This window comes from Bradyrhizobium sp. U87765 SZCCT0048 (assembly GCF_018131225.1).
GTDB lineage: Bacteria > Pseudomonadota > Alphaproteobacteria > Rhizobiales > Xanthobacteraceae > Bradyrhizobium_A.
The window spans coordinates 220756-276808 of the sequence record NZ_JAFCMM010000007.1 but is presented as its reverse complement, the minus strand read 5'-3'; the positions used below and the strand labels follow the sequence as shown (position 1 = coordinate 276808).

General features: G+C 67.3%; 54 protein-coding genes and 1 tRNA gene (1 of these 55 cut by a window edge). 15 read left to right on the top strand and 40 right to left on the bottom strand.

Annotation, left to right across the window (positions count from 1 at the left end):
* Positions 1–6 precede the first annotated feature (6 nt).
* The 3 genes from JQ639_RS33755 to sigJ are packed head-to-tail and all read left to right on the top strand — an operon-like array spanning position 7 to position 1820.
* Entirely contained in the window at positions 7–429 is a 423-nt protein-coding gene (locus tag JQ639_RS33755) for a hypothetical protein (protein ID WP_211964657.1), read from the top strand.
* Complete coding sequence (locus tag JQ639_RS33750; protein WP_211964655.1) at positions 377–934, top strand: hypothetical protein; 558 nt, start codon at positions 377–379, stop codon at positions 932–934. Before JQ639_RS33755 ends, JQ639_RS33750 begins: the two co-directional genes overlap by 53 nt.
* Positions 924–1820, top strand: a complete 897-nt coding sequence (gene sigJ / locus JQ639_RS33745) for an RNA polymerase sigma factor SigJ (protein ID WP_211964653.1) — start codon at positions 924–926, stop codon at positions 1818–1820. Before JQ639_RS33750 ends, sigJ begins: the two co-directional genes overlap by 11 nt.
* Positions 1821–1835: 15 nt before the next feature.
* Here the strand turns inward: sigJ and JQ639_RS33740 are convergent, their stop codons facing one another.
* Complete coding sequence (locus JQ639_RS33740; RefSeq protein WP_211964651.1) at positions 1836–2615, bottom strand: SDR family NAD(P)-dependent oxidoreductase; 780 nt, start codon at positions 2613–2615, stop codon at positions 1836–1838.
* Positions 2616–2743: 128 nt separating this feature from the next.
* Here JQ639_RS33740 and JQ639_RS33735 point away from each other — a divergent pair, with 128 nt between their 5' ends.
* Positions 2744–3190, top strand: a complete 447-nt coding sequence (locus JQ639_RS33735) for a winged helix-turn-helix transcriptional regulator (protein WP_211964645.1) — start codon at positions 2744–2746, stop codon at positions 3188–3190.
* A 16-nt stretch (positions 3191–3206) separates the two neighbouring features.
* Here the strand turns inward: JQ639_RS33735 and JQ639_RS33730 are convergent, their stop codons facing one another.
* The 7 genes from JQ639_RS33730 to JQ639_RS33700 form a co-directional block, all read right to left on the bottom strand.
* Positions 3207–4157 (bottom strand): NAD(P)-dependent oxidoreductase, encoded by a 951-nt coding sequence (locus JQ639_RS33730; protein WP_211964643.1) that lies wholly within the window; start codon positions 4155–4157, stop codon positions 3207–3209.
* A gap of 111 nt (positions 4158–4268) precedes the next feature.
* On the bottom strand, positions 4269–4958 hold the full coding sequence (gene rplA, locus JQ639_RS33725; RefSeq protein WP_211964636.1) for a 50S ribosomal protein L1: 690 nt from the start codon (positions 4956–4958) through the stop codon (positions 4269–4271).
* Between the two features lie 6 nt (positions 4959–4964).
* On the bottom strand, positions 4965–5393 hold the full coding sequence (gene rplK / locus JQ639_RS33720; protein ID WP_211964632.1) for a 50S ribosomal protein L11: 429 nt from the start codon (positions 5391–5393) through the stop codon (positions 4965–4967).
* Positions 5394–5553: 160 nt separating this feature from the next.
* Positions 5554–6084 carry a transcription termination/antitermination protein NusG gene (gene nusG, locus JQ639_RS33715; RefSeq protein ID WP_211964630.1) on the bottom strand — a complete coding sequence of 177 codons (531 nt, stop codon included), beginning with the start codon at positions 6082–6084 and terminating at the stop codon, positions 5554–5556.
* A 20-nt stretch (positions 6085–6104) separates the two neighbouring features.
* A complete protein-coding gene (gene secE / locus JQ639_RS33710) occupies positions 6105–6299 on the bottom strand; it encodes a preprotein translocase subunit SecE (protein ID WP_211964628.1) in 195 nt (64 codons plus the stop codon).
* 334 nt (positions 6300–6633) lie between these two features.
* Positions 6634–6709 (bottom strand) — tRNA-Trp (locus JQ639_RS33705).
* 104 nt (positions 6710–6813) lie between these two features.
* Positions 6814–7104, bottom strand: coding sequence for an antibiotic biosynthesis monooxygenase family protein (locus tag JQ639_RS33700; RefSeq protein ID WP_211964625.1), 291 nt, complete (start codon positions 7102–7104; stop codon positions 6814–6816).
* Between the two features lie 130 nt (positions 7105–7234).
* Between JQ639_RS33700 and JQ639_RS33695 the strand changes: the two genes are divergently transcribed.
* Together JQ639_RS33695 and JQ639_RS33690 are read left to right on the top strand one after the other, a co-directional pair.
* Positions 7235–8953, top strand: coding sequence for a sensor histidine kinase (locus tag JQ639_RS33695; protein WP_249122893.1), 1719 nt, complete (start codon positions 7235–7237; stop codon positions 8951–8953).
* 101 nt (positions 8954–9054) lie between these two features.
* Entirely contained in the window at positions 9055–11016 is a 1962-nt protein-coding gene (locus JQ639_RS33690) for a methyl-accepting chemotaxis protein (protein WP_211964621.1), read from the top strand.
* Positions 11017–11382: 366 nt separating this feature from the next.
* Here JQ639_RS33690 and JQ639_RS33685 read toward each other — a convergent pair whose 3' ends face one another.
* Both JQ639_RS33685 and tuf read right to left on the bottom strand, forming a co-directional pair.
* The gene (locus JQ639_RS33685) at positions 11383–12333 is read right to left on the bottom strand and encodes a purine-nucleoside phosphorylase (protein WP_249122892.1); all 951 of its coding nucleotides are present in this window, start codon (positions 12331–12333) and stop codon (positions 11383–11385) included.
* Between the two features lie 243 nt (positions 12334–12576).
* Entirely contained in the window at positions 12577–13767 is a 1191-nt protein-coding gene (gene tuf / locus JQ639_RS33680; RefSeq protein WP_211964617.1) for an elongation factor Tu, read from the bottom strand.
* 163 nt (positions 13768–13930) lie between these two features.
* Here tuf and JQ639_RS33675 point away from each other — a divergent pair, with 163 nt between their 5' ends.
* Positions 13931–15154, top strand: a complete 1224-nt coding sequence (locus tag JQ639_RS33675; protein WP_211964610.1) for a serine hydrolase domain-containing protein — start codon at positions 13931–13933, stop codon at positions 15152–15154.
* Between the two features lie 238 nt (positions 15155–15392).
* Positions 15393–16346, top strand: coding sequence for an alpha/beta hydrolase (locus JQ639_RS33670; RefSeq protein ID WP_211964608.1), 954 nt, complete (start codon positions 15393–15395; stop codon positions 16344–16346).
* Between the two features lie 72 nt (positions 16347–16418).
* Here JQ639_RS33670 and JQ639_RS33665 read toward each other — a convergent pair whose 3' ends face one another.
* The 6 genes from JQ639_RS33665 to JQ639_RS33640 all read right to left on the bottom strand — a co-directional run bounded on the left by JQ639_RS33665 (position 16419) and on the right by JQ639_RS33640 (position 22283).
* Entirely contained in the window at positions 16419–17378 is a 960-nt protein-coding gene (locus tag JQ639_RS33665; protein ID WP_211964606.1) for an OmpA family protein, read from the bottom strand.
* A gap of 130 nt (positions 17379–17508) precedes the next feature.
* Positions 17509–18276: an SDR family NAD(P)-dependent oxidoreductase gene (locus JQ639_RS33660; RefSeq protein WP_211964604.1), complete on the bottom strand. Its 768-nt coding sequence runs from the start codon at positions 18274–18276 to the stop codon at positions 17509–17511.
* 35 nt (positions 18277–18311) lie between these two features.
* Positions 18312–19055: a histidine phosphatase family protein gene (locus tag JQ639_RS33655; RefSeq protein WP_211964603.1), complete on the bottom strand. Its 744-nt coding sequence runs from the start codon at positions 19053–19055 to the stop codon at positions 18312–18314.
* Between the two features lie 11 nt (positions 19056–19066).
* Entirely contained in the window at positions 19067–19852 is a 786-nt protein-coding gene (locus JQ639_RS33650) for an SDR family NAD(P)-dependent oxidoreductase (protein ID WP_211964601.1), read from the bottom strand.
* Positions 19853–19962: 110 nt separating this feature from the next.
* A complete protein-coding gene (locus JQ639_RS33645; RefSeq protein WP_211964599.1) occupies positions 19963–21021 on the bottom strand; it encodes a phosphotransferase family protein in 1059 nt (352 codons plus the stop codon).
* Positions 21022–21044: 23 nt separating this feature from the next.
* Complete coding sequence (locus JQ639_RS33640) at positions 21045–22283, bottom strand: acyl-CoA dehydrogenase family protein (RefSeq protein ID WP_211964597.1); 1239 nt, start codon at positions 22281–22283, stop codon at positions 21045–21047.
* 248 nt (positions 22284–22531) lie between these two features.
* On the opposite strand from JQ639_RS33640, the gene JQ639_RS33635 reads away from it, so the two are divergent.
* The gene (locus JQ639_RS33635; protein ID WP_211964591.1) at positions 22532–23203 is read left to right on the top strand and encodes a TetR/AcrR family transcriptional regulator; all 672 of its coding nucleotides are present in this window, start codon (positions 22532–22534) and stop codon (positions 23201–23203) included.
* 105 nt (positions 23204–23308) lie between these two features.
* Here JQ639_RS33635 and JQ639_RS33630 read toward each other — a convergent pair whose 3' ends face one another.
* A complete protein-coding gene (locus JQ639_RS33630) occupies positions 23309–23656 on the bottom strand; it encodes a TfoX/Sxy family protein (RefSeq protein ID WP_249122989.1) in 348 nt (115 codons plus the stop codon).
* 195 nt (positions 23657–23851) lie between these two features.
* Between JQ639_RS33630 and JQ639_RS33625 the strand changes: the two genes are divergently transcribed.
* From JQ639_RS33625 to JQ639_RS33615, 3 genes are all read left to right on the top strand, one after another.
* Positions 23852–24190 carry a YciI family protein gene (locus tag JQ639_RS33625; protein ID WP_211964587.1) on the top strand — a complete coding sequence of 113 codons (339 nt, stop codon included), beginning with the start codon at positions 23852–23854 and terminating at the stop codon, positions 24188–24190.
* 2 nt (positions 24191–24192) lie between these two features.
* The gene (locus tag JQ639_RS33620) at positions 24193–25533 is read left to right on the top strand and encodes an RNA polymerase sigma factor (protein ID WP_211964585.1); all 1341 of its coding nucleotides are present in this window, start codon (positions 24193–24195) and stop codon (positions 25531–25533) included.
* A gap of 102 nt (positions 25534–25635) precedes the next feature.
* Positions 25636–27096 (top strand): MATE family efflux transporter, encoded by a 1461-nt coding sequence (locus JQ639_RS33615; RefSeq protein WP_211964579.1) that lies wholly within the window; start codon positions 25636–25638, stop codon positions 27094–27096.
* Between the two features lie 11 nt (positions 27097–27107).
* On the opposite strand, the gene JQ639_RS33610 is transcribed toward JQ639_RS33615, so the two are convergent.
* The 8 genes from JQ639_RS33610 to JQ639_RS33575 all read right to left on the bottom strand — a co-directional run bounded on the left by JQ639_RS33610 (position 27108) and on the right by JQ639_RS33575 (position 35285).
* A complete protein-coding gene (locus JQ639_RS33610; protein ID WP_211964578.1) occupies positions 27108–27665 on the bottom strand; it encodes a flavin reductase family protein in 558 nt (185 codons plus the stop codon).
* A gap of 26 nt (positions 27666–27691) precedes the next feature.
* Positions 27692–28888 (bottom strand): amidohydrolase family protein, encoded by a 1197-nt coding sequence (locus JQ639_RS33605; protein WP_211964576.1) that lies wholly within the window; start codon positions 28886–28888, stop codon positions 27692–27694.
* Between the two features lie 31 nt (positions 28889–28919).
* Positions 28920–30398 carry a 4-hydroxyphenylacetate 3-hydroxylase family protein gene (locus JQ639_RS33600; RefSeq protein WP_249122891.1) on the bottom strand — a complete coding sequence of 493 codons (1479 nt, stop codon included), beginning with the start codon at positions 30396–30398 and terminating at the stop codon, positions 28920–28922.
* A gap of 27 nt (positions 30399–30425) precedes the next feature.
* Positions 30426–30998, bottom strand: a complete 573-nt coding sequence (locus tag JQ639_RS33595) for an amino acid synthesis family protein (RefSeq protein ID WP_211964574.1) — start codon at positions 30996–30998, stop codon at positions 30426–30428.
* Between the two features lie 99 nt (positions 30999–31097).
* On the bottom strand, positions 31098–31784 hold the full coding sequence (locus JQ639_RS33590; protein ID WP_211964572.1) for a MarR family winged helix-turn-helix transcriptional regulator: 687 nt from the start codon (positions 31782–31784) through the stop codon (positions 31098–31100).
* A gap of 210 nt (positions 31785–31994) precedes the next feature.
* Entirely contained in the window at positions 31995–33206 is a 1212-nt protein-coding gene (locus tag JQ639_RS33585; protein ID WP_211964570.1) for an ABC transporter substrate-binding protein, read from the bottom strand.
* Between the two features lie 55 nt (positions 33207–33261).
* On the bottom strand, positions 33262–34311 hold the full coding sequence (locus JQ639_RS33580) for an aromatic ring-hydroxylating dioxygenase subunit alpha (protein ID WP_211964568.1): 1050 nt from the start codon (positions 34309–34311) through the stop codon (positions 33262–33264).
* Between the two features lie 185 nt (positions 34312–34496).
* Complete coding sequence (locus JQ639_RS33575; RefSeq protein ID WP_211964566.1) at positions 34497–35285, bottom strand: crotonase/enoyl-CoA hydratase family protein; 789 nt, start codon at positions 35283–35285, stop codon at positions 34497–34499.
* A 124-nt stretch (positions 35286–35409) separates the two neighbouring features.
* Between JQ639_RS33575 and JQ639_RS35750 the strand changes: the two genes are divergently transcribed.
* On the top strand, positions 35410–35925 hold the full coding sequence (locus JQ639_RS35750; protein WP_211964564.1) for a MarR family winged helix-turn-helix transcriptional regulator: 516 nt from the start codon (positions 35410–35412) through the stop codon (positions 35923–35925).
* A gap of 60 nt (positions 35926–35985) precedes the next feature.
* Here JQ639_RS35750 and JQ639_RS33565 read toward each other — a convergent pair whose 3' ends face one another.
* The 6 genes from JQ639_RS33565 to JQ639_RS33540 all read right to left on the bottom strand — a co-directional run bounded on the left by JQ639_RS33565 (position 35986) and on the right by JQ639_RS33540 (position 43359).
* Complete coding sequence (locus JQ639_RS33565; protein ID WP_211964562.1) at positions 35986–37191, bottom strand: ABC transporter substrate-binding protein; 1206 nt, start codon at positions 37189–37191, stop codon at positions 35986–35988.
* 75 nt (positions 37192–37266) lie between these two features.
* Positions 37267–37971, bottom strand: coding sequence for a transglutaminase domain-containing protein (locus JQ639_RS33560; RefSeq protein ID WP_211964560.1), 705 nt, complete (start codon positions 37969–37971; stop codon positions 37267–37269).
* Between the two features lie 33 nt (positions 37972–38004).
* On the bottom strand, positions 38005–39216 hold the full coding sequence (locus JQ639_RS33555; RefSeq protein WP_211964558.1) for a thiolase family protein: 1212 nt from the start codon (positions 39214–39216) through the stop codon (positions 38005–38007).
* On the bottom strand, positions 39209–41053 hold the full coding sequence (locus JQ639_RS33550; RefSeq protein ID WP_211964556.1) for an AMP-binding protein: 1845 nt from the start codon (positions 41051–41053) through the stop codon (positions 39209–39211). Before JQ639_RS33550 ends, JQ639_RS33555 begins: the two co-directional genes overlap by 8 nt.
* Positions 41054–41211: 158 nt before the next feature.
* Entirely contained in the window at positions 41212–42921 is a 1710-nt protein-coding gene (locus JQ639_RS33545) for an acyl-CoA dehydrogenase family protein (protein ID WP_211964554.1), read from the bottom strand.
* A gap of 84 nt (positions 42922–43005) precedes the next feature.
* Positions 43006–43359, bottom strand: coding sequence for a hypothetical protein (locus JQ639_RS33540; RefSeq protein ID WP_211964552.1), 354 nt, complete (start codon positions 43357–43359; stop codon positions 43006–43008).
* Positions 43360–43740: 381 nt separating this feature from the next.
* Here JQ639_RS33540 and JQ639_RS33535 point away from each other — a divergent pair, with 381 nt between their 5' ends.
* Complete coding sequence (locus JQ639_RS33535) at positions 43741–45510, top strand: peptidoglycan D,D-transpeptidase FtsI family protein (RefSeq protein ID WP_211964549.1); 1770 nt, start codon at positions 43741–43743, stop codon at positions 45508–45510.
* Between the two features lie 220 nt (positions 45511–45730).
* On the opposite strand, the gene JQ639_RS33530 is transcribed toward JQ639_RS33535, so the two are convergent.
* The 9 genes from JQ639_RS33530 to JQ639_RS33490 all read right to left on the bottom strand — a co-directional run bounded on the left by JQ639_RS33530 (position 45731) and on the right by JQ639_RS33490 (position 55605).
* Positions 45731–46687: a carbohydrate kinase family protein gene (locus tag JQ639_RS33530; RefSeq protein ID WP_211965124.1), complete on the bottom strand. Its 957-nt coding sequence runs from the start codon at positions 46685–46687 to the stop codon at positions 45731–45733.
* A gap of 220 nt (positions 46688–46907) precedes the next feature.
* Positions 46908–48569, bottom strand: a complete 1662-nt coding sequence (locus JQ639_RS33525) for an FGGY-family carbohydrate kinase (RefSeq protein ID WP_211964547.1) — start codon at positions 48567–48569, stop codon at positions 46908–46910.
* A gap of 31 nt (positions 48570–48600) precedes the next feature.
* Positions 48601–49374: an SDR family NAD(P)-dependent oxidoreductase gene (locus tag JQ639_RS33520; protein ID WP_211964545.1), complete on the bottom strand. Its 774-nt coding sequence runs from the start codon at positions 49372–49374 to the stop codon at positions 48601–48603.
* 50 nt (positions 49375–49424) lie between these two features.
* Positions 49425–50432, bottom strand: coding sequence for an ABC transporter ATP-binding protein (locus JQ639_RS33515; protein WP_211964544.1), 1008 nt, complete (start codon positions 50430–50432; stop codon positions 49425–49427).
* 19 nt (positions 50433–50451) lie between these two features.
* The gene (locus tag JQ639_RS33510; RefSeq protein WP_211964543.1) at positions 50452–51282 is read right to left on the bottom strand and encodes a carbohydrate ABC transporter permease; all 831 of its coding nucleotides are present in this window, start codon (positions 51280–51282) and stop codon (positions 50452–50454) included.
* A 4-nt stretch (positions 51283–51286) separates the two neighbouring features.
* Positions 51287–52159 carry a carbohydrate ABC transporter permease gene (locus tag JQ639_RS33505; RefSeq protein WP_211964542.1) on the bottom strand — a complete coding sequence of 291 codons (873 nt, stop codon included), beginning with the start codon at positions 52157–52159 and terminating at the stop codon, positions 51287–51289.
* Between the two features lie 313 nt (positions 52160–52472).
* The gene (locus JQ639_RS33500) at positions 52473–53786 is read right to left on the bottom strand and encodes an ABC transporter substrate-binding protein (protein ID WP_349644670.1); all 1314 of its coding nucleotides are present in this window, start codon (positions 53784–53786) and stop codon (positions 52473–52475) included.
* A gap of 195 nt (positions 53787–53981) precedes the next feature.
* Positions 53982–54935 (bottom strand): sugar-binding transcriptional regulator, encoded by a 954-nt coding sequence (locus tag JQ639_RS33495; RefSeq protein WP_211964538.1) that lies wholly within the window; start codon positions 54933–54935, stop codon positions 53982–53984.
* Positions 54919–55605 (bottom strand): HAD family hydrolase, encoded by a 687-nt coding sequence (locus JQ639_RS33490; protein WP_211964536.1) that lies wholly within the window; start codon positions 55603–55605, stop codon positions 54919–54921. The genes JQ639_RS33495 and JQ639_RS33490 overlap by 17 nt, the downstream gene beginning before the upstream one ends.
* A gap of 174 nt (positions 55606–55779) precedes the next feature.
* Between JQ639_RS33490 and zwf the strand changes: the two genes are divergently transcribed.
* Positions 55780–56053: the 5' end (the start) of a glucose-6-phosphate dehydrogenase gene (gene zwf, locus JQ639_RS33485; RefSeq protein WP_211964534.1), read on the top strand. It continues 1205 nt past the right edge of the window; the window shows 274 of its 1479 coding nt (coding positions 1–274); it begins with the start codon at positions 55780–55782; its stop codon lies off the right edge, out of view.

Here is a 56053-nt window from a genome sequence, read left to right as displayed (position 1 = left end):
GCCCCCATGAGACGACTGATCCTTGCCGTCACCGGCGCATCGAACCTGCTCAACGGCGTGGTCATGCTGACCGCCAGCGCGCGCTGGTACGCGCTCATTCCCGGTGTCATCGAGACCGGCCCCTCTAACGGCCATTTCGTTCAGGACATCGGGATCGCGTTCGCGGTGGCCGGCGCGGCACTGGTGGCAACCGCATGGCGCCCGGCCTTGTGGCCGGCGGGCCTCGCCGGCGCCGGCTTCGTCGCCGGCCACGCCCTGCTGCATCTCGCCGGCCTCGCGGCCGGCCACGCCCACCATGCCGCCTTCGATCTCGCAGCCATCATCATCCCGGCGACCCTCGCCCTCGCGGCCGCCATCCCCGCCAAGGAGAACCACCATGCTCAAGGCCCTCGCCCGCCGGATGCTGCGTCGCTATCGCGCCCGCTATGACTACGACACCTCCTATCTCGAACTGATGCTGGACGAGGCGCCATCGGCCTTCTTCAAGTTCGCGCTGGTGATGGGCGCCGCCCAGCATCGCCGGGTGGCGCCGCCGCAGGCGTATTTCGCCGCCAAGCTCGTCGGCGCCATGGCCGAGGACTGCGGTCCCTGCACGCAGCTCGTCGTGGACATGGCGCGCGAGGCCGGCATGCCGGACCACCAGATCGAGGCCGTACTCACCGCCGACGCGATCGCGATGACGGCGGACACCGTGCTGGGCTATCGTTTCGCCCGCGCGGTCGTCACGCGCAGTCCCGACGACGGCGACATCCGCGAGGCCGTCCGCGCACGATGGGGAGAGAGCGGCGTGATCGAGCTGACACTGGCGCTGCAGTTCGGGCGAATCTTCCCGATGATCAAGGCCGGGCTCGGCCATGGCGCCGCCTGCCGGCGCGTCAGCGTCGCCGGACATCCCGTCGACGTCGTTAACACCACCGTGCCGCATGCGGCCTGAGACCGATCCGCTCGCACCGCATCGCAGCCGGCTGCTCGGCCTCGCCTACCGCATGCTGGGCAGCCGCAGCGATGCCGAGGACGTGGTGCAGGACGCCTATCTGCGCTTCGCCGGCGCACGCGGCGACGTCGACAACACGCAAGCCTATCTCGTCACCATCGTCACGCGGCTGTGCCTCGACCGCCTGCGCAGCGCGCAGGCGCGGCGCGAGGTCTATGTCGGGCCCTGGCTGCCGGAGCCGGTGTTCGACGCCGAAGCGCTGTCGCCGGCCCCCGACAGCACCAGCGAGCTCGCCGACGATCTGTCGTTCGCCCTGCTGCTGGCGCTCGACCGCCTGTCGCCGGCGGAGCGCGCCGCGTTCCTGCTGCACGACATCTTCGAGACGCCGTTTCCGGAGATCGCCCGCATCCTGGCGCGCAGCGAGGAGAGCTGCCGCAAACTCGCGAGCCGCGCCCGCCAAGCCATCCGCCACGACGCGCCGCCGCCGCAGGCCGCATCGGAGGATCATGCGCGGCTGCTGACCGCATTCCTGACAGCCACCGCGACGGGCGACCTGACCGCGCTCACCGCGCTGCTGCGCGCCGACGCCATCGCCCTGACCGATGGCGGCGGGAGCAAGCGCGCCGCGCTGCGGCCAATTCATGGCGCCGACCGCGTCGCCCGCTTCTTCGTCGGCCTTGCCGTCAAGCTCGCCGCGAGCGGCGACGATGTGCGGTTCGCACCCGCGAGCGTCAACGGCAAGACCGGCGTGCTCGTGTATCTCAACGGCACGCTCGATCTCGTCATCAGCTGCGCCATCGACGGCGAGCGCATCGCCGCGCTCTATGCGGTGCGCAACCCGGACAAGCTGCGCAGCGCGCCCCAGCGGGCCTCGCCTGGCCGTTGAGCCTGGCCTAGAAGCCTAGCCTCGGAACATCGGCGCGCCCATGCGGGCGCCGATCGTGCCGCCGTCGACGAAGATCTCGGTGGCGTTGACGTTGGAGGCGTCGTCGGACGCGAGGAACAGCACGGTCTTCGCCACCTCTTCCGCCTCGCCGATGCGGCCGAGCGGGCTCGTCTGCGAGATGCGCTGCTCGAACGCCTTGAAGGCCTCGGCGGTCGGCGCCGTCCGGTTCCAGATCGGCGTCCGGGTCGCGCCCGGTGCGACGACATTGACGCGGATGCCGCGCGGCGCCAGCTCGGCGGCAAGCACCCGCGACATCCCGGTGACGCCGGCCTTGGTCGCCGCATAGGCGGCATAGCCGGGCATGCCGAGCGCGGTATGCACCGAGCCGTTGAGAATGACCGAGCCGTGGTCGGCAAGATGCGGCGCCGCAGCCTGCACCGTGAAGAACACCGCGGTGAGATTGGTGCGGACGACATCCTCGAACGCCTCCCGCGTGGTGCCGCCGAGCGGTGTCGCGCCGGCGATGCCGGCATTGGCAAACAGCGCATGGACCGGGCCGAATTCCTTCACGGTGGCCGCGACCGCGCGCGCCAGCGCCGCCTCGTCGGTGGTATCGGCAGGGATTGCCAGCAGCCGCTCGCCGAGTTCGGCACGCGCCGCATCGAGGGTGTCCTGCTTGCGGCCGGTGATCGCCACCCGCGCGCCCTCGGCGATAAACAGGCGGGCCGTCGCCAGACCGATGCCGCTGTTGCCGCCCGTGATCAACGCCGTCTTGTTCGCCAGTCTGCCGGCCATGGCCCGCTCCTTCGTGCTGGAGTCAAGGTTTCATCATGAAACCTATCGATTGCGTTATAGCCCCGAAGGTTTTATGATGCAACCTTAGAAATCGAGCCGAGCCACGGCGCTCGGCGGAGACCGGCCCCATGGTGAAACGAACCAGTTTCGAGACGGCGGAGTGCCCGATCGCCCGCTCGCTGGACGTGATCGGCGACGGCTGGTCGCTGCTGATCATCCGCGACGCCCTCGCCGGCAAGCGGCGTTTCAGCGAATTTCAGAAAAGCCTCGGCACCGCCAAGAACATCCTCGCGGCGCGGCTGCGCACCCTGGTGGCGCAGGGCATTTTCGAGCTCAAGGCGGCGGCCGACGGCGGCCCGCACCAGGAATACGTGCTGACCGACAAGGGCAAGGACCTGTTTCCGGTGATGGTGGCGCTGCGGCAGTGGGCCGACGTCCATCTGTTCAGGCCGGGGGAGATCTTCACCCAGCTGGTCGACCGCAAGAACGGCCGCCCGCTGCAGCCGCTCGAGCTGCGCGCCGACGACGGCCGCGTGCTGCAGCGTCAGGACATCGCGATGGTGCGCAGCGACTGATCAGCCGCGCGCGGAATCAGCCGGAGACGGGATAGGGCAGCGGCTCGCCGGCGAAGAACGCGCCGAGATTGGCGATGACGCAGTCCTGCATCGCGACGTGCGACTGGCTGGTGTGACCGCCGATATGCGGCGTCAGCACCACGTTCGGCAATGCGGTCAGCGCATCGGGCGCGTGCGGCTCGGTCGCGTAGACGTCGAGCCCGGCACTGGCGATGGTGCGCTCCTGCAGCGCCGTGACAAGCGCGGCCTGATCGACCACCGATCCTCGCGCGATGTTGATGAGGGTGCCGTTCGGCCCGAGCCGCTTGAGCACAGCGGCATCGACCGCACGATCGTTATCCGGCCCGGCGCGCACGGCGACGATGAGGATGTCGCACCATTCCGCCAGATCGGCGAGCTCGGCGTGATAGGCATAGGGCACGTCGTGGCGGCTGCGGCTGTGATAGGCAACCTCGGTTTCGAACGCGGCCGCCCGCGCCGCCACCCGCCGGCCGATCTCGCCCATGCCGTAGACACCGACGCGCGCGCCGGTGAGCCCGCGCGGCGGCGCCAGCATCGGCGCCGGCGTCGCGTTCGCCCAGCCGCCGCTGCGCACATACTGATCCGCAGCCACGACATTGCGCGCCGCCGCCAGCATCAGCGCGATGGCGAGATCGGCGACCGCCGCCGCATTGGCTGCGGGGCTGTTGCCGACCACGATGTTGCGCGCGGCCGCCGCCGAAAAATCGATTCCGTCATAACCGGTGCCATAGCAGACGATGGCGCCGAGCTGCGGCAGGCTGGCCATCACATCGGCGCCGAGCGGCTGGCCGCCGGCGACAATCAGCGCACGCACCTGCGCGAGCTCAGCCGCCGTGAACACCTCGTGCGGCGGCTTGCCCGCCGCATCGATCAGGTCGAAGCGCTCGCCGATGCGCGTCATCAGCTTCTTGGGGAAACGCGAATAGATCAGGACCGGACCGGGCATGGCGAACCTCGCAACGACGACGACGGTTCAAGAGAACCACGACAGTTGAAAAGAAAAAGGGCGGGACAGGTTTACCCTGTCCCGCCCTCAAACATGATCATCAGCCGCAGCTCAGAACAGGCTGCCCGGCTCGACCTTCACGCCCGGGCCCATGGTCGAGGACACCGCAACGCGCTGGATGTAGGTGCCCTTGGCACCCGCCGGCTTCGCCTTGGCAACCGCGTCCGCGAGGGCCTTGACGTTCTCGACGAGCTTGTCGGCAGTGAACGAGGCCTTGCCGATGCCGGCCTGCACGATGCCGGCCTTCTCGACGCGGAACTCGACCGAGCCGCCCTTCGCACCCTTGACGGCGCCGGTGACGTCCATGGTCACGGTGCCGATCTTCGGATTCGGCATCATGCCGCGCGGGCCCAGCACCTTACCGAGACGGCCGACCAGCGGCATCATGTCCGGAGTGGCGATGCAGCGATCGAAGTCGATGTTGCCCGCCTGGACCTTCTCGACCAGGTCTTCCGCACCGACGACGTCGGCGCCGGCCGCCTTGGCTTCCTCGGCCTTCGCACCACGGGCGAACACGCCGACGCGCAGGGTGCGGCCGGTGCCGTTCGGCAGGGTGACGACGCCGCGGACCATCTGGTCGGCGTGGCGCGGATCGACGCCGAGGTTCAGCGCGACCTCGATGGTCTCGTCGAACTTGGAGGTGGCGCGATCCTTCACCATCTTGATCGCGTCAGCGATCGTGTAGAGCTTGGTGCGATCGATGCCTTCGCGGGACTTCGTCAAACGCTTTCCAATGGCCATGACTGATTACCCCGCCACTTCCAGACCCATCGAACGGGCAGAGCCCTCGACCATCTTCATGGCCGATTCGATGGTGTCGCAATTGAGATCCTTCATCTTCTTCTCGGCGATCTCGCGCACCTGCGCCTTGGTCACCGAACCGGCCTTGTCACGGCCCGGCGCCTTCGAGCCGGACTGGATCTTGGCCGCCTGCTTGAGGAAGTAGGACATCGGCGGCGTGCGCATCTCGAAGGTGAAAGAACGATCCGCATAGATGGTGATGACCACCGGGATCGGAGTGTTCTTTTCTTCCTTCTGCGTCTGCGCGTTGAACGCCTTGCAGAATTCCATGATGTTGAGACCGCGCTGACCAAGCGCGGGGCCGATCGGAGGCGACGGGTTCGCCGCACCGGCCGGCACCTGAAGCTTCAGGTATCCGGTCACTTTCTTTGCCATGGTTCACTCCTAAAAGGATCCGGACCATCCGGATCTTCTTCGGACCGTGGTTCGGTCATGCACGCCGACTGGCAATCGGCGGCCGCCTCCCACGGCATTCACGGAAAACGGCAAACCGCCGCCTCCGCCGCCCGCCGTCCGAAGACGGCGGAACTCACGGTCAGACCTTTTCGACCTGACCGAATTCCAGTTCGACCGGGGTCGCGCGGCCGAAGATCGACACCGCGACCTTGACGCGCGAACGCGCCTCGTCGATTTCCTCGACCACACCGGAGAACGAGGCGAACGGGCCATCGGCCACGCGCACGTTCTCGCCGATCTCGAACGACACCGACGACTTCGGCCGCTCCACGCCTTCCTGCACCTGGTGCATGATGCGCATCGCCTCGGATTCCGAGATCGGCATCGGCTTGTTTTCGGCGCCGAGGAAGCCCGTCACCTTCGGGGTGTTCTTGATGAGATGGAACGCCTCGTCGGTGAGGTTCATCTTCACCAGCACGTAGCCCGGGAAGAACTTGCGCTCGGTATCGATCTTGCGGCCGCGGCGCACCTCGGTAACCTTTTCGGTCGGCACGAGGATCTGGTCGAACAGCTCCTCGAGGCCCCGCTGCTTGGCCTGCTCGCGAATCGATTCGGCGACCTTCTTTTCGAAGTTCGAATAGGCGTGAACGATGTACCAGCGCATGCTCATGAGAAACCGATCCGCTTGCGTCAGGCCTGAATGCCGAGAATGAACGTCACGAGAATGCGGATCAGCTGATCCGCGGTGAAAAAGAAAACCGAGGACACGGCGACCATCACGAACACCATGATGGTGGTGATCACGGTCTCGCGGCGAGTCGGCCACGTGACCTTGGCGGTCTCGCTCCGCACTTCCTGGAGAAACTTGCCGGGGTTGAACGCCATCTGTCTCGGTCCGTATCCATCCTCGGGTCCGTCCTCCCGCGGCGCGGAAGATCCGGACAAGCCCCATCGCGCGCCCAACCTCTTTCAAGGATGGGGCCGCGGCAGACAGGCCCTATTTGGGAAAATCAAAGCCGCCTCGGAAGTCCGTCGAACGGGCCGATGGCAGGTAGCGCTTCCTACTTCGGACCGCGCAAGGCGTCAAGGTGGCAACCGTGCCGCGATGCACCGCCCAAGGCCCGCAGCCAGAGCCGTTCAGGGATATCTTACCCAGCGATTTCAGCGGCTTGGAAGATTTTGATCATCTGAGAGGAGAAGCGGAGCTGCGCGGCAACCCTGGCAGGAGTGGTAGGGCTCGAACCTACGACCCCCGGTTTTGGAGACCGGTGCTCTACCAATTGAGCTACACTCCTACTGGGCGCCTCTATAGCGAAGCCTTGGCCGCTCGTCACGCCCCCTGACAGAAGTTTTGCCGGCAAATTTCACAGCCGCGTCATCTGGTCCACCCATCCTGCCCTCAAAGGGGCTGGCCATAGTGCTCGACCACCGGAAATGGCTCGTAGAAGTGATGCAGCAGGTCCCGCCAGGCCTGGTAGCGCGCGGACTGCCGGAACCCGACCGTGTGGGCTTCGACGCTGTCCCACCATACCAGCAGCAGATAGCGGCCTTCGGTCTCCAGACACGGCCGGACCTCGATGCGCTGGAAGCCTGGCGTTGCGGCAATCAGTGGCCTTGCCTGCCCCATGGCCGCCTCGAACGCCGCGATCTGACCCGATTTGACGTTCAGGATGGCGGCTTCGAGAATCATGGAGGCCTCATTTTTGGGGAACCAGCCGGCGCGCGCCGCATCGTCCAGCGACGATGGATCGCATCTGCGCCGGCCAATGAAAGTGCACCGGACGGGCGTTGTGCACGAGAGGGGTTGGGGGACACAAGGATTGCGTTCATTCGGATTCATCCGCCGGCTGTCGCTGACCCATCGGCTGTTGGCGCTGACGCTGGTCGCCTCCGTGCCCGGCCTGCTCGCGCTCTCCTACAATGCGTTCGACCTGCGCAAGGCGCGCTACGCCGAAGTCCATGACGAGGCTCTGCGCAACACCCTGTTCGCGGTCTCCGAGCTCGACCAGATCTTCGCCGGCATCAAGGGCGTTCTTCATGCGGTGGCTCAGGCCGCCGAGATTCGCGAGGCCGGTCCCGAGGCGTGCTCGCGCTACGTCAGGCAGGTGCGCCAGGGGCTGGAGGCACTGACCTCGATCCTGATCGTCAATCCCAACGGCTCGGTGCGCTGCTTCAGCGAGGCGCCCTCCTCGGCCGCCAATCTCGCCGATCGGGTTTATTTTCAGGACGTGCTGCGCAAACGCGCGTTCTCGGTCGGCACCTACACCACGAGCCGCGTCTCCGGCCGCCCCCTCGTGCCGGTGGCGCTGCCGCTGGTCGAGGGCGAGAGCGTCACCGGCGTGGTCATGGCCGGCCTCAACCTGCAATGGCTCGGCCGCCAGCTCAACGAGCGCGGCGTGGCGCGCGGTAGCGCCATCACCATCGCCGACCGCGACGGCATCATCATCGCGCGCGAGCCCGCGCCCGATACCTATATCGGCACCCGGATCAAGCCGACGGGCATCGGCTATGTCACCGCGCCAGCCGCGGGCTCGGCCGAGATCGAGAGCCCCGACGGCACGACGCGGATCGCCGGTTACGTGCCCGCGGCGCTGACGCCGTTCGGCCTCTACGTCTCGACCGGCATCTCGCGCGACGAGGTGCTGCGCCCGATCGACGAAGCGACGCGGCGCAGCCTGCTGGTGTTCTCCCTCGGCAGCCTGGTCGCGCTGGTGCTGGCATGGCTGGTGGGCGAAGGCATCATCCGCCAGCCGCTGATGAAGGTGGTCGCGACCGCCGAGGCCTGGCGCCGCGGCCACGACATGGCGCGCACCGGCATCATCGACCGCGGCGACGAGATCGGCCTGCTCGGCCAGACCTTCGACCGCCTGATGGACGAGAGCCAGCAGCGCGAGAGCGAGCGCGAGACCGCGGAAGCGCGCCGCGAGATCCTGGTCCACGAGCTCGCCCACCGCGTCAAGAACACCCTCGCCACGGTGCAGTCGATCGCCTCGCTGAGCTTCCGCCACAGCCAGGGCCCCGACGCGCTGCGCGGCTTCCAGGACCGCCTGCAGGCGCTGGTGCGCAGCCACGACCTGCTGACCCAGCGCAACTGGGAGCACGCTGACATCACCGACATCATGAAGGTCGCGCTCGCGCCGCTGCGCGAGGACAAGGGCCACCGCTTCGCCCTGTCAGGGCCGGCAGTCGACCTGCCGCCGACCAGCGCGGTCCCGGTCGCCATGATCGTCCACGAACTGTGCACCAACGCCATGAAGTACGGCGCGCTGTCGAACGACCGCGGCACCGTCGCGCTGCACTGGACGGCCGCGCCGGACGAGCGCGGCACCGCCGTCAGCATGACATGGAGCGAGGCCGGCGGCCCGCCGGTCGAGCGGCCGCAGCAGGAAGGGTTCGGCAGCCGCCTGATCGCCAACCTGACGCGCCAGATGCATGGCGGCGTCGAGGTGCGCTACCCGCCCTCCGGCCTTGTCTGCCATCTCAAGTTCGTCACGCCGAAGGCGGAGCCCCGGACGGTCGCCGAGACCGCGGCCGGCTGAGCCGGCGCCCGGCGGCAGTATCGTTAATCAGGTATTGACGCCCACTCCATAACGTTACCGGGGGGAAACCATCCTCGGGGTCACGTTTGCTGGGGTCGTCTATGCCAAAATTCACGTCTGTCGCAGCCCGTATCATGGTCGCCATCTCGCTGGTGGCCGCCGGGTCCTGCGTGGTGCTCGCCGCGTTCGGCCTGTGGCGCCAGCAGACCACCGTCGAGGTCGCGCTGGAGCGCGAACTGCGCGCCGACTATGCCAACCTGATCGCGGCACTCGATGCCCAGACGCGCTCGGCGCTCGCCGTCAGCCATGCCCTCGCCACCATGCCCGAAGTCAAGGCCGCGGTACGCTCCGGTGACCGCCCGGCGACCATCGCGCTGCTGAAGGATGCGCTGGCGCGGATCAAGCCGCTTGGACTCGAGCTGATCACCATCCAGATTCCGCCCGGCATCGCCTTCGCCCGCGTCCACATGCCCGACACCTTCGGCGACGACGTCACCAAGCGCCGCAAGATGATCGTCGAGGCCTTCACCACCCGCCGCGCGGTCGGCGGTGTCGAGGCCGGGCGCGAGGTGCTCAACGTGTTCGGCACCACGCCGCTGATGGACGGCGACACCGTGCTCGGGGTCGTCGACATCGGCGTGCCGTTCGGCCAGACCTACGTCAACACCATGAAGGAGCGCTTCGGCGTCGAGGTCGCGATTCACCAGATCGACGGCGACGGCGCCCGCACGCTGGCCTCGACCACCCGCTCGCCGACCCCGTCGGCGGCGACGCTGAAGCGCGCGCTCGGCGGCGAGATGGTGTTCGCCACCGGCGAGCAGGACGGCCACCCGACCGAGACCACCTATGGCGCGCTCAAGAACTACTCGGGCGAGCCGGTCGCCGTGGTCGAGATCGTGCGCGACACCACCGCCTTCGCCGACCTCGCCACCCGTTCGGAGATGTGGATGGCCGGCGGCACCGCCGCCGCGGTGCTAGTCGCCGCGCTGATCGCCGCGTGGCTCGGCCGCGGCCTCGCGCGCCCGATCCAGGCGCTGCAGAGCGCGATGGGCCGCATCACCGCCGGCGACCATGCGCTGCAGGTGCCGGGCGCGCAGCGCCGCGACGAGATCGGCGCCATGGCCAAGGCCGTCGAGGTGTTCAAGGACAGCCTGATCGAGACCGGCCGCCTGCGCCAGGCCCAGGAGGAGCAGCGAGCCACCACCGAACAGGAGCGCCGCGCGACGCTGCACGCCCTCGCATCGCGGTTCGAGAGCGGTGTCGGCGGCGTCGTCAACGCCGTCGGCTCCGCGGCGGCGGGGCTCAAGGCGACCGCGACGTCGATGGCGAGCACCGCCGAGGAAGCTACGCGCCAGTCGAGCACCGTGGCGCTCGCCTCCGAGGAAGCGACGCAGAACGCCCAGGCCGTCGCCGCCGCGATCGAGCAGCTCAATGCCTCGATCAACGAGATCGCCCAGCAGGTCAACGAGTCGGCCAACGTCGCCAGCGCGGCGGCCACCCAGGCCAATGCGACCAATGCCGAGGTGCGCGGCCTCGCCGACGCCGCCCAGAAGATCGGCGACGTCGTGCGGCTGATCAGCGAGATCGCCGAGCAGACAAATCTGCTGGCGCTCAACGCCACCATCGAGGCCGCGCGCGCCGGCGAAGCGGGACGCGGCTTCGCCGTGGTTGCCGCCGAGGTCAAGGCGCTGGCGAGCCAGACCGCCAAGGCGACCGAGGAAATCTCGACCCAGGTCGAGGCGATCCAGGGCGCGACGCAGGCGTCGGTCGGCGCCATCGAGGCGATCACCCGCACCATCGGCCGCGTCAACGAGATCGCCGGCGCAATCGCCTCGGCTGTCGAAGAACAGGGCGCGGCGACGCGCGAAATCGCCCACAACGTCGCCGAGGCTGCGCGCTCGACCGGCGAGGTTTCGTCGAACATTCTCGGCGTCGACGAGGCTGCCCGCGAGACCGGCGTCGCCGCCGGCAAGGTGGTGGAGGCCGCCTCCGAGCTGTCGCACAACGGCGACACCCTCAAGGACGAGGTCGGCCGTTTCCTGCGTGACGTGCGCGCGGCCTGAAGCCTGACGACGCGCGGCGGATCATCCGCCGCGTCCTACTTCGGGAGCGAACCGTCTCCCCCGCTCCTGCGACTGCGCGGTTCCAGCGCGCAGTCGCGGTTGAGCCCGCTCCCGGGCGCATTCTCGAATACGCAGCGCGTCGGCGGATTGCCGCAGACCTTGTCGAGCTCACGAAATCCGACGCAGTGCCCGTCCGGCGCCCGATAGCCAGGGCCGCCCTTGCAGCCACAGCCGCTGCACGGCGGACGGTCGGGACATGCCGCGAACGCCGGCGCGGCACCCAGCAACATCTCCACAGCCAGCATGAGCACTGTCACGGCACGCATCGTCATGAGACGAAGGTTCGGCCGCGACGGCACCATCGGGTCAGCGCGCCGGCACGCCGCCGCTCCATTGCGGCCAGTCGGCGACGATGTGGTCGACCACCGTCGATCCCACCAGCGCGATGTTCTCGACCGTCTCGGCGAAACCGCCCGCGGTCTGGCCCGGCGCGGGATCGAGATGCTGCAGCGTGGTCTCGTTGGGGTTGCCCTGGTCGAAGTTGACCGCGCCGCGCAGCGCCATCACGCGATCGGTGCCGTGCTGGCGCGCGATCACCTGGGTGATGGCGGTGCCTTCCATCTCGGTGATGGTGTAGTCGTCGGCGCCGTAGAGCCTGGCGATGGATTGCGCTTCGGCCGACAGGCCGGGGCCGTGGAAGAACGTATCGCCGGTCATGTGGGTGCCGGTGGCGATCGACGGCGCCTGGCGTGCTGCGGTCTGCGGATAGCGCAGGCGATAGGCCTTCGCCGCGTCGGAATCCTTCAGCGCGACACCGGCGCTGAGCCGCAGCGCCCAGTCCACCAGCGTACGGTTGAGATGATAGACGCGGATGCTCTCATACCCCTTGCGCGGCATGAACAGCGGCTCGCCCGCCTTGACCTCGCCGGCGGCCCAGCGATGGCCGAGGTCGTAGTCGACGAGCCAGGTCGCCCACACCACCTCGGCGATGGTGCCGCGTGACGGCGGCACGCCGCCGACGCCCGAGAGAATGTAGTACGCCTGCGAGAAGTCGAGCTGCGGATCGAGCAGGATCGCCTGCATCGACGACGACGATGCCACCTTGCCCATGCCGAGCACCGCGCCGCAGACGCCGTCGGCGTTGCAGTAGACGGGATTGAGCGCGCCGCGCACAGCGATCGGCGTGCTGGCGCGCCAGTAGCGCTCGTACCAGTGCTGAAACTCGCCAGCGCGGTCGCCGATGTTGTTGCCGATCTCGAACATCGCCGCGATGAACACCTTGACCTTGACCGGTGGTCTTGCGGCGTCATCGGCCATGGCCGGCACAGCCATGAGCGCGGCAGCGGCAATCAGGGCATGGATGACGTGAGCGCGGAGCGAGCGTCGGGACATGGACGGACCGGAGGGTTGCGATGTGACAACGGGACGACAAACGAAAGTAGGCCCGATCGTCGGCCGGGGCGTCAAGCGCAGTGCGCGCCAAAAGAAAAGGCGCAGATGCAAGAACCGCATCTGCGCCTTGGCAATTTCAGGCAATGAGCGGCAAGAGCCGCTCAGGGCTTACTCGATGATCGAAGCGACGACGCCGGCGCCGACAGTACGGCCGCCTTCACGGATGGCGAAGCGCAGCTTCTCTTCCATCGCGATCGGCACGATCAGGTGCACTTCCATCGCGATGTTGTCGCCCGGCATCACCATCTCGGTGCCTTCCGGCAGGTGCACCACACCGGTCACGTCGGTAGTGCGGAAGTAGAACTGCGGACGGTAGTTGGTGAAGAACGGCGTGTGACGGCCACCCTCTTCCTTGGTCAGGATGTACGCCTCGGCCTTGAACTTGGTGTGCGGCTTCACGGAGCCCGGCTTGCACAGCACCTGGCCGCGCTCGACGTCCTCACGCTTGGTGCCGCGCAGCAGCGCGCCGATGTTGTCGCCAGCCTGGCCCTGGTCCAGCAGCTTGCGGAACATTTCGACGCCGGTCACCGTCGTCTTCTGCGTCGCCTTCAGACCGACGATCTCGATTTCCTCGCCGACCTTGACGATGCCGCGCTCGACACGGCCGGTCACCACGGTGCCGCGGCCCGAGATCGAGAACACGTCTTCAACCGGCATCAGGAACGGCTGGTCGACCGGACGCTCCGGCTGCGGGATGTAGGCGTCGACCGCCTTCATCAGCTCGAGGATCGCATCATGACCGAGCTTCTGGTCCGAGTTCTCGAGCGCGGCCAGCGCCGAACCCTTGACGATCGGAATGTCGTCGCCCGGGAAGTTGTACTTCGACAGCAGCTCACGAACTTCCATCTCGACGAGTTCGAGCAGCTCAGGATCGTCGACCATGTCGCACTTGTTCAGGAACACGACGATCGCCGGAACGCCGACCTGACGCGCCAGCAGGATGTGCTCGCGGGTCTGCGGCATCGGGCCGTCCGCCGCCGACACAACCAGGATCGCGCCGTCCATCTGCGCAGCACCCGTGATCATGTTCTTGACGTAGTCGGCGTGCCCAGGGCAGTCGACGTGCGCGTAGTGCCGGTTCGGCGTCTCGTACTCGACGTGCGCCGTCGAAATCGTGATGCCGCGCGCCTTCTCTTCCGGCGCCTTGTCGATCTGGTCGTACGCCGTGAACGTCGCACCGCCCGCTTCCGCCAGCACCTTCGTGATCGCCGCCGTCAGCGACGTCTTGCCGTGGTCAACGTGACCGATCGTGCCGATGTTGCAATGCGGCTTCGTACGTTCAAACTTCTCTTTGGCCATTCTTCGTCCACCCTCACCAGCCGGCGCGGCTGCGCGGCTAAACCGGCGGCTGGTTACTTCGGAAAACGCTGCTTTTCAAGGGCGAAGTTATGGGTCAGGGTGGCCGGGACCCCATCCCTCGGGGTGCAAAAACAACAAAATGACGCCGTGCTAAGGAGCTCCCATGGCCCCCCAGACCGCCCTGAAACCCGCTGCCGGGCCACAGACCCCGCCCCTGCCCTCCGCCGCCCCGGATGCGATCGGCCTGTCCGGCCCCCGTTTACGACGGATGCATGACGCCCTGCAGCGCGAGATCGACAAGGGAACCACACCTGGCGTCGTCACCATGGTGGCCCGCCGTGGGCGGATCGGCTGGTTCGAGGCCCAGGGCCGCCAGGCGCCGGGAAGCGAAACGCCGATGGCCCGGGACAGCCTGTTCCGCATCTTCTCCATGACCAAGCCGCTGGTCTCGATCGGCATCGGCCAGTTGCTGGAGGACGGCCATCTGCTGCTGACCGACCCGCTGGAGAAGTTCATCCCGGAATTCGCCGCCCAGCAGGTCGGCATCGAGACCGACGGCCGCCTGGAACTCGTCCCCCGGACGCGCTCCATCACCATCCAGGACCTGCTGCGCCACACCTCGGGAATCACCTACGAGATCACCGGTAACGGCCTCGTCCAGCAGATGTACCGCAAGGTACGGACCTTCGCCCGCGGCATCACCAACGAGGAGCACGCCCGCCTGATCGCAGAGATGCCGCTGGTCTGCCAGCCCGGCACCGAGTGGAATTACAGCCGCTCGACCGACATCCTTGGGCGGGTCATCGAAGTCGTGTCCGGCCAGACGCTCGGCGCCTTCCTGTCGGCGCGCATCCTCGATCCGCTGCAGATGACCGAGACGGCGTTTTCCACAGCAGCCGCCCATGCCGGCCGTCTCGCCCAGCCGTTCCCCACCGATCCCTGGACCGGCGACAAGGTCGCGCTGTTCGACCCGCTCGAGGTGCCGGTGATGGAATCGGGCGGCGGCGGCCTCGTCTCAACCGCGATGGATTACGCCCGATTCTGCCAGATGCTGCTCAACGGCGGCACGCTGGACGGCGAGGAGATCATCGCCCGCAAGACGCTGCAGTTCATGGCGTCCGATCATCTCGCCCCCGGCGTCAAGGTGGATTCGCCGCTGATTCCCGCCGGGCATTCATTCGGCCTCGGCTTTGCGGTGCGCACCCATCAGGGCCTCGCGCCGTTCGCGGGCTCGGTCGGCCAGTTCTTCTGGAGCGGCATGGCCGGCACGTTCTTCTGGATCGATCCGGCCGAAGAGCTGTTCGCGATCTTCCTGTCGCAAGGCCCCGGCCAGCGCGAGTACTTCCGCACGCTGGTCCGCAGCCTCGTCTACGCGACGCTCGATTGAGGTCGACGGCGGTCGCGCCGGCGCGGCCGGCCGCCTCTCGACATCTCGACTGGCCGCAATCCGCCTTCGAGACGCCGACACCCGAAACGGTCGGCGCGACCTTCATCAAGACATCATAAGTGTCGCGACTGCAAAAACGCTTCGGCGAGCGCCGAAACATCGGGGCATTGCATCGGTTAGGCGTCGGCGATCGTTCGGAGGGCACGCCCCTCCGCCCATCGCTGAAGGATTCGCCGCCATGGCAGACACACCGCTCCGCCCTGTCACGCTTGCCGTCTCGACCGCCGCCTCGCCCCGCTGGCAGCCACGCCTGCAGTTATTCGAACAGACGACCGCCTCGGCTGATCGCAAACGGCCGGTGCTCTATGTTCACGGCGCGACCTTTGCGAGCGAGAACTCGATCTTCTTCAGGTTCGGCGGCCTCTCCTGGGCCGACGCACTCAACCGCGCGGACCGTTCTGTCTGGGGTCTCGATTTCGCGGGCTACGGCCGGTCGGAGCGGTATCCGGAGATGGCCGCGGATGCGCCACGAGCGGGCGCGCCCCTCGGGCGTGCGCCCGAGGCGGCGCAACAGATCGCGCGCGCCGTGCGCGCCATCCTGGTCGAGACTGGTGCACCGCGCGTTTCGATCATCGCCCACTCATGGGGAACGATGGCCGCCGGCCGCTTCGCGGGCGATCATCCACATCTGGTCGATCGGCTCGTGTTCTTTGGCCCGGTCGTGCGCCGTGAGGCCTTCGACGAAGTCCCGCCGCTCGGGGCATGGCGGCTTCTCACGGTCGACGAGCAGAAGAAGCGCTTTGTCGAGGACGTCCCGCCGGGTGAGCCGGGCGTGCTGGCGGAAGTCGACTTTCCCGCCTGGGCCGCGCTCTATCTGAGCTTCGATGCCACCAGCGCATCGCGCACGCCGCCGTCGGTGCGGACACCGAACGGCCCGCAGGCCGACATCATGGCCGCCTGGTCCGGCAGACTGGCCTACGACCCCGGCCGCATCACCGCCCCCACGATGATCGTGCGTGGCGAATGGGACAGCCTGTGCACGGACGCGGATGTCGCCTGGCTCAGGCATGCTCTCGCTGGCGCGCCGCGCGTCGCCGACCTGAAAATTCCGAAGGCGACGCATCTCATGCATCTCGAAAGCGGCCGCACGGCGCTCCATGACGCCGCAGCCACATTTCTGGATGCGCGGTGACGGCCGCCGCCGAAGAGCTGCGCACGCCCGGCCCGTGTCAACCGGACCGGCCTCCCCGTATGACGAGCTGCGCTAGATCGCAACGCAGAACGGACTTGCGCGCAGACGCGTGACCTGCTCCGGCGTGAACGCCGGGATCGGCGCGGTGATCCCGGTGGTTGGCGCGAACATGATGTTGATCTTGTCGGGATGGTGAACCGGGCGGAAGCTCGGCCCCAGCAGCACATGGCCGAGCTCGTGGGCGAGCGTCCACGGTGATCCGCCGGCGGCCACTGCCACGGCAGCCCGCCCCGGCCGATGGCCGGCGCAGCCATTGAGCTTGTTGCCAGCCTTCTCCTTGAGCTGGTTGACGTAATAGACGACGACATCGGTGGGGCCGACGCCCTGCCGTCCGCCGAGGAGATCCAGCAGCTTCTGCTGGTCCGACGCGTCGTCCCAGTTGCAGGTCGCGTCGGACGCATCGAGCATCAACAGCTCCATGCCGGACGCCCCCATGCTGAGTCCCGACGCGAATTCCAGCAGCACGCGGCAGCCGTCATAGACCTTCTGCGCATTGGCGAGAGCCGTCTCCTCCGGCACGGTGGGCATCGCCGTCGAACGGAAGTGCAGCCGCACCTTGCGGTCGTAGTTGGGCTTCGGCGCCGGCGGTTTCGGCGGCTTGAAATCGAACACGAACACGTCGACCGCGCGCCAGTAGCCGGAATTGTCGTTGACGCCGCCGGTGCTCTCGGTTTCGCCCCGGCCCTGCTCGAGGGGAAACGCGACGCGGGGATTGTAGGTCTTCACCCGCTGGCGCACCGCCTCGCAGCGCTGGAACGACAGCCTCTGATTGAAGGAGGCGTCGCCGAGATGACTGGCGTAGCCGATGATGTTGACCCACGGCGTGGATGCCGCCGCGACGAGTGGCGCGACGGTGTTGTCGAGCCAATCGAGATGCGCGGGCAGCAGACCCGCGTGCCCGGTGTGGAAGTTGCACAGGCGCGCAGCGACGCGCGCCAGCGAGCCCGTGATCGGTTGGACGTCGAGAGCCATACCTTCCTCCGCGCGCAGGCGCGGGACCGTTCGCCCGGCCGGTGGCCGGGCACGATCCGCACACGTCCGGTTGTCGGAGCGCGTCGCAGGAAGGTTCAAAGCACCGCAGCGCGGGGCCGCAACCGCGCGATCAACTGATGGTCGCGCCGCCGTCGATGACCATGGTCTGGCCGGTCATGAAATTGCCGGCGGCGGAGCCGAGGAACACCGCGGCGCCGGCGATTTCGTCGGGAATGCCGATGCGCAGCAGCGGTGAACGTGCTGTCGAGGCCTTGAGGTTGTCCGGATTGTCCCACAGCGCCTTGGCGAAATCGGTCTTGATCAGGCCCGGCGCGATGCAGTTCACCCGCACGTTGTGCGGGCCGTACTCGCAGGCGAGGTTGCGCGCGAGTTGCATGTCGGCCGCCTTGGAGATGGCATAGGCGCCGAGGATGGTCGAGCCCTTGAGGCCGCCGATCGACGACACGATGACGATGGAGCCGTCCTTGCGCGCGATCATCTGCGGCACGACCATGCTGATCAGCCAGTTGTTCGACACGATGTTGTTGTCGAGAATCTTGCGGAACTGATCGTCGGAGATGCCGGCCAGCGGACCGTAGTACGGGTTCGACGCGGCGTTGCACACCAGCACGTCGATCTTGCCGAAGGCGCGGTTGGTCTCGTCGATGAGGTTTTGCAGGTTCTCCTTGCTGGAGATGTTGGCGGCGATGGCAATGGCCTTGCCCTTGCCGAAGCGGTCGTTGATCTCCTTGGCGACCGCGTCGCAAACGTCCTGCTTGCGCGACGAGATCACGACCTGCGCGCCGTGCTCCACCATGCGCTCGGCGATGGCGCGGCCGATGCCGCGGGTCGAGCCGGTGATCACGGCTACTTTTCCGGTCATGTCGAACAGCGTCATGGTTCTCTCCCTTTTTTCCTGTCGATGGCGGCGTGCTAGCCGATCTTGCCGGGCGAAGCCGCCTCGGGGCCCGCCGGCTGATGCATGGCGGCATGGGATGGATCGGCGATCCACGGCTGCTGGTTGATCATCGGCACGCGCCAGCCGGAGTGATCGGCGCCATGCAGATGATCGAGCCGCGTCACCGAGCAGTTGTCGATGGTAAACGCAAAGCCGCCGCTGGCCGGCAGGCCGAGGGCATGGGCAATGGCCGCCTTGATCGGCCCGCCATGGGACGACACCACAATGTCGCGGCCGCGATGGGTGACATTGAGGCGATCGATCGCCGCACACACCCGTGCGGACAGGTCGGCGAAGCTCTCGCCGCCGGGCGCCCGCTCCTCCGCCGGCGCGAACCAGTAGCTGGCGATCGCCGCCGGGCGGCTGGCAAAGAACGCCGCGCGGTTGCGGCCCTGCCATTCGCCGAGATCCTGCTCGGCGAAGGCGGGCTCATGCGCCATGGTTGCGGGCGCGGGAAAGCCCGCGGCCCAGATCGCCGCCGCGGTCTGATGGGTGCGCTTGAGGTTGCTGGCGTACCACACTGCGTCCCGCGGCAGGATGCGCGCCACCGCATTGAACACCACGGTGTCGCTGCAGTCGCAGTTGAGGTCCTTCTGGCCGTAGATCAGGCCCTCGTCCTCGCGCACCGGCGCGTGGCGCACCCACCACCAGCGGGTCAGCGACAAACCGTCGGGCTTCGGCGGGATGCCGCCGGTGGTGCGCGGGAGCGAAGCGGACATGGTCGCCCTGCTCAGATCGGCTTGCCGGTGTAGGGCATCGACGCGGTGAGACCGCCATCGACCGGGAACGCCTGGCCGTTGACGTAGGACGCTTCGTCGCTGATCAGGAACAGGCCCATCGCCGCCAGTTCATGCGGCTGGCCGGCGCGCTTGAGCGGGTTGAGCTGGCCGATCTTGCCTTCGGTGCCGCGCTCCTTGGCATTGTCGAAGATCGGCTTGGTCATGCCGGTCTCGATCAGGCCCGGGCACACCGCGTTGATGCGCACGTTGGTGCCCGACAGGGAATAGGCCGTGGTCTGCACCAGGCTGATGACGCCGGCCTTGCTGGCGGCATAGGGATGACCGCTGGCGCCGGACTTGAGGCCGGCCACCGACGCGGTGCAGACGATCGCGCCGTGGCCCTGCGTCGTGAGATGGGGAATGGAATGCTTCACCGCCAGGAACGGGCCGATCAGGTTGATCCGCAGGATCTCCTGCCAGTGCTCGGGCGTCTGGTCGGCGAGCGGCACGAGGCCGCCGCTGATGCCGGCATTGGCCCAGATGCCGTCGAGCTTGCCATAGGTCGCGATGGCCTTGGCGATGAAGGCCTGGACATCTGTTTCCGAACCGGCATCGGCCTGCACCGCTTCTGCGGTGCCGCCAGCCTTGCGAACCAGTTCGACCGTGTCCTTGACACCCTCACTGCGGTCCACGGCGATGAGCCGCGCACCCTCCTTGCAAAACAACAGCGACGCCGCGCGGCCGATGCCGCTGCCCGCGCCGGTGATCACGATGGACTTACCCTCGAGGCGACCCATGATGCGTTTCCTTGGTTTCTCGTCGATCGAAAACCCGACGCGGAGACGCGCCAGGGGCCGCAGGGCGCTGGCATGCCCGGCAAACGCCGGACAGGACGCACGCGATGAAATCAGGCGCCAGCCTTCCGGGCGAACGCCCACGACGCCTGCGCCAGCGGAATGCGGCGCGCCGCCGACTCCGCCGCCCGTGCGTTGGCGGCGGTGCCGTCGCGGATGCGCGCGGCGATGCCCTGCACGATGCCCGCGAGGCGGAACAGGTTGTAGGCGAAATACCAGTTGAGGTCGGGGATGCTGCTGCGGCCCGTGGCCTTGCAGTAGATCGCCTCGGCTTCCTCCATGGTCGGAATGTTGAGGGCCTTGAAGTCGGCGCCTTCGAGGCCCGGCATCACCCACTGCATCAGCAGATAGGTGAAGTCGGCGAGCGGATCGCCGAGCGTCGACAGCTCCCAGTCCAGCACCGCCTTCACCTTCGGCTCGGTGGCGTGGAAGATCATGTTGTCGAGGCGATAGTCGCCATGCACCACCGACACCCGATCCTGCTGCGGCACGGTGCGCGGCAGCCACTCGATCAGGCGGTCCATTTCCGGGATGACGTCGGTCTCCGACGCCCGGTACTGCTTGGTCCAGCGTTCGACCTGCCGGGCGAAATAGTTGCCCGGCTTGCCGAAGTCACCGAGGCCGATGGCCTGCGGATCGTACTGGTGGAGCTGGGCCAGCGTCTCGACCTTGCTGGTGAACACCGCGCGGCGTTCGGCCGGCGACAGGTTCGGCAAGGTCGGGTTCCAGAAGACCCGGCCCTCTTCCATCGACATGATGTAGAAGGCCGAGCCGATCACGGCGTCGTCCATGCACAGCGCATAGGCGCGCGCCACCGGAAAGCCCTGGCGATAGAGCGCATCGATGACGCGGAACTCGCGATCCACCGCATGCGCCGACGGCAGCAGCTTGCCGAACGGCTTGCGCCGCAGCACGTAGGCCCTTCCCGGCGTGTCGAGCCGGTAGGTCGGGTTCGACTGACCGCCCTTGAACTGCGACACCGTCAGCGGCCCGGCGTAGCCCTCGACATGCGAGGCCATCCAGCGGTCGAGGCTCGCCTCGTCGATGCGATGGCGCTCCTCGACCGGCTTGGTGCCGGAAAAATCCGCGTCTTCCCTCACGCCAAGACCCATGCCGGCTCTCCGCTCGATGCCTGTTAGTGCTTGGCCGGCTCGTTGGCGTACTTGCGCATCTCGAGCCGGGCGATCGCACGGTTGTGCACCTCGTCCGGGCCGTCCGCAAGCCGCAGTGTGCGAATGCCTGCATAGTCCTTGGCGAGGCCCGCCTCGTCGGAAACGCCGCCGCCGCCATAGGCCTGGATCGCGTCGTCGATGATCTTGAGCGCCATGTTCGGCGCCGCGACCTTGATCATCGCGATCTCGAGCTGGGCGGTCTTGTTGCCGACCTTGTCCATCATGTCGGCCGCCTTGAGGCACAACAGGCGGGTCATCTCGATGTTGGTGCGGGCCTCGCCGATGCGCTGCTCCCACACCGACTGCTCGATGATCTTCTTGCCGAAGGCGGTGCGCGACGACAGGCGGCGCACCATTTTCTCCAACGCCTCCTCGGCCTTGCCGATGGTGCGCATGCAGTGATGGATGCGGCCCGGGCCGAGACGGCCCTGCGCGATCTCGAAGCCGCGGCCTTCGCCGAGCAGCAGGTTCGACACCGGCACGCGGACGTTCTCCAGCAGCACCTGGGCGTGGCCGTGCGGCGCGTCGTCGAAGCCGAACACCGGCAGCATCTTCTCGACCGTGATGCCCTTGCTGTCGAGCGGCACCAGGATCTGCGACTGCTGCTGATGCTTGGGCGCGTTGAAGTCGGTCTTGCCCATCAGGATCGCGATCTTGCAGCGGGGATCGCCGACGCCGGACGACCACCACTTGCGGCCGTTGATGACATAGTGATCGCCGTCGCGCTCGATACGGGTCTCGATATTGGTGGCGTCGGAGGACGCGACCGCCGGCTCGGTCATCAGGAAGGCGGAGCGGATTTCGCCGTCCATCAGCGGACGCAGCCACTGGCGCTTCTGCTCCTTGGAGCCGTAGCGCATCAGGACTTCCATGTTGCCGGTATCCGGCGCGGAGCAGTTGAACACCTCGGAGGCCCAATAGATATGGCCCATCTGCTCGGAGAGCAGCGCGTACTCGAGGTTGCTGAGGCCCGCGCCGCGGAACTCGTCATCTTCATGCGACGACGGCGGCATGAACATGTTCCACAGGCCTTCGGCCTTCGCCTTCTTCTTCAGCTCCTCGAGGACCGGGATGACCTTCCAGCGCTCGCCGGCGGCGTCCTGCTCCTTGTAGATCTTCTCAGCGGGACGGACGTGCTTGTTCATGAAGGTGGTGACGCGATCGAGCCATTCGCGCTGGCGATCCGACATTGAAAAGTCCATCTGGCGTTCCTCGCTGTTGGTTTTGAGCCGTGTTTCGTCGCAGTGTCTGCCTGCCGTCCGCCGCCCGCAAGACCTCTGATCCCGCGCAACGGAAAAACCAGCAGATTCAACATCGAGAGGTCGTCCGGCACGGCCGCATTGACATCCCGCGTTCTGAAACGATAGTTTCATACAAAAGTTTGAAATGCAATCGCCGACCTGCAGCGTCCCCCGGCAACGCGTCCCTGCCGGCAGAACATGGCTCGCCGATGCCGACCGACGAAACCAGGACCGCCATTCTCACCGCCGCCGAGCAGCTCTATGCCGAACGCAGCTTCGGCGAGGTCAGCCTGCGCGACATTGTCGCCGCCGCCGGCGTCAATCTCGCCGCGGTCAACTATCATTTCGGTTCGAAGGACGAACTGCTGGCGGAATTGTTCCTCAGCCGCGCGACCGCGCTCAACCGCGAGCGCTTCGCGGCGCTGAAGGAAGCGGAAGCTGCCGGCGATGGCCGCGCCGACGTCGAGGCGATCCTGCGCGCCCTCGCCGGCCCGCCCATCCGCTGGTGCCTCGGTGCGGACCGCCAGCGCTCCGCCGCCGCGCGCTTCATGACGAGGGCCGCGGTCGAGACCGTGCCGCCGATCCGCAAGATCGTCGAGCGCGACATCACTCACCTGCGGCGCTTCGCCGATGCGCTGCGCCGTGCCCTGCCTGACCGTGAGGAAGTCGACGTCTACTGGGGGCTGCACTTCGCGCTGGCGATGATCCGCCAGACCACCACCGACAGCGAGCGGCTGCGCAAGCTGTCCGGCGATCTCTGCGACCTCGACGACGTCGACGACATCATCGAGCGCATCGTGCAGCTCGCGAGCGCCGGCCTGACCGGCAAGACGGCACCGCTGCGCAAGGAACGGGCGAAGGCTGCGGCCGCCAAGGGCTGACGCCCTGGCGCCGGCCGCCGACGGTGCCGCCAGTCCCTTGAGCGCCGCGACGGCTGTCGCCCGGGCGACCTGGCGCTTCGTCCTTTGACACAACGTCGCAGCAGTTCATCGGTGTCCCGCGGCCTTGGGCGGAAGCGGATCCACATAGGCGCGCGCCTGGCCGATCCACCGCGACAGCGCCGGGCGACGGGCAAGCCCCGCCTGCGCGATGAAGACAAAGCCCCCCATCTTCCGGGTTTTGCTCAAGGGGCGGACAAAGGGCCGGGTCAGGGCAGCAGCCTCCGCGTCTTTTCCGACCCGGAGCATGAGGCCTTCCGCGAAGGCGCAACACAGCATGTTGCCGTTCACCAGGAAGGTAATGCCGCCGAACATCCGTTTTTCGGACGCATGCCCGACCGGCAGGATCGACCGGATTCGTTCGGCCAGACTTTCGGGACTCTGCGGCTTGTTCATCTTCGCCAACCCTGCTCCTGCTATGATCCCCCTCGACGTATGACATGGACCCCGGCGGACATTTTTCTTGTAGGATCGGGGCGCTCGACTTTGCCCGCTATCGCCCCCGGACAGGTCCGCCCGGCGAAAAAAGATGTCCGGCGGGCCGTCGTCCGGACGTCTATGGGGTTGAAGTTCAACCCGGGAGGAGAGTCCATGAGCGAATTTACCCTGCTGTTCCGCAACGCATCGGTTTTCGACCAGCCGCCAGACCAGATGCAGGTCTATTCGCAGAAATGGCTGGCGTGGTTCAAACAGCTCGGCGAGAAGGGACTCATCAAGCACCCGGGCGCGCCGCTCCAGCCGGCAGGCAAGGTGATCAGAGGCAAGGACAAGAGCATCCACGACGGCCCGTATGTCGAATCCAAGGATATCGTCAACGGCTATACGGTGATCGAGGCGCGCGACCTGACCCATGCTGTCGAGGTCGCCTCGGGGTGCCCGCTTCTCGAGTTGGGAGGCGCCGTGGAGGTCCGCCCGGTGCGAATTCTCTGAAGATGCGATCGAGCGACGAGATTTTCCGGCGCGAAGCGGGGCCGACGCGCGCGGTGCTCGTGCGCATCTTCGGCGTCCATAACCTGCCTTTGGTGGAAGACGTCATCCAGGACGCCTTCTGCCGCGCCCTGGATGTCTGGAACGCCAAGGGCATGCCCGACGATCCAAGGGCCTGGCTGATTGCGACAGCGAAGAACTGCGCGCTGGACGTCCTGCGGCGACAACGAACGGCCCAGCGCTTTGCCCCCGAACTCGGCCGCCTGCTGGAAAGCGAGTGGACGGTTGCTCCCGTCGTCAACGAATTCTTCGCCGCCGATGCCATCCAGGACAGCCAGCTGCGGATGATGTTTTCCTGCTGCCACCCGCGGCTGTCGCAGCAGGCCCAGGTCGCCCTGATTCTGAATATCCTGTGCGGTTTCACCGTGGAGGAAATCGCCGGCGCATTCGTCGAAGGACGCTCGGCGGTCGAGAAGCGGATCGCACGGGCCAAACACGTGCTGCGAGGCTCCAGGAAGCTGTTCGATACGGCAGCGCCTGCCGATTTCGCGGACCGCCTGCCGGCGGTTCACCGCGCCCTCTACCTTCTGTTCAACGAAGGATATCACGGCGCCTGCGCCCAGACGGCCGTTCGCGCAGAACTGTGCCGGGAGGCCATGCGCCTGACCGCCATCCTGCTGCAGCACGGCAGCGGTGCCACGCCGGTGAGCTACGCGCTGTCCTCCCTGATGTGCCTGCATGCCGCGCGCCTGCCGACGCGCGTCGACGCAACCGGCAGGCTGATCGCACTCGCCGATCAGGACCGGTCGCGCTGGGACGCGGAGCTGATCCGGGAAGGCATGATGCTGCTCGAACTGTCCGCCCGTGGCCTGGAGACGTCCGAATATCATCTCGAGGCGGCGATCGCCTCCTTCCATGTGCTGGCGCCGCGGGCCGAAGACACCAACTGGAAGGACATCATTGCGCTCTACGACGCGCTGCTCGTCATCAAGCCGTCGGCAGTCGTCGCGCTGAACCGGGCGATTGCGATCGCCGAGCATGAGGGCGCGGCGCGCGGCCTGGAGGAAATCAGCGCCATCGCGCAGCGCGATCGAATGGCGTCCTATCCGTTCTATTGGGCGGCGCTCGGCGAACTCGAACGCCGGTGCGGCCATGACGCGGAGGCGCGCGAGCACCACCGCAAGGCCGCGTCGCTGGCGCGCAATCCGATGGAGCGCGAATACCTGCAGGCACGGATTGCGGCCTGTCATCGTCAGGACGGACCGTCGCTGGCGCATGACGAGGACATCTGGATCGGCGCGCTCGACCGGCCGGCGGATCGTCCCGGCCGCCCGGCCGATCCCTGAAGCCGACATCAGATCCTCAGAAAACTGTCCGCCACGCGCTCCACCACACGTCCTTGCCTGAACACCGGCGAACGCCGCCGGGATCCGTCAAAGGAGGAGCGCATGCAGCGGCCACAGAACACACTGGCATTGCCGGCAGCCGACGTTGTGAAAAAGACCGGCGACGAACTCTCCGGGATGGCGGATCGCCGGCAGATGATGCTGCGGGCGCCGATCCTGCCGCTGCTGATCAAGCTTGCGCTGCCGACCATCATCGTTCTTCTGGTGCAGGCGATGGTCGGTGTCGCCGAGACCTGTTTCGTCAGCTTCCTCGGCACCGATGCGCTTGCCGGCACCACGCTCGTCCTGCCGGTTCTGATGCTGATGCAGACCATGTCGAACGGCGGCATCGGCGGCGGCGTCGCCTCGGCCATCGCCCGCGCGATCGGCGCCGGGCGCAAGGCGGACGCCGATGCGCTCGTGCTGCATGCGCTGGTCATTGCCGTCGGGTTTGGCGCTGCGTTCTCGGCCCTCGAGTTGCTGGCCGGGCGCCTTCTCTACCACGCGCTCGGTGGAACCGGCGATGCCCTGGCGGCGGCGCTGACCTACGGCCATGTCATCTTTGGCGGCGCGGGCCTGGTATGGGCCGTCAGCCTGCTCGCGGCCGTCCTGCGCGGCACCGGCAACGTCGTCGTTCCGGCCGCGGTCACGCTCGGCAGCGTGTTTGTCGTCCTGCCCCTGTCGCCCGTTCTGATCTTCGGCGTGGGCCCCATCGGAGGCCTCGGCGTTGCCGGCGCGGGTCTTGCCGTCGTCGTCTACTACGCTCTGGCGCTGGTGGTATTGGTCGCGTATCTGCGCTCCGGCCGCAGCACCGTGCGGCTGTCGTTGGCGGGGCACCAGCTTGCATGGCGGCTGTTCGCGGACATCCTGCGAACCGGCGGACTTGCGGCAATCGGAACGGTTCAGTCGAACCTGACGGTGATGCTGGTCACGGGCATCGTCGGCCTGTTCGGCATCCCCGCCCTTGCCGGCTACGGCATCGCGTCGCGTCTCGACTATCTCCTGATTCCGGCGATCTTCGGCCTTGGCTCGGCGGCCCTGACGATGGTCGGCACCAATATCGGCGCCGGCGAGATCAAAAGGGCCGAACGCATCGTCTGGATATCCGCCGCGGTCGCCGCCGCGCTGACCGAGACGGTCGGGCTTGCCGCGGCCCTGTTTCCGCGCGTGTGGCTCGGGCTGTTTACGGCGGAGGCCGACGTGCTGGCGGCCGGCAGCCTGTACCTGCGGACCGTCGCGCCGTTCTATGGCTTCATCGGTGTCGGCCTGCTGCTTTATTTCGCCGGCCAGGGAGCGGGCAAGGTCGGCTGGCCGGTGATCGCTGGTTTCGTCCGCCTGATCGTGGCGGCCGGCGGCGGCTGGTACCTGACGGCCCAGGCGGGCAGCGACCTCGACACGCTCTTCCGTGTCGTGCTGCTTGCCAGCGTCGCCTACGGCGCCATCCCGCTGGTCGCCTTCGCGTTGGGTTCGCGCAAAGCGCCCCCCGGAGCGTCAGTTTCGTCGACCATCGCCGAAACCGAATGACCGGCCGTCGACTACCAGCCGTGGCTCCAGTCCCGCGCGTCGAACGGCGCCTCGATGGCATGGTCGGCATCGAGGCGGCGGTACTGCCCGCCAAAGAACACCAGCGGCCGCGCGGCATGGCGGCCGACCTGGCGTAGCGCATCGACCCGGCCGACGATGATGAGGTGATCGCCGCCGTCGTGGCGCGCATGGGTCGTGCAGCTCAGCAGCACCAGCGTTCCCGGAAGAACCGGGCAACCGTTGACATCCTGCCCGGCCCTGAAGCCCGCCCATTTGTCGGTCAGCGCGCGGGCAAAGCGAGTGGAGATCGTGCTCTGCTCCTCGGCCAGCACGTTGATGGCGAAAGTCTCCGCTGCCTGCCACGCAGCGAAGGCATGGGCGCCGCGACCGACACTGAACAGCACCAGCGGCGGCTCCAGCGACACCGAATTGAACGAGGACACGGTCATGCCGAGCCGCTCGCCCTCTGGCGTCGTGCTGGTCACCACCACGACGCCGGAGGCGAACAGACCGAGCGCATCGCGGAACGCGCGGGCCGTAAAACCGGTGTCCTGCTCGATCGTGGTCATCGCATTCTCCGAAGGTCGCCTTGAGGTCAGTGTCGCGCTGCGCCGTACGACATCGGCACGCGGCAGCTCGCCACCCTGACGCTCCGTGTCGTCGCCGGGCTGTTGCGGCTGCGGCCGACGAAGCGCGGCTCGCCGTTCGTGACCACCGCACCAATGGCGGCGATGTCGCCGTTGGCGATGGCGGCGAGCGCCGTCGCCTGCGAACCGCCGTCCGGCGCGTCGATCAGCACGAGGTCGGCGTCGCGGCCGACCGCGATGCGGCCGGCATTGAGGCCGTAGACCTGCGCGTTGTTGCCGGTCGCGGCGGCGATGGCGAGCTCCGGCGCCACCCGGCCGAGGCTCGCCAGATGCGAGATGGTGTAGAGCATGCCGAGCGGCATGATGCCGCTGCCGGTCGGCGTGTCCGTCGCGATCAGCAGGCGATCGAACGCGTCGTGGCTCACCGCCAGCGATGCGGTCAGCAGCGCGGTGCGCAGGTTGCCGGCGGTGCACAGCTGCAGCGCGATGGCGCTGTCGCGCACCAGCCGCTCGAAGTCCGCATCCTTCATCGCGGTCGGACCGCCGTTGACATGGAAGGAGACGTGCGGGTTCATCGCCAGCAGGTGATCGCCGGTGACCGCGCCCGAGCCGGGGATCGACGAGCCGCCGGTGTGGACCGTGGTGATCATGCCTGCCGCGCGCGCCGCGGCGACGAGCGGCACATAATCGTAGGCGGTCTTCATCGCGCCGAAGCCGGCCTTGGCCAGCCACACCCCCTGGCGCCTGAGATCGGCGAAGTCGGCCTCCGTCAGGCCGGGCTCGAGAATGACCGAGCCGGCATGCACCCGCATGCCGCCGGGCCGATAGGTCTCGAAGCACTTGTGCGCCGCGACCGCGAGCGCCTTGACGCCGTCGACGTCCTTCGGCCGTCCCGGCACATGGACCTCCGACGCCGAGATCGCCGTGGTGGTGCCGCCATGCACATAGCTTTCGAGATAGCCCACGACCTGCTGGCGCGGGGTGTAGTCGCCGAAGGTGATGTGGACATGGGAATCGATCAGCCCCGGCATCAAGGTGGTGCCGCCGGCATCGATCACCACATCGGCCCCCTCGACCGCGGCGGGGGACGACGTCCCCACCGCGGTGATCAGACCGTCCTCGCAGATGACGGTATCCCCCGCCATCAGGGGCTGGCGCCAGTCGCCGGAGACGATGGCGCCGATGTTGACGATCGCAACACGCATGACGGACCTCCCTGAGCCCTGACGATCCGCCCTACTGCCGCACCGCGCCCTGAGGGGCGTCGAGCGACACGCTCGCCATCAACTGGCGCACCAGCGCCGTGGCGCTGTCCCAGCCGAAGGTGCGGTAGCTGTGCCCGGCGGTGACGAACTGCGCGCCGGCGTAAAACATCTCGTACTGGGTGTGGCGCGAGCCGAACTCCGAGCCGATCGCGTCCCATGCCGCCTTGAGGAAGCGCACCTTCTGCTCGGGATCGAGGGCGGCCGAGCGCTGGGTCTTGTGGATCAGCGGCGCCAGCGTCTCGTTGGCGAAGTCGCGATAGGACGACGGCAGCATGATGAACGCACCGCCCGCGAGCTCGCGGATCTTGGTGATCATCCGGGGATAGAGATCCTGGGTCACCACCTGCGCCGAATAGAGATGATGGCGGTTCGGCACCCAGTAGTCGCCGCAGGCTTCGCCCGCCGCCTCCATGCCATGCAGCATCGCTTCCACCATGCCGACATCGGCGGCGAGACGTCCCAGCGTCTCGCGCACCTGCGGCATGGCCGAGGTGCCGATCGCCTCGGTCAGTTGGTGCGCCAGCCCGACCAGGAACTTGAGCTTCACCACAAGGCGGATCTGCGACTGGTAGTTCTGGAAGATGTGCCCGGGGGTGTCGTGGAACTGGGCGCGGCAGATATCGACATTGCGATGGACGAACAGCCGCTCCCACGGCACCTTGACGTCGTCGAAGTAGATTACCGCATCGTTCTCGTCATAGCGCGACGACACCGGGTTGTCGTAGACCGACACCGCCGCCGCCTCGTAGGATTTGCGCGACATCACCTGCAGCCCCCGCGCATTCATCTCCAGCGCGCAGCTGAAGGCCAGCGCCTCCTCCCCGGCCTTGAGCGGCTGCAGGTTGGCGACGAAGATCTCGTTCGCCATGATCGAGCTGGTGCCCATCATCTTGGCGCCGCGGATGGTGACGCCAGTCGTGTCCTCATCGACAATGCGCGCCACGAGATCGTCGTCCTGGTCGCCCCAGTCCTTCGAGCGGTTGGCCTGCGGATTGATGATGACATAGGTCAGGAACAGGTCGTTGCTGCTGGCATAGTCGAAATAGTCGGCGAAGGCCTTCGCCCGCGCCGCGCCGCCGCGCTCGAACACGTCGAGCCGCATGCGCTGGCCGACCAGCGCCGACGCCAGATGGTCCGGCGAGCGCCCCATGAAGCCGTAGCTGCATTCCGCCCAGGCGGTCAGCGCCTTGCGGCGGCTGACCATTTCCGCGTGGGAGCGCGGAATCTGCCAGCCGCGGCTGATGCGGCGGTTGCCGCCATCCGGCGCGAACGTCATCAGTTCCAGATTTTCCGGCGCCGACTGGAAGTCGTAGAGGCTCGCCGCCGACGCCACGGCGTTGCGGTAGGCGGGGTGGGTGGTAACGTCGGCGACACGCTCGCCGTCGATGAAGACCGCGCGGCCGTCGCGCAGCGATGCGAGGTGCTCGGCGCCGTTCTTGCTGATGGCCATGATTGTTCCTCCCGGTTGATGGTGCGCTCAGACGAGGCCGTCGAGGCCCTGGATCTCCGTGCTCGCAAGCCCGCCAACGCGATGGTTGAGACGGCCGCGATTGGCGTAGGCGCAGATGATGGCGATCTCGTCCGGCAGCGGCGCATCCGGCAGCGCCACCGTGATGCCATCATAGTGCGAGCGGACGTAGAGCGCGTCCTTGTGCGCCAGCGGCACGTCGATCGAGGCGCCCGGCGCGGCGCGCTTGGTCAGCGACGAGATCCACGCCTTGCCGCCACCGGCGGTGGCGCGGATGACATTGCCGAACACGGTGGTGAGCAGCGCCACGCCATGCTCCTGCTCGCCGGCGAGGCCGATGACCGCGCCCTTGCCGTAGCTCTCGACCGGATACGGCCCGAGCGCCGCGAGTGCGATCGCCGAAACCTCCTCGCCGAGCGCAGCGCTCGCGGTCACGAGGCTCGACAGATCGCTCTGGTAACGCCCAGCGAACGGATTGCCGACAATGGCGACCGCCGCGACCTTGCGCAGCGGCGGCGTTGCCGCGATGCCGGCTTCGCTGCGCGCCTCGTCGACGACGGTGATGATCTTGCGGATATGCATTGTCGCTCCCCTCCCTGAAACAATAAGTTTTATTAGCTAATTTTCGAAGCTATTGCAAGACAGGAAAGCCGGCGCCGGCCGCCCGCGAGCGCCGGGGCCTCAGCCGATCTTGCGGGACTGCTTGCTGCGCCGCCGCGCAGGACGATCGCCGGTCGGCTCCGCCCCCTCGCCGCCACCGGCGTAATAGGTCTGCAGGCTGAGCGCGCGATTGCTGCTCTCGATCAGGCGATTGACCATGCTGAGCAGTTGCTGGAATTCGGCCGCGCTGAGGCAGTCGAACTGCACGTCGTTGACCTTGCGCTGCACCGGCGCGAGTTCGGCGAGCCGCGCCCAGCCCTCCTGCGAGATCTCCAGCAGCACCCGCCGCCGGTCGGCCGGATCCGGCGTCTTGTGGATGAGGCCGTGCTTGAGCAACTGGTTGGTGAGCGTGGTGACGAAGGCGCCGCTGAGATAGAGATGCTCGGCGAGACGGTTGACGCTGACCTGGCCCTCCTCCGCGGAGAGATGCCCGATTGAGATCAGCACCGTGTACTCGATCCCGACAAGGCCGATGCGGGCGCCGTGACCTGCGCGCACCGCCTCGTGACGGGCGAAGAATCCGAACAGGCCATGCACCAGCGCGCGGAACGCGCGGTCCGAACCCTGCACCAGCAGTTCCGGACGCGACACCGTCAGCGGCATCGATCGCGGCCGCCCCGATGGCGCCGGCAACGGCAGCGCCTTCTGCTTGGCGGCGGAGGCCGCTGTGCTGCGGGAACTGGACGATCGGCTCTTGGTGGCGGGCATCGGCTGTATTTCCCTGCGAATCCATCAGCAGGAAAAGAATCGGCGCATCTTCCCCTGTGTGATCTGATCGATGCATACACCGCGCCCGCGACAGCGACCAGCGCCATCCATCTGGTTTCGCAAAATTAGCTAAGAAAAACCGCTATGTTAGCAAGCTGTTCTGCGGCGGCGGCCAGCTCCGTGATGGTGCGGACCGCCGCGCCTGCAGTTCTAGTGACTGCTGAGCACCGTGCCGAACCGGTCCCAGGTCTTGCCGTCGAACTTGACCAGTTGCAGCTGCTCGATCGGATAATGGTCAGCCGGACCGGTGGTCAACTTGATGCCGGGCAGCAGCAGCGGCAGCTCCAGGTCCTTGAGGCTGTTGGCCTGACGCATCACGTTCTCGCGCGTCAGGTCGTCGCCGCACTGCTTGAGGATCTGGACGAAGGTCGCCGCGATCGAGACCGCGATCTCGTTCTGCGGATCGTTGACGTCGCCTTCGGGATAGTACTGCTTCATGAAGCTGCGGTACCACGCCATGCCGGCATCGGCGGCGAATTGCGGGTCCGCCGGGTCCTTGAGATAGGCCGTCGAGATGATGCCGACGGCGTTGTCGAGACCCGCCGGCGTCAGCACGGTGGCGATCGAGTTGGCGTTCTGAACCAGGAAATGAGTCGGATGCCAGTCGAGCTCCGCCGCCTTCTTGATCGCCTGCGCCGCCGCCTTCGCCGTGGACGCGCTGAACAGCACGTTGGCGCCCGACGCCTTCAGCGTGATGACCTGGGAATCGACGGTCGGCTCGGAAACCTCGTAGCTCAGTTCCTTGACGATCAGCTTGTCCGCCGCCTCGCCTAGCCCGGCCTTGAAGCCGGCGACGAAGTCGCGGCCATAGTCGTCGTTCTGCGCGAGGATGGCGATCTTCGCGTCCCGCATGTTGTCGCGGATGTAGCTGCCGTAGATCTGCCCCTCGGAGCGGTAGGTCGGATACCAGCCGATGGTCCAGGGATAGCTCCTGGTGTCGCCCCACTTCGAGGCGCCGCTGGCGAGAAAGATGTGCGGCACCGACTTGGCGTTGAGATACTTCACCACCGCCGAGTTGGTCGGCGTCCCCATCGTGCCGACGATGCCGAGCACTTCGTCGCTCTCGACGAGGCGACGATGCTGCTCGACCGTCTTCGGCGGCGAATAGGCGTCGTCGAGCGAGATCAGCTTGATCTTGCGGCCGTTGACGCCGCCCTGGTCGTTGACCATGCGATAGAACGCGGCCTGCGCCCGCCCCTGCGTGCCATAGGCGGACAGCGGCCCGCTGTAGGGATTGGTCTGGCCGATCAGGATCTCGCTGTCGCTGACGCCGGGGCCGGGCTTGTCCGCGGCCTCCGCATCGCCCGCGACAAGCCATCCCAGCATGACGAAGACACCCGCAAGCTTCATGAACGTGATCATGACGATACCCCTCCAATCGTGGCTGCCGAATCTGGATCGAACGCGACGCCGGCCGTCAGGCCAGCGTCACCACGTCCTCGCGGGGGATGCCGCGCTCCTCCGCGATCTTGCGCTCCAGCGCCCGCCGCGCCTGCACCCGCGCGCCGTCGGAGGCGATGTTGATCAGCGGCCGGTCACCGAGGCGGCGCAGCGTGGCGTACTGCGCCACCAGCACATCCTCGTCTTCCTTGAAGGCGCGCTCGATCTCCTCGAACAGCTCCTCCGTGGCGTGCGGATCGTCCTGGCGATAGCTGTTGGCGGTCGACCACAGGAACCAGCTGGTGTGCTCGGTTTCCGGCGTGATGCCGTAGAAGATCCGCAGGCCGAAGCCGCCGTCGCGGGCGTCGTTCTCGTAGGCGCCCTCGCCGACATCGCGCGCGCCGGTGAACTGCAGGATGCAGGACGGCGCGACATATTCGAACTCGCCCCAGCGGTCCACGCGCCCCTTGAATGGCACCGCACGGGCATAAATGCCCGGCGGCATGCAGTTCAGCATCCAGCGGATGAACTTCACGCCATCGGGCGTCGAGGTGATGGTCATCTCGGCGCGCTCATAGGCGTCGACATTGCTCGCCAGCGTCGACTTGTGGACGTACGCGCCGTGGGTCTGGTCGAGCAGGTTATCCGACAGCAGCAGATAGTTGCAGTCGATGCGCTCGGTCTTGCTCTTGTACGGCCACAGCTTGTGCCAGGGATAGCTCGGGATCTTCGCGACGTCGGCGAGCGCCGGCTCGCCCATCCAGATCCAGATCAGGTCGTCGCGCTCGGCGACGGGAAAGCTGCGCACCCGGGCGCTGCGCGGAATGATCGCCTGTCCCGGGATCTCGACACAGCCGCCGGCGGGATCGAACACCATGCCGTGATATTCGCAGCGGATGTTGTTGCCGAACACCGCGCCGCAGGACAGCGGCATGCCGCGATGGCAGCAGCGATCCTCGAGCGCCGCAACCCCGCCGTCGCCGGTGCGATAGAGCACCACCGGCTCGTTGAGCAGCGTGCGACCAAGCGGCTTTGCCCCGACCTCACTGCTCCACGCCGCAACGTACCAGGCATTGTAGAGAAACATGGCTTTTCCCTCCGTGAGCGTTGTTGTCGTTGTTGGGAGAAACCGTACCATAAATTAGCTTCTAAACAATGCTAATTTTAGGAGTTGTTATCGCGACCAACAACCGCGCAGCGAACGACAAAGCCCCGCGGCGATGCCGCGGGGCTTGTTTCAGAGCACCGGATCGTGTGCGGCGCAGAACCGCTTCAGGACGCCGCGGCCTGCCTGGGCTTGAGCGACGCGGCGCGCTTTTCGAGGAAATCGCCGAGGCGCTGGCGCGCGTCGTCACCCGTCTGCACCACGGCGGCCATCAGCGATTCGACGAAGAAGCCGTCATTGGCGCCCATGTCGGCAATGCGCGGGATGGCATTGAGAATGGCGTAGTTCGACAGCGGCGCGTTGGCGGCGATCTGTTTCGCCAGCGACAGCCCCAGCGTCTCGCCCTCGCCGGGCGGAACGACGTAGTGCGAAATGCCGAGCTGCTGGCCGGTCTGCGTGTCATGCACCCGCCCGGTGAGCATCATCTCGATCATGCGGCCCTGGCCGATCAGCCGCGCGACGCGCACCGACGCGCCGCCGCCGACATAGATGCCGCGCACCGCTTCGGGCAGCGCGTAGTAGGCGCCCTCCTCCGCAACGCGGACGTGGCAGGCCGTGGCGATCTCGAGGCCGCCGCCGATCACCGCGCCCTTGAGCACGGCGACCACCGGCAGGCCGCTGAACTGCACGGCATTGAGCACGCGATGCCACATCTGGGAGTGGTGCATCACCTCGGCGGCGTCGCGCTCGCGGTGCTCGCTGAGGTCGAGACCGGCGGAGAAATTGTCGCCGGCGGCGCGAAGAACCACCGCCCGCACGCCGGCCGGTGGCGCGGCGAAGAAGCTGCCGAGCGCCTCGATGGTTTCGTCGCGAATGGCGTTGCGCTTGTGCGGCCTGTCCAGCGTCAGGCAGGCGACGGCCTCGTCGATGGTGATGGCGATATCGCGTGAGGTCATGTGGCTTGGATCCCGGGACATGTTTTCGTTCGATCGCCGATTCATTACTCTAATAAATGATTATGTAAAGTAATCATGTGGCGTGATAAGCCTTCGACTCCAGAGATCACGCGAGAGGTATCAGGTGCCCCCACGGAAATCGCCGGCCCGCAAGGTGCAGCCCGCCGAGGGCGACAATGTCGCGCCCGCGACTCGCGCGCCGGGGCGCGACCTCGTCAACCCGATGGACCGCTTCGTCGGCTACAAGATCCGGCGGATCAAGCAGGCGGTCATCGGCGAGCTCAACGATATCCTGCGGCCGTTCGAGCTGCGGATCATGGACTTCGCGACGCTGTGCATGGTCGAGGCCAATCCGGGCCTGTACCAGAACGAGATCACCGGCCTGCTCGGCGCCGAGCCGCCCGCCGTGGTGCTGTCGCTCGACCGTCTCGAAAAGGGCGGCTACCTGATCCGCCGCCTGTCCGAGCACGACCGCCGGCTGCGCACGCTGCACCTGACGCCATCGGGGCGGCAGTTGCAGAAGAAGGTCAACGCCAAGGTCGAGCAGCAGGAGCGCCAGATCAGGCAGGCCGTGACCAGCGGCTTTCCCGAACTCGTCGCCGCGCTCGACGATCTGATGCGGCATTACGATCTCGACTGAGCCCCCGCCGTGCCGCCGTCCCGGCCGGGCGTTGCCGCCCGCCGGAACGACGCACCGGGATCACTGCACCAGCAGACAGCGCCCCTCGCTCATCGGACGGAACGACTCGTCCGCCGGAACGGTGGCGATGACGTCGAAGTAGTCCCACGCCCCCTTGACGTCTTCCGGCTTCTTGGTCCGCAGGATGTAGTTCTGGTGGATCTTGCGGCCGTCGGCGCGAATGACGCCCTTGCCGAACAGCGGATCGTCGGTCGGCATCTGCTTCATCTGCGCCACCACGCGGGCGCCGTCGTTGGCTTCGCCGCCGAGCTTCTCCACCGCCTTGAGATAGTGAAGCACCGCCGAGTAGACACCCATCTGCTGGTCATTCGGCATCGCCTTGCGCGGATGACGCGCCTGGAAGCGCTGCGACCAGGCCCGCGTCGCGTCGTTGAGGTCCCAGTAGGTGGCGTTGAGCGCCACGACGCCCTGGGAGCTCGCCACGCCGATCGACTCGACATTGTTGATGGCGAAGATGAGACCGACCAGGCGATGCGTCTTGCCAAGGCCGAACTCGTTGGCCTGCTTGACAAGGTTCGAGAGGTCGCCGCCCGGCGTCGCCAGACCGACGACATCGGCGCCCGACGCCTGCGCCTGCAGGATGAACGAAGCATAGTCGGAGGTCCCAAGCGGATGGCGCACCGAGCCGATGACCTGGCCGCCATTGGCCTTGACCACATCGGCCGCCTGCTTCTCGAGGTCGTGGCCGAAGGCATAGTCGCTGGTGATGAAGAACCACTTCTTGCCACCCTGCTGCACCACCGCCCTGGCGACGCCATGGGCCAGCGCCCAGGTGTCGTAGGTCCAGTGGACGGTGTTGGGCGTGCACTTCTCGCCGGTCAGCAGCGACGTCCCTGCCCCCGAGCCGATCAGCACCTTGTTCTTCTCGCGCGTGATCTCGTTGACGGCGAGCGCCACCGACGAGTTCGGCACGTCGAGGATCAACTGGACATTGTCATTGTCATACCAGCGGCGCGCAATCGCCGCGCCGACATCCGCCTTCATCTGGTGATCGGCCGACAGCACCTCGACGGGCCGGCCCGCGACCTTGCCGCCATAGTCCTCGACCGCCATCTGTGCGGCGACCACCGACCCGATGCCCTGGTAGTCCGAATAGACGCTCGACAGATCGTTGAGCACGCCGATGCGCAGCGGCGACTGGTCGGCGGCATGCGCCGCCCCCGTCGCCAGCACCAGCGCGACCGCTCCAAGCAACGTCCTGATCATGATGATTTCCCCTCCATGCGGGACCACTCATTTTTCTCGTGGTCCTCCTTGCTTCGTCGTCGTCACGTCAAACGATCACCGCCGCGCCTCCGCGCCGGCGGAGAAGCGGTCGCCGCCGGGGCCGCCGGCGCCATAGTTGAACCCCGGCGGGTAATACCCCTCCATGTCGTCCTTCACCCGGTTGAACGGCAGGTCCGACCAGAAGCCGTGATCGCGCAGGTATTCCATCCGGACGTTGTGGTCGGCGTCGTACTTCTGCAGCACGGCGTCGGAGCGGCCGTCGAATTCGGTCGGCGGCACGCCGAAGCGCTGGCACAGTTCGATGTTGAAGGCCGGCGCGGCCTTGACCCAACGGCCATCGAGATAGAGCGCCGCATAGCCGTGGTGAATGAACACCTCGCGATGGCCCATCGCTTCCTTCAGCTTGTCCGAGGTGAAGTGATTGATGACGTCGCTGAGGCCGACGGCCGCGGGGATGCCGGCGGCACGCGCCGCCGCCGCCAGCAGCACCGCCTTGGTGATGCAGAAGCCGTAGCCCTTGCGCAGCACCGAGCTTGCGGTGAACGCCTCCGGGCTCAGCCAGATCGAGAACGGGTCGTAGCGGAAGCCATCGCGCACGGCGTAGAACAGCTTGACACCGCGCTGCACCGGATCGGTCTCCGACCCGACGACGACCGCCGCGAAATTGCGCACCTCGCTGCTGTCGCTGTCGAGGAAGGCCGTGGACGCCAGATAGGCGGCATCGTCGGGCTCGGGCCAGCCATAGGGAGTGAAGATCATCAGCAACCTCGCTCGTTCAGTGATCGCCGCGCCTCAGCGCGGCCTGTCGTCGACCTCGACGACCATTGCCACGCCGGCATCGCCGGCGGCGCAACCGTGATAGAGACCGTAACCGCCGCCCTTGAGGGCCAGTTCCTCGATCAGCTCGATCAGCAGCCGCGTGCCGGTCGGCCCCTGGGGATGACCGAACACCAACGACGAGCCGAAATTGTTCATGCGCTCGACGGCAAAGCCTGTCTCGCGCGCGAACACGATGTCGTTGACGACGAACGGATTGTGCGACTTGACCGCGGTGATCGCGCCGAGGTCGAGGCCCGCCTGCTCCAGCGCGCGCCGCGCCGCCGGCACCGGCGCCGCCGGCATCATCGCCGGCTCGGCGCGGGCTTGGCCGAAGCCGCGAATGCGCACCCGGATCGCCGGATCGGTGGCGAGCTCCGCCGCGCGCTCCGCGGTGGTCACGACCACAGCGGCGTTGCCGTCGGCGGGATGGGTCTGGCTGGCATAGGTCACCGTGCCACCCGCATTCGCCGGCGCAAGACGGTCGATCGCTGCCCGCGAGGTCTGCGTCACACCAACATCGCCCTCCAGCATCGCGACGCTGCGCGTGAACTTCGCATCCGGCACATCGAAGGGCAGCGTCATGTAGCGACGCTGGAACGCCCGATCATCGGCGAGCGCGTCCTGGTACTGGGCGTAGCGCACCAGCACGACGTCATGCTGCTCCTCGCGGCTGATCTGCCAGCGGCGCGCGACATTCTCGGCGGTCTGCACCACCGCATGGCCGCGGTCCGGCGCCGCCAGAAAATTGTCGACGGTCCAGGACTCGGTCTGCGGCAGCCCGCCCCAGCCGCCGTCACCTGGATAGGTGACGAACGCGCCGTTCGACATCCGGTCGCAGGTCACGACCAGCGACGTGGTGGCGAGCCCGGCACCGATCTCCATCGCCGCCGCCATCACGCTGCGCGGCCCGGTCTGGCACGCCTGCACCACCGTCGGGCCGGCAACGGCGGCGTTGCCGACCATGCTCATCAGCCACTGCGCGCCCCAGAAGCCACGCCACTGCGGAATGGTGACGCCGAGCACCGCATGATCGAAGGCCGTCGGCGCGATGCCGCGCTGCGCCAGTTCGGCGGCGGCGACATGCGCCGCAAGGCGAATGCTGTGCAGGCCGGCCAGCGGCCCCTGCCACTTGGCGAACGGCGTCGACCAGTAGGCGCCATAGGGAATCTCGACCCGGTCAAGCACGCGCGGCTCCCTTCTCGATGACAATCACGCCGTCCATCGGCGGATCGGCATAGAGCCGCTGCACCAGCGCGGCCCGCCCCTCCAGCACCGCGCGCTGGTTGAGGTAGCCCTTGTCGGTGATCTCGCCGCCGTCGATCGAGGGCGGCGCCGCGAGCACCAGCGCCCGCGCGATGCGGTTGGAGCTGCCGCCGGCGGTGCGGTTGTAGGCGGCGAGCGCGGCGCGGATGCGTGCCGCCTGCGCGGCATCGATCAGGCAGCCGTCCTGCGCCGTCGCATGGCCCGCCCCCATCGACATCGCCTTCGGGAAGATCAGCACGCCGATGTCGTCGCGGTCGTGGCCGGTGACGACGACGTCGGCGATGTCGTCGACGCAGGCCGCGATCACCTTGACCCGCAGCGCCCCCACATTGACCCAGGTGCCTGACAGGAGCTTGAAATTCTCCGCGACGCGGCCATCGAACACGATGCCCGCGTCGATGTTGCCGGGCTCGACCAGACGGCCGGCGTCGCCCATGCGATAGAAGCCGTCGGCGTCGAACGCCTTCTGCGTCGCCTCCGGCTGGCGCCAGTAGCCGGGCGTGACGCCCGGGCCCTTGACGCGCAATTCGTGCTTGGCGCCATCAGGCGTAAACTTGAGGGCGAAGCCGGGAATCGGCAGGCCAATGTTGGCCGGCTCGGACGAGGCAAAATACACCGCGGTCGCGACCGGCGCGGTCTCGGTCGCGCCCCACAGGCCGACCACCGGCACATCGCGACCGACGGTGCGCATCGCGGCCTCCTTGAGCCTGGCGGACACCGGCGGCGGCAGCGCCGCGCCGGCATAGCCGATCAGGTCGAGGTCTTCGAACAGCGCCTGCGCCAGCGCGCGATCCTGCAGCAATTCGTCGGCCAGCAGGTCGAGCGCGCGCGGCACGCTGAGGAAGATCGTCGGCCGCGTCCGCTTGATCGACGCCACCATGGTCGCAAAGCCCGCCGGGGTCGGCCGGCCGCGATCGATGGTGAGCGAGCCGCCGAACACGATCGGCATGTTGAACTGCTGGTTGCCGCCATACGTGTGGTTCCACGGCAGCCAGTCGACGAGGCGCGGCGGCCGGTCGAACACGCCGGACCACACCTGCGCCAGCGCCTGCTGGTTCGACATCATCATGCGCTGGGTGTTGATGACGCCCTTGGGCATGCCGGTCGATCCCGAGGTGAACAGGATCTTGGCCACCACGTCGGGGTCTGACCGCTCGGCCGCCTCCTCCGCGGTGGGCGCAAGGCCGAGCAGATCGCCCCATGCCAGCGCGCCGCTCGGCGGCCGCTCCAGCGCGACCAGGCGCGCCGCCCCCCATGGCGCCGCCGCGAGCGCGGCCGTATGCAGCGCACCGTCGTCGAGCACGACCACCGATGGCGTCAGCACCTCGACGACATGGCGCAGCTTGGCGAAGTCGCTGGACATCCTGGAGTAGGACGGCGACACCGGCGCCACCGGCACGCGCGCGGCATAGCAGGCCAGGATGACGACGGCGGCGCGCAGGGAGTTGTCCGCCAGCAGCATTACCGGCCGCTCGGCCGACGCGCCGAGATCGCGCAGCGTCCGGCCGACGCGGCACGCCAGCGCGTAGGCGTCGCCGACCGTCAACTCCGCGACAATGCCCTCCAGCGCCGACTCCCGGAACAGCACCCGGCCGGGATCCTCCGCCGCCTGCTGCCGCAGCACCTCGATCACGCCGTCGGGATAAGGCGCTTCGGGCAGCGCGCAGCGCGCGATGAAACCGCCGTCATCGGTCGGCTCGACGTCGCACCCGGCGTTGGCGAACACGGATCGCGATCTCGGCAGGGTCAGCACGGTCATCTCCGGACTCTGGTGCGTTTCGTCGTTGCGTGCCGCTGTCCCCGCCGCCATGCGCCGGGTCGGGCCGCGATTGTTTCCTCGTAATAATAGCTAATCTTATTAGTCGTTATCGTCAATAACGATTATGCCGTAGCGCCCCGGCTACTGGCCCGCGGCGATCAGGCGCGCCGCCACGGCCCTTCGTCGAACGCCTGCCGGCGATAGACCTCTTGCAGCGGAAACAGGTTGCTGAAGAAGAAGTCGCAGAGGTCGGGCAGTTCGCGGTCCGGCGCGACGTCGGCGGCGCCGGCAGCATCGAGGCGCAGCCACATCCAGCCGAGCGCGACCATCGCCACCATGTTCAGGAACGGCGTCGCCCCGGCGAGCGCCAGCGCGCGATCGCGCGCGAGGCGTGCGCGCATGGCCACCGCCAGATCCTCCAGCGCATTGAGGCCGACCGCGAGATCGGCGGCGCTTCGATGGCCGGCGAGCGTCGCGAGATCGGCGCGGACACGGCGCGCGAACGCCTGCCAGCGCACGCCGTCGCCGTCGACCAGCTTGCGGGTGACGAGATCGATCGCCTGGATGCCGTTGGCCCCTTCGAAGATCGAGGCGACACGGACATCGCGGACATACTGCTCGATGCCGTTGTCGGCGATGTAGCCATGGCCACCGAACACCTGCATCGCGAGGTTGGCGATCTCGAAGCCGGCTTCGCTGCCCGCGACCTTGCAGACCGGCAGCAGGAATTCGGCCAGCGCCCGCGCCTCCGCGGCCTCGCCGGCATCGGCCAGCTCCGCGAGGTCGAACTGGCGCGCCGCCTCGAACACCAGCGCACGGGTGGCGTCGAGGCGCGCCCGCATGGTGGCGAGGTTGCGGCGCACGTCCGGATGGGCGATCAGCGCGACCGGCCCACGGCCGGCGGCATCGGAGCCCTGGCGGCGCTCGTCGGCATAGGCCCGCGCGCGATCGTAGGCGGCCTGGCCGATCGCCACGCCATGCAGCGAGACTTCGAGCCGCATCACGGTGATCATGGCGAAGATCAGCCGCAGCCCGGCGCCCGCCGGCCCGATGCGCTCGCCGACGGCGCCGTCGAGCGTCAGCACACAGGTCGGCGACGCCTTGAGCCCCATCTTGTGCTCGATGGCGGTGACATGGGCGGCGTTGCGCTGGCGGCCGTCGTCATCGAGCCACTTCCGCACCAGGAACAGCCCCATGCCCCGGCCACCCTCGCCGCCATCGACCTCGCGGGCCAGCACGACATGGGCGATCTGGCGGGTGAGATCATGGTCGCCATAGCTGATGAACATCTTGCTGCCGTGCAGCTCGAACAGGCCATCGCCGCGCGGCAGCGCGCGGGTACGGCCGCGCCCGGCGTCCGAGCCGGCATCGGCCTCGGTCATCGCGATGGTGGCCCCGCAGCGACCGGCGACGATCTCGGGCAGCAGGCGGCGGCTGCCCTCGCCGTCGCCATGGGCGGCGAGCAGCCGCGCCGCGGCGCGCTGCTGCAGCGGCAGCATGGCGAACGCCATGCAGGCGCCGATCACCATCTCGGACACGGCGACCTGCAGCAGCTGCGGCAAGCCCTGGCCGCCGAGCGCCGGAGGCGCGCTGAGCGAGCTCCATCCCTGCCGGACGTAGGCGTCATAGGCCGCGGCGAACCCCGGCGGCATGGCGACCGCGCCGGCGCTGAACACCGCACCGATCCGGTCGCCGACCGCATTGAGCGGCGCGAGAATGCCCGAGGCGAAGCGGCCGGCGCTCGCCAGCACGCCGCGGCAGGTCGCGAGATCGGCGTCGCCACCACCACGATCGAGGATGTCCTGCAGACCCAGCACCTGCTCGAGCAGGAACTGGTGCTGCGACGACGGCGGCGTGTACGATGACATGGACCCAACCTCTCCCGCTGCGGGACACTCGCCGGGAGCCGCGGCGCGGCACCGGCCATCATGCGATTGAAGGCGGCGCGGCCGTCAGCCCTGCGCGATCCAGGTCGTCAGCAGGCCCTCGGCGCTGAAGCGGATCGCACGGCGCGCGAGCTGCGGCGACGTCCAGCTCGACGATGTCATCTTGCCGGCCTGACGATGGCGCCTGACAATCTCGACATGGGGCTTCCAGCGCACGAAGGCGCGCATGTCGGCCTCGTCGCGCCATACCGATACCGAACCGGTGCAGGCGTGCCGCAGATCGAGCCATGTCCACACGCCGATCGAGCCCGGCAATTCGGCCCAGCGCCGTTGCAGCAGATGACCCGACCACAGGATGCCGGGCATATCGCGGCGACGGCGGGCACGAAACATCGTCACGGCGACGAAGACGTCATTCACCGTTTCACTGTCCGATCCCGCCGTCCACCGCGACCACAGCATGCGCAAGTCCCCACTCACGGAGCAGATCATTAATTTGATTAATCGTTATCGTCAATAACGATAAAGTCGAAGACGCGCCGGCGCCGGGCTTGCTGGCGCGGCGGGGAGAAGGACAAACGTCGGAAGACTCGGGGGGCGGACTGCCGCAAATGTCGCGATGAGCCTGCAGTGGTCATCCGCAGACGAAGGAAGGGATAAAAGCGAACATCAAAAAAGATTTATTGGTGCAATATTTCAATCAGGGGTTGTTAACCAACCACCCGTTAATGAGGAGTGAACGGCTGCCCACAGAAGGCTGCGGTGCATGGCAGACTGCTTATTTCCGGCAAACAAACGATGATGAGCGCCGTATCCCAGCCAAAACAACCTGCAAGGTGGCGGCTCAAACTCATCCGCAATCTGCTCTATGGGCATAACGTCGACCGCGCCGCGAAGGCGCGCGCGCGCGTCGGCCTTGTCATGCTGGCCTTTGCGGCGGTCTACACCCTGATCGGCGGCCGGCTCGTGATGTTTACGATCGGCGCCGACGTCCATGGTGCGCGGGGCGCCGCCTCGCAGGAAGTGGTCGCGACCGCGCGGCCGGACATCGTCGACCGTAACGGCGAGATCCTCGCCACCGACGTCAAGGCCGCCAGCATGTTCGGCGAGCCACGCCGCATCATCGACAAGGACGAGGCGATCGAGCTGCTGACCGCGACCGTGCCTGACCTCGACGAGACCGAGGTGCGCGAGCGCCTGTCCTCGCGCAAGAGCTTCGTCTGGCTGAAGCGCGAAATCACGGCGAAGCAGCAGCAGGACATCCACAAGCTCGGCCTGCCCGGCATCGGCTTCCTGCGCGAGAACAAGCGCATCTATCCCACCGGCAACGAGGTCGCCCACCTCATCGGTCTCGTCAACATCGACAATCAGGGCATCGCCGGCATGGAGAAGTGGCTCGACAATCAGGGCCTCGCCGATCTCCACCGCGCCGGCTTTGCCACCGACTGGCTACAGAAGCCGATCGAGTTGTCGGTCGATTTGCGCGTCGAGCACGCGCTACGCGACGAACTCCTGAAGGCCAAGGACAAGTATCACGCCAAAGCCGCCTCCGGCCTCGTGACCAACGTAAACACCGGCGAGATCATAGCGATGGTATCGTTGCCGGACTTCGATCCGAACAATCCGAAGGAAGTGCACGACCCCGACCGCATCAACCGCCTGACCACCGGCGTCTACGAGATGGGCTCGACTTTCAAGGCCTTCACGCTCGCGATGGCACTCGACACCGGGAAATATGGCCTCGATTCGTTGTGGGACGCGCGCGAACCGCTGCACTACGGCAAGTTCGCGATCCATGATGACGAGCCGAAGGGCCGCTTCCTGACCATGAAGGAAGTCTTCACCTTCTCCTCCAACGTCGGCGCGGGGCGGATTGCGCTGTCGCAGGGCTTGGAGGCTCACAAGGCGTTCCTGCACAAGATGGGGCAGCTCGATCGGCTGCGTACGGAATTGCCCGAGAGCGCGTCGCCGATCCTGCCGCGACGTTGGAGCGATTTGAACACCATTACCATTGCGTTCGGCCACGGTATGGCGGTGGCGCCGCTACAGGCGGTGATGGGCGTCAGTGCGCTGGCGAACGGCGGCCTTCTGATTCCCCCGACCTTCCTTAAGCGCTCCGAGGAGGAGGCGCGGGCGATCGCAAAGCGCGTGATCAAGCCCGAAACCTCGGACAAGATGCGGTTCCTGATGCGGCTGAACGCAGAGATCGGCACCGCAAAAAGGGCGAATGTTCCCGGTTACTACATTGGCGGCAAGACCGGCACTGCGGAAAAGGTGGTCAACGGCCGCTATGCCAAAAAGCGGGTGCTGACAGCGTTCACTGCCATCCTGCCAGCGGACAAGCCAAAATATCAGCTCCTGATCATGCTCGACGAGCCGCAGCCGCTGAAGGAGACCTACGGCCAGATCGCGTCGGGCTGGAACGCCGTTCCGACCGCGGGCCATGTCATTGCCCGTATCGGGCCGCTCCTCGGCATCGAGCCCCGCTACGACCTACCGCCTGCGAGTCGCCTTATTCTTGCAGCCTCAACAGCGCGTCAGCAGGAAGAGAGCCCGGCAGCGGCGCATTGATGTGTCCGCAGTGCTGGCGATTGCGCTCGTTAAAGAGCTCGCCCGGATCGCCTCGGACGGACCATGCACAAGGGTCATTTTTCGACGGCACCCCGCTGGAATTGTCTGTGGGGGTGATGACCGCTTTCGCCTGACGCGCCACGACAAGCTCGCTGCCAACGACCTTGCCTTCGTTCAACTCGCACCAATCAGGCCAGGCTGCGCGTTAATGAGCCACGACCTAGGACGCCAGCAATCGCCTGATGTCGGCCGGCAGCTCGGCCATGCGCGGCGGATCGGCGCCGGGACGGCTACAGGTGATCGCGGCACAGGCCGCCGCGAACGCCAGCGCGCGGCGGATGTCGGCGGCATCGGCCTGCGCCAGCGCCGGCGGCGCGATGCGCCCTGTCGCCGCGAGCGCGACCAGCAAGGCCGCCTGAAAACTGTCGCCGGCGCCGATTGTGTCGACGACGTCGACCTGCGGTGCACGTACGGCGACGGTCCCGGCGCCACGATGCCAGGCCTGGGCGCCCTCGCCGCCCCGGGTGACGACGACAAGGCGCGCCCCGCCGTCGAGCCATTGCGCCGCCTTCGCGGTCATGTCGGCGTCGTCATAGAGAAACGCGAAATCGACGTCCGACATCCGCACGATATCGGCGGCGGCGATGAAGTCGTCCATCCCTGCGCGATAGGCCGCCTTGTCGGCGACAAGACCCGGACGGCAATTGGGATCGAATGCTACCGCCGTCCCCGCGGCCCGCGCCGCGACGGCCAGCGCCATCGCCTGCGCCGCGGCGACCTCGTCCACCAGCGTGGTCGAGCCGACATGGACGGCGTCGATCCCGGCGAGCGACATCGCGCCCGGCACGTGCCGCCAGCTGCGCGCCGCCGAACCTTCGTCGTAAAACGCGTAGCGCGGCTCGCCGTCCTCCATGCGCACGAAGGCCAGCGTCGTCTGCCGGCCGCTGCGCGTCGCAAAACGCAGGTCGACGCCGGATGCGGTCGCATGGCCGGCGATCATCTGCCCGAACATGTCGGTGGAGAGCCCACCGACGAAGCCGGCCGCCGCGCCGAGCCGCGCCATGCCGACGGCGATGTTGAGACAGGAGCCGCCGACCACCGGCGCCATGGCGTCGCGGCCATCGGCGGCGCGCACCGGCAGGAAATCGATCAGGGCGTCTCCGCAGCTCAGCAGCATGGTGTTGGGCATCCCGTGTCTCGAAATGGAGAATTGAGCTCGAACTATAGACCCGTCATCCGGAGGTGCGAGCCAACGGGTCCGCGCGAAGCGCGGCCCGATGACAGGCTCCGCGAGCCTCGAAGAATGCACAGCCGCTGAACAGCTGCTCGGGCCGTCGCCCTTCGAGGGCCATGCTTCGCATGGCGACCTCGGGGTGACGGATGACATAGATGAATCGTCAGACCATCGTACTTTCATCCTCGCCGCCGGTTCCGCGCATCACGCCGCGGCTGGCGCGGTCGAGTTCGCGCATCAGGCCGTGGATGCGCCGCTTGGCGCGGTGGAAGTCGGTGATCCCCGCGGCGGCCGGCGCGCTCGGCGAGCCAATCGCCGACATCGCCGCCATGGCGTCGTCGACCGAGGGGTATACGCCGCTCGCCACCGCCCCCAGCATCGCGGCGCCGAGCAGCACGGGCTCGGCGGTCTGCGGCAGCGCCACGGTGAGGGCCGTCGTGTCGGCCATGATCTGGCGCACCAGCGCGCTGCGCCCGGCGCCGCCGCCGATCACCATCAGGTCGCAGGCGACGCCATGGGCGCGGAACGCCTCGACCACGTCGGCAAGACCATAGGCGAGCCCGCACAGTCCGGCGACGAACAGCCGCTCCATGGAGGCGATGTCGTCGTCGAGGTCGAGACCGGCGACGATGGCGCGGGCGTCGGGATCGGCAAACGGCGAGCGGTTGCCGAGGAACTCGGGAAAGACATGGATGTCGCGCGCGAGCCGTGCCGCCTCCCCGGGCGTCGCGACCTGCGTCAGGATGCGCCGTTCGAGATAAGTCGGCAGGTCGAGCCCGGCCCCGCGCGCCGCATCGCGCGCCTCGCCATGGGCTGGATGGGCCTTGAGCAGATGATCGATCGCCGCGCCCGCAGCCGACTGGCCACCCTCGTTGAGCCACAGTCCCGGCACCATCCCGGAAAAGTAAGGCCCCCAGACGCCGTCGACGAAGCGCGGCTCGCGCGTCGAGGCCATGATGCAGGCCGACGTTCCCATGATGTAGGCGAGCCGGCGGCAGACATCGACCGGGCCACCATCGTCCGCGCGGCCGCCGATCATGCCGACGCCGCCGGCATGGGCATCGATCAGCGACGCGCCGACCGGCGTGCCCGGCGGCAGGCCGAGTTCGGCCGCAGCAGCGAGGGTGAGCCCGGTGCCGAGTGCGCGGCCGGGCACGACAATGTCGCGGCCGATCCGGCGAAAGTCCTCGGTCACGAGATCGCCGAGGCCGACGCGGTCGAGATAGCTCGCGCTCCAGCGCTGTTCATGGCTGAGGTAGTTCCACTTGCAGGTCAGCGTGCACATCGAGCGTGCCGTCGATCCGGTGGCGCGGAACGTGAGGTAGTCGGCGAGATCGAAGAAATGCCCGGCTCCCGCATAGCTGCGCGGCAGGTGGGTCTTCAGCCACAGCACCTTGGGGATTTCCATCTCCGGCGACACCGAGCCGCCGACATAGCGCAGGACCTCGTCGCCGGTGGCGTTGATCCGCCGGGTTTCCGCGGCGGCGCGATGATCCATCCAGACGATGACATTGCGCGCGGGATCGCCCGACGGGCTGACCGTGAGCGGCTGTCCGGCCGCATCCAGCACCACCAGCGAGCAGGTGGCGTCGAAGCCGAGGCCATGCACGGCGGACGGCGGCACCGCCGCCTCCATCATCGCCGCCTTGACCGCGGTGACGCAGGCGTCCCAGATCTGTGCCGACGACTGCTCGACGATGCCGCCGGCCTCGTGCCAGATGGTGATGGGGTGCCGCGCCGCGGCCAGCAGCTTGCCATGGCCATCGAACACGCCGGCGCGCGCACTCGACGTGCCGACGTCCACACCGATGAAGGCCTGCGTCATGTCCCGACCACCCGAGATTCCCACGGGTATCCTACCAGCAAGTGTAGCCGCCATCGACCACAACAACGCTGCCGGTCATCAGGCTGGCGGCGTCGGACGCCAGGAACAGCACCACCGAGGCGATCTCCTCGACCTCGCCCATCCGCCCCATCGGCGTGCCGCCGATCCAGGCGTCATACATCGCCGGATTGCTCTTCACGAAAGCGTTGAGCGGGGTCGCTATATAGGTCGGCGCCACCGCGTTGACCCGCACGCCGCGCGCGCCCCATTCGGCCGCCAGCGACTTGGTCAGATGATGCACCGCCGCCTTGGACGCATTGTAGAAGGCCTGCTCCTGCGGCTTGTTGACAATGAAGCCGGACATCGAGCCAATGTTGACGATGGCGCCAGCCTTCGCCGCCAGCATGTGGCGGCCAAAGGCGCGGCAGCACCAGAACGTGCCGTTGAGATTGACGTCGAGGACGTTGAGCCAGTGCTCGTCGGTCACCGTCTCGGCCGGCGTCTCGCTGCGGGCGATGCCGGCATTGTTGACGAGGATGTCGATCTTGCCGTGACGCGCGACAACATCGTCGGCGACTTCAGTGACGCGCGCGGAATCCGTCACGTCCATGGTGACGGCCTCTGCGGTATAGCCCTTGGCCGCCAGCGCCGCCCGCCCGGCCTCTGCGGCCGCACTGTCGCGGTCGGCGATGATCACCATGGCGCCGGCTTCCGCCAGCGCATCGCCGCAGGCGAGCCCGATGCCCTGCCCGCCGCCGGTGACGAGGGCGATGCGACGGTCAAGCTTGAATTTGTCGAGGTACATGGTGGTCTGCCTTGTTACGGGCCGCAACACATGGCGGCCGGGATGAAGTCTCAGCGCAGCGCCTGCCCGCCGGCGTCGAAGCGATGAATTCGCGCCGGTTCGGGCAACAACCGCACGCGGTCGCCGGGCGCGAGCCCCTGCTCGCCGATGCAGCGCGCCGTCAGTTGCCCGACGGGACCGGCGTCGACATAAACGAAGGTGTCGCTACCGAGATGCTCGGCGGCCGCCACCGTGCCGGGCCAGCCCTCGCCCGCCTCGCCCTTGGTCACCTTGAGATGCTCCGGCCGGATGCCGATGGTGGTGGCGCCATGCTCGGCCGCCGGCGCGCCGGTGACCAGATTCATGCGCGGCGAGCCGATGAAGCCGGCGACGAACAGGTTGGCCGGATGCTCATAGAGGTCCAGCGGAGCGCCGTACTGCTCGATGGCGCCGGCGTTGAGCACTACGATGCGGTCGGCCATGGTCATGGCCTCGACCTGGTCGTGGGTGACATAGATCGCCGTGGTGCCCAGTTGCTTCTGCAGCCGCGTCACCTCCATGCGCATCTGCACCCGCAGTGCGGCGTCGAGGTTCGACAGCGGCTCGTCGAAAAGGAACGCCTTGGGCTCGCGCACGATGGCGCGGCCGATGGCGACGCGCTGACGCTGGCCGCCGGACAATTCCCGCGGCTTGCGGTCGAGATAGCCGGTGAGGTTCAGCGTCGCGGCGGCGGCCTCGACCTTGCGGTCGATCTCGGCGCGCGGCAGGCCGGCCATCTTGAGGCCGAAGGCAATGTTGCCGCGCACGCTCATGTGCGGATAGAGCGCATAGGACTGGAACACCATCGACAACCCGCGCTTCGCCGGCGGCACGTCGACGACATTGCGGCCGTCAATGAGGATGGCGCCACCGGTGACATCTTCAAGGCCCGCGATCAGGCGCAGCAAGGTGGTCTTGCCGCAGCCGGACGGGCCGACGAACACGACGAACGAGCCATCGGGAATATCGAGGTTCGCCCCCTTGATGATGTTGACGGGGCCAAACGACTTTCGAACGTCCTGCAGCGTAATCTGCCCCATGGTGTGTCGTTCCCTGTTGCTACTTGACGGCGCCGAAGGTCAGGCCGCGGACGAGCTGCCGCTGGCTGAACCAGCCGAGAATGAGGATGGGCGCAATCGCCAGCGTCGACGCCGCCGACAGCTTCGCCCAGAACAATCCCTCCGGGCTGGAATAGGAGGCAATGAACACGGTGAGCGGCGCCGCCTCCAGCGTCGACAGGTTCAGCGTCCAGAACGCCTCGTTCCACGCCAGGATGAAGTTCAGCAGCAGCGTCGAGGCGAGCCCGGGGATCGCCATCGGCGTCAGCACGTAGATCAGCTCGCGGCCGATGGTGGCGCCGTCCATGCGCGCAGCCTCGAGGATATCCCTTGGGATTTCCTTGAAGTAGGTGAACAGCATCCAGATCACGATCGGCAGGTTGCCAAGGCACAGGATCGCGACCAGTCCGGCCCGGCTGTCGAGCAGGCCCAGCGACCTGAAGATGAGATAGATCGGCACGAGAACGCCGACCGGCGGCATCATCTTGGTGGACAGCATCCACAGCAGGATGTCCTTGGTGCGTCTGGTCGGCGCGAAGGCCATCGACCATGCCGCCGGCACCGCAATCAACATCGCGATCAGGGTCGAGCCGCCGGCGACGATGAGGGAGTTGAGCGCGTGATGAAAGTAGTCGCTGCGCTCCTGTACCGCGGCGTAATTCTCGGTGGTCCAGTGGAACAACAGGAATGACGGCGGGGTGGCAAATGCTTCCAGCTCGGTCTTGAAGCTGGTGAGGATCATCCACAGGATCGGCAGGAACACGAGGAAGCCGAACAGCCACGCCGCCACCGTCGACACCACCACCCGCCGCGTCGTCACCTTGCGCGCCATGGCGTCATGCCTCCAGGTTGCGGCCGACGATCCGCACCAGGAAGAACGCCACGATGTTGGCGATCACCACCGCGACCAGTCCGCCGGCGGATGCGCTGCCGACGTCGAACTGGATCAGGGCCTGGGAGTAGATCAGGAAGGCGATGTTGGTGGTCTGCAACCCCGGGCCGCCGCCGGTGGTGACGAAGATCTCGGCGAACACGGTCAGCAGGAAAATGGTCTCGATCAGAATCACCACCGTGATCGGCCGCGCCAGATGCGGCAGCGTCAGACAGATGAATGTGGAGAACGCGCCAGCGCCGTCCATCTCGGCGGCCTCCTTCTGCTCCTCGTCCTGGGACTGCAGCGCGGTCAGCAGGATCAGGGTCGCGAACGGCAGCCACTGCCAGGACACGATCAGGATCACCGCCAGCAGCGGCGCGTCGGTGAACCAGTCGATCGGGGTTAAGCCTAACAGCCGCGCAACGTAAGCAAACAGCCCGGACACCGGGTGCATCAGCAAATTCTTCCACACCAGCGCGCTCACCGTCGGCATGACAAAAAACGGCGCGATCACCATCAGGCGGACGATGCTGCGGCCGATCACCGGCTGGTCGAGCAGCAGCGCGAACGGCACGCCAAGCATGATGGTGATGGCCAGCACCGAGCCGACCAGCACCAGCGTGTTGCGGAGCGAGGCGAGAAACGCCGGATCGGTGAGGAAATACTGGAAATTCTCCAGGCCGACGAAGCTCTCCGAGCCCGGATCGAGCAGGCTGTAATGCAGCGTCGAGAAATAGATGGTCAGCGCCAGCGGCACGATCATCCAGATCAGCAACAGCACGACGGCGGGCGACAGCAGCGCCTTGGCCAGAAACCTCGTCTGCTGCGTCGCCATCGCCGTCTCCACGGTCGGGACAATAGAAGCGGCCATCCCATCGGGGGCTGACGGAATGGCCGCGAGGTCACAGCTCGGGAGGCGAGCTGTGGGAATGAACCTGGCTCCTCATGTTGAGGAGGGAAGCGAGGAATGCGGAATGTCCAATCCGTCACCCTGAGGTGGTCCCGCGTAGCGGGACCCTCGAAGGGCGACGGCCCGTGTAGCCGCTCACAGGCCGTCCATCCTTCGAGGCTCGCTTCGCTCGCACCTCAGGATGACGGCTAACAACGAGACGTCACGTCATCCCCATCCCGCACCAATCGCCCTCCCCTCACTTGATATACCCCGCGCGCTTCATCTCGCGCTCGGTCGAGGCTTGCGCGCTGGCGAGGGCGGCGTCGACGGTGGACGCGCCCGACAGCGCCGCCGCAAACTGCTGACCGACCGAGGTGCCGATGCCCTGGAATTCGGGGATCGCCGCATACTGCACGCCGACATAGGGCACCGGCTGCACCGTCGGCTTGTTGGGATCGGCGCTGTCGATCGAGGCCAGCGTCGGCCTGGCGAACGGCGCCACCTTCAGGTACTCGGGATTCTGGTAGAGCGAGGTGCGCGTGCCCGGCGGCACGTTGGCCCAGCCTTCTTTCGACGCGACGAGTTGGGTGTAGCCCTTGCCGGTCGCCCAGGCGATGAACTTCTCCGCCGCCTCGACCTTCTTGGAGCCCGCGGGAATGGCGAGATTCCACGCCCACAGCCAGTTGGCGTTCTTGCCGAGGCCCGTGTTGGGCGCGAGCGCGAAGCCGACCTTGTCGGCGACGGTGGATTCCTTCGGATTCGAGATGAACGACGCCGCCACGGTGGCGTCGATCCACATTGCGCACTTGCCGGCGTTGAACAGCGCGAGGTTCTCGTTGAAGCCGTTGGAGCTGGCGCCCGGAGGGCCTGCGTCCTTCATCAGGTCGACATAGGTCGTGAGCGTGGTCTTCCACTCCGGCTTGTCGAACTGCGGATGCCATTGTTCGTCGAACCAGCGCGCGCCGAACGAATTGGCCATGGCGGAGAGAAACGCCATGTTCTCGCCCCAGCCCGCCTTGCCGCGCAGGCAGATGCCGTAGACGCCGTTCGCCTTGTCGGTGAGCTTCTTGGCCGCATCGACGACGAAGCTCCAGGTCGGCTTCTCCGGCATGGTGAGCCCGGCCTTCTGGAACAGGTCGGTGCGGTACATGGTCATCGAGCTCTCGCCATAGAACGGCGCGGCGTAGAGCTTGCCTGACACGGAGACCGCGTCGCGGATCCGCGGCAGCAGGTCGGCGACGTCGTAGTCGGCGCCGAGATTGTCGAGCGGCACCAGCCAGCCCTTGCGGGCCCAGATCGGCACCTCGTAGGTGCCGATGGTCAGCACGTCGAACTGGCCACCCTTGGTGGCGATATCGGTGGTGACGCGCTGGCGCAGCACGTTCTCCTCCAGCGTCACCCACTTGACGGCGATGTCGGGATTTTTGGCTGTGAAGTCGCCGGTGAGGCCCTGCATGCGGATCATGTCGCCGTTGTTCACGGTGGCGACGGTCAGGGTCGTCTGGGCCATCGAGGGGGCCGAAGCCAGGAGCGCAGTCGCGCTGAGCACAACGCCGAGGACGTGTCTCACGAGAACCTCCCTGTGTCGCGTTTGAGCATATGCCCACGCGTTGCAAATATGTTCACATCAGGTGAAAAGCTTGTCAAGCCGGCGGTTGCCGCCTGCCGCAGGAGCACGCGACGCGGTTCCCGCCAGCGGACGGCCATGAGCCCCCAAGCATGTGGGCAGAAGGGACGATGGCGAGGCCACGCGGGAAGCGTGGCGTCAGTCGGCCAGGATGGCGCGGGCGGTGGTTTCGTCGGTGATCAGGCCGTTGATCAGGCGGCCGGCGAGCGCGGCGCGGATCGCCGGCACCTTGGCCGGCCCGAGGGCGGCGCCGACGGTGAGTGCGGCAGCCGGCACCTGCGGCGGCACGCTGGTGAGGCGGCGGTTGGTGCCGCCATCGATGATGCGGCCATCGCCGTCGAACGCCCAGCCGGTGAGTTCGCCCGCGGCGCCGAGGCGGCGCATCTCGACGAGTTCGTCGCGCGTGACGAAGCCATCGACATGGACCTGTGCGCTCTGGTCCATCTGGCCGATGCCGACCAGCCGCAGGTCGGCGCGTGCGGCGACCGCCCTCACCTTGACGATCGAGCTGATGCCGCACATCTGGTCGCGCTCGGCCTCCGACGACATCAGGAATGGCAATGGCATCGGATAGTGCCGCGCGCCAGTACGGTCGGCGAGCCGGCTGACGGTGTCGTAGAAGCTCGCCGAGCCATCGGCGGAGATGTTGCCGACCAGCGAGACGATCTCGTGGTTGGGACGCTCGATCGGCGACACCCTCTCGACCGCGGCGCGCACCGCGCGTCCGGTGCCCAGCGCGACGATCACCGGCGTCTCGCTGCGCAGGGTCGATTCCAGCAGCGCACCGGCGCGCTCGGCAATGCCGGCGATGGCGAGCGGCGCGGCAGGATCGGCGGGCACCACCTCGCAGGACGCCAGCGCAAAGCGGTCCCGCAGGCGCGCGGCGAGCTCCATGCAGGCCGCAATGGGATGTTCGAGACGGAAAGTGATCAGGCGCTCGGCGAGACACAGCGACACCAGGCGCTGCGCCGACGCCCGCGACACCTTCAGCATCCGGGCGATCTCGTCCTGGGTGTGGCCGGCGATGAAATAGAGCCAGCCGGCGCGCGCCGCCTCGTCGAGCCGCGACCTGTCGTTATCGGTTGCCGCCATCGCCCTCACCGGTCCGCCAGAAATCGTCCATATGATCAAACACCCGGTCGGCGCCCGCAGCCGTCAGCAGCGCGCGGCCGTCGCGCCCCTCATAGTGGCCACCACCGACAAAACCCCACACCGTCATGCCCGCCGCCTTGCCGGCCTGCACGCCGCTGACACTGTCCTCGATGACCAGGGTGCGGCGGGGATCGGCGCCCATGCGTTGCGCCGCGAACAGAAAGAGATCCGGCGCCGGCTTGCCCTCGCGCACCATCTGCGCGGTGAAGACATGGTCGCCGAAATGCGCGGCGAGCCCCGTCAGCGCCAGCGACAGATTCACTCGCGCAAGGTCGCTCGACGAGGCGACGCAGCGGGGCACCTTCAAGGCGTCGAGTACCGCGCCGATGCCGGCAATCGGGCGCAGCGCCGCGGTGAACACCTCGCGCACCCGCGCCGCATAGTCGTCCGGAAAATGCGGCGGGATCGCCTGCCGCAGGCCCGCATAGTGCGCCGTGACCGCCGCGACGCTGCGGCCAAGGAACAAATCACGCACCTCGGTGACATCGGCATGGATGCCATAGCCCGCCAGCACCTCCGACAGGCAGCGGCAGCTGAGGACTTCGCTGTCGATCAGGACGCCGTCACAGTCAAAGATGACGAGGTCGGGTACAGAGTCTGGCGCGGTCATGGGGTCCGATGCTTCATGGCCATATGATCATATACCCATTAGTTGAGCAATAACCCATTGATCACCCCGCAAAATTGCTGAATCATTGGTCAACCCGTTGCGGTGCAGCGGCGTTGCCATAGCCGGGACATCAACCCGGCTAGAGTGGTGATTCAGCATGAGCGAGAGGCGCGCGTGACCAGCAGGATCGTTCCCGTCAAACCGTTCGACCTCGTGATCTTCGGCGGCACCGGCGACCTCGCCTACCGCAAGATTTTCCCGGCCCTGTTCCACCGCTTCCGCGACCGCCAGTTCGGCGGCGACAGCCGCATCGTCGGCGCGTCGCGGCGGCCGATGCCGCGCGAGGCCTACCGCAACGCGATCCGCGACGCCCTGCTCGGCCATGCCGGCGCGACCAGCGCCGACAGCGACGTGCTGGAGGGCTTTCTCGCCACCATCGACTACATCG

Excerpts from the sequence above, each read along its gene's own strand:
- JQ639_RS33580 (WP_211964568.1), bottom strand. The coding sequence starts at position 34,311 with ATGTTTCTCTACAATGCCTGGTACGTTGCGGCGTGGAGCAGTGAGGTC.
- JQ639_RS33490 (WP_211964536.1), bottom strand. The coding sequence starts at position 55,605 with ATGACCGCGCCAGACTCTGTACCCGACCTCGTCATCTTTGACTGTGAC.
- JQ639_RS33610 (WP_211964578.1), bottom strand. The coding sequence starts at position 27,665 with ATGACCACGATCGAGCAGGACACCGGTTTTACGGCCCGCGCGTTCCGC.
- JQ639_RS33560 (WP_211964560.1), bottom strand. The coding sequence starts at position 37,971 with ATGATCTTCACTCCCTATGGCTGGCCCGAGCCCGACGATGCCGCCTAT.
- JQ639_RS33700 (WP_211964625.1), bottom strand. The coding sequence starts at position 7,104 with ATGATTCTCGAAGCCGCCATCCTGAACGTCAAATCGGGTCAGATCGCG.
- JQ639_RS33520 (WP_211964545.1), bottom strand. The coding sequence starts at position 49,374 with ATGTACCTCGACAAATTCAAGCTTGACCGTCGCATCGCCCTCGTCACC.
- JQ639_RS33650 (WP_211964601.1), bottom strand. The coding sequence starts at position 19,852 with ATGGGTCGCCTCGAGGGTAAGTCCATCGTGATCACCGGCGCGGGCAGC.
- JQ639_RS33750 (WP_211964655.1), top strand. The coding sequence starts at position 377 with ATGCTCAAGGCCCTCGCCCGCCGGATGCTGCGTCGCTATCGCGCCCGC.
- JQ639_RS33630 (WP_249122989.1), bottom strand. The coding sequence starts at position 23,656 with ATGAACAAGCCGCAGAGTCCCGAAAGTCTGGCCGAACGAATCCGGTCG.
- rplA (WP_211964636.1), bottom strand. The coding sequence starts at position 4,958 with ATGGCCATTGGAAAGCGTTTGACGAAGTCCCGCGAAGGCATCGATCGC.
- JQ639_RS33685 (WP_249122892.1), bottom strand. The coding sequence starts at position 12,333 with ATGGCCGATGACGCCGCAAGACCACCGGTCAAGGTCAAGGTGTTCATC.
- JQ639_RS33690 (WP_211964621.1), top strand. The coding sequence starts at position 9,055 with ATGCCAAAATTCACGTCTGTCGCAGCCCGTATCATGGTCGCCATCTCG.
- JQ639_RS33585 (WP_211964570.1), bottom strand. The coding sequence starts at position 33,206 with ATGATCACGTTCATGAAGCTTGCGGGTGTCTTCGTCATGCTGGGATGG.
- JQ639_RS33595 (WP_211964574.1), bottom strand. The coding sequence starts at position 30,998 with ATGCATATCCGCAAGATCATCACCGTCGTCGACGAGGCGCGCAGCGAA.
- JQ639_RS33600 (WP_249122891.1), bottom strand. The coding sequence starts at position 30,398 with ATGGCCATCAGCAAGAACGGCGCCGAGCACCTCGCATCGCTGCGCGAC.
- JQ639_RS33525 (WP_211964547.1), bottom strand. The coding sequence starts at position 48,569 with ATGACGCAGGCCTTCATCGGTGTGGACGTCGGCACGTCGAGTGCGCGC.
- JQ639_RS33625 (WP_211964587.1), top strand. The coding sequence starts at position 23,852 with ATGAGCGAATTTACCCTGCTGTTCCGCAACGCATCGGTTTTCGACCAG.
- JQ639_RS33730 (WP_211964643.1), bottom strand. The coding sequence starts at position 4,157 with ATGCCCGGTCCGGTCCTGATCTATTCGCGTTTCCCCAAGAAGCTGATG.
- sigJ (WP_211964653.1), top strand. The coding sequence starts at position 924 with ATGCGGCCTGAGACCGATCCGCTCGCACCGCATCGCAGCCGGCTGCTC.
- JQ639_RS33755 (WP_211964657.1), top strand. The coding sequence starts at position 7 with ATGAGACGACTGATCCTTGCCGTCACCGGCGCATCGAACCTGCTCAAC.
- JQ639_RS33675 (WP_211964610.1), top strand. The coding sequence starts at position 13,931 with ATGGCCCCCCAGACCGCCCTGAAACCCGCTGCCGGGCCACAGACCCCG.
- nusG (WP_211964630.1), bottom strand. The coding sequence starts at position 6,084 with ATGAGCATGCGCTGGTACATCGTTCACGCCTATTCGAACTTCGAAAAG.
- JQ639_RS33515 (WP_211964544.1), bottom strand. The coding sequence starts at position 50,432 with ATGGGGCAGATTACGCTGCAGGACGTTCGAAAGTCGTTTGGCCCCGTC.
- JQ639_RS33655 (WP_211964603.1), bottom strand. The coding sequence starts at position 19,055 with ATGTCCGCTTCGCTCCCGCGCACCACCGGCGGCATCCCGCCGAAGCCC.
- JQ639_RS33565 (WP_211964562.1), bottom strand. The coding sequence starts at position 37,191 with ATGATCAGGACGTTGCTTGGAGCGGTCGCGCTGGTGCTGGCGACGGGG.
- JQ639_RS33645 (WP_211964599.1), bottom strand. The coding sequence starts at position 21,021 with ATGGGTCTTGGCGTGAGGGAAGACGCGGATTTTTCCGGCACCAAGCCG.
- JQ639_RS33535 (WP_211964549.1), top strand. The coding sequence starts at position 43,741 with ATGAGCGCCGTATCCCAGCCAAAACAACCTGCAAGGTGGCGGCTCAAA.
- JQ639_RS33530 (WP_211965124.1), bottom strand. The coding sequence starts at position 46,687 with ATGCTGCTGAGCTGCGGAGACGCCCTGATCGATTTCCTGCCGGTGCGC.
- JQ639_RS33590 (WP_211964572.1), bottom strand. The coding sequence starts at position 31,784 with ATGCCCGCCACCAAGAGCCGATCGTCCAGTTCCCGCAGCACAGCGGCC.
- JQ639_RS33665 (WP_211964606.1), bottom strand. The coding sequence starts at position 17,378 with ATGGCTCTCGACGTCCAACCGATCACGGGCTCGCTGGCGCGCGTCGCT.
- JQ639_RS33545 (WP_211964554.1), bottom strand. The coding sequence starts at position 42,921 with ATGTCATCGTACACGCCGCCGTCGTCGCAGCACCAGTTCCTGCTCGAG.
- tuf (WP_211964617.1), bottom strand. The coding sequence starts at position 13,767 with ATGGCCAAAGAGAAGTTTGAACGTACGAAGCCGCATTGCAACATCGGC.
- JQ639_RS33495 (WP_211964538.1), bottom strand. The coding sequence starts at position 54,935 with ATGGCGGCAACCGATAACGACAGGTCGCGGCTCGACGAGGCGGCGCGC.
- JQ639_RS33605 (WP_211964576.1), bottom strand. The coding sequence starts at position 28,888 with ATGCGTGTTGCGATCGTCAACATCGGCGCCATCGTCTCCGGCGACTGG.
- JQ639_RS33740 (WP_211964651.1), bottom strand. The coding sequence starts at position 2,615 with ATGGCCGGCAGACTGGCGAACAAGACGGCGTTGATCACGGGCGGCAAC.
- JQ639_RS33505 (WP_211964542.1), bottom strand. The coding sequence starts at position 52,159 with ATGGCGACGCAGCAGACGAGGTTTCTGGCCAAGGCGCTGCTGTCGCCC.
- JQ639_RS33635 (WP_211964591.1), top strand. The coding sequence starts at position 22,532 with ATGCCGACCGACGAAACCAGGACCGCCATTCTCACCGCCGCCGAGCAG.
- rplK (WP_211964632.1), bottom strand. The coding sequence starts at position 5,393 with ATGGCAAAGAAAGTGACCGGATACCTGAAGCTTCAGGTGCCGGCCGGT.
- JQ639_RS33620 (WP_211964585.1), top strand. The coding sequence starts at position 24,193 with ATGCGATCGAGCGACGAGATTTTCCGGCGCGAAGCGGGGCCGACGCGC.
- JQ639_RS33735 (WP_211964645.1), top strand. The coding sequence starts at position 2,744 with ATGGTGAAACGAACCAGTTTCGAGACGGCGGAGTGCCCGATCGCCCGC.
- JQ639_RS33575 (WP_211964566.1), bottom strand. The coding sequence starts at position 35,285 with ATGACCTCACGCGATATCGCCATCACCATCGACGAGGCCGTCGCCTGC.
- JQ639_RS33660 (WP_211964604.1), bottom strand. The coding sequence starts at position 18,276 with ATGACGCTGTTCGACATGACCGGAAAAGTAGCCGTGATCACCGGCTCG.
- JQ639_RS33510 (WP_211964543.1), bottom strand. The coding sequence starts at position 51,282 with ATGGCGCGCAAGGTGACGACGCGGCGGGTGGTGGTGTCGACGGTGGCG.
- JQ639_RS33640 (WP_211964597.1), bottom strand. The coding sequence starts at position 22,283 with ATGGACTTTTCAATGTCGGATCGCCAGCGCGAATGGCTCGATCGCGTC.
- JQ639_RS33550 (WP_211964556.1), bottom strand. The coding sequence starts at position 41,053 with ATGACCGTGCTGACCCTGCCGAGATCGCGATCCGTGTTCGCCAACGCC.
- secE (WP_211964628.1), bottom strand. The coding sequence starts at position 6,299 with ATGGCGTTCAACCCCGGCAAGTTTCTCCAGGAAGTGCGGAGCGAGACC.
- JQ639_RS33670 (WP_211964608.1), top strand. The coding sequence starts at position 15,393 with ATGGCAGACACACCGCTCCGCCCTGTCACGCTTGCCGTCTCGACCGCC.
- JQ639_RS33615 (WP_211964579.1), top strand. The coding sequence starts at position 25,636 with ATGCAGCGGCCACAGAACACACTGGCATTGCCGGCAGCCGACGTTGTG.